59 protein-coding genes and 1 tRNA gene (1 of these 60 running past the window's edge) are annotated in these 54243 nt (G+C 63.1%); 37 read left to right on the top strand and 23 right to left on the bottom strand.

Going from position 1 to position 54243, the window contains the following annotated elements:
- The 3 genes in view from xth to erpA are tightly spaced (at most 10 nt apart) and all read right to left on the bottom strand, a layout consistent with a single transcriptional unit that may run on beyond the window.
- A protein-coding gene (gene xth / locus AB6802_RS25060; protein ID WP_371012873.1) for an exodeoxyribonuclease III crosses the window boundary here: on the bottom strand, positions 1-488 show its 5' portion. 313 nt of this gene lie to the left of the window's left edge; the window shows 488 of its 801 coding nt (coding positions 1-488); its start codon is at positions 486-488; its stop codon lies off the left edge, out of view.
- A gap of 7 nt (positions 489-495) precedes the next feature.
- Positions 496-888 (bottom strand): VOC family protein, encoded by a 393-nt coding sequence (locus AB6802_RS25055; RefSeq protein ID WP_371012872.1) that lies wholly within the window; start codon positions 886-888, stop codon positions 496-498.
- A 10-nt stretch (positions 889-898) separates the two neighbouring features.
- Positions 899-1246 carry an iron-sulfur cluster insertion protein ErpA gene (erpA, locus tag AB6802_RS25050; protein WP_371012871.1) on the bottom strand — a complete coding sequence of 116 codons (348 nt, stop codon included), beginning with the start codon at positions 1244-1246 and terminating at the stop codon, positions 899-901.
- A 76-nt stretch (positions 1247-1322) separates the two neighbouring features.
- Here erpA and AB6802_RS25045 point away from each other — a divergent pair, with 76 nt between their 5' ends.
- From AB6802_RS25045 to AB6802_RS24985, 13 genes are all read left to right on the top strand, one after another.
- Complete coding sequence (locus tag AB6802_RS25045) at positions 1323-2537, top strand: deoxyguanosinetriphosphate triphosphohydrolase (RefSeq protein WP_371012870.1); 1215 nt, start codon at positions 1323-1325, stop codon at positions 2535-2537.
- 60 nt (positions 2538-2597) lie between these two features.
- On the top strand, positions 2598-4355 hold the full coding sequence (argS, locus tag AB6802_RS25040) for an arginine--tRNA ligase (RefSeq protein ID WP_371012869.1): 1758 nt from the start codon (positions 2598-2600) through the stop codon (positions 4353-4355).
- A gap of 103 nt (positions 4356-4458) precedes the next feature.
- The gene (locus AB6802_RS25035; RefSeq protein WP_371012868.1) at positions 4459-7836 is read left to right on the top strand and encodes an SPOR domain-containing protein; all 3378 of its coding nucleotides are present in this window, start codon (positions 4459-4461) and stop codon (positions 7834-7836) included.
- Positions 7837-7971: 135 nt separating this feature from the next.
- Complete coding sequence (nagZ, locus tag AB6802_RS25030) at positions 7972-8991, top strand: beta-N-acetylhexosaminidase (protein WP_371012867.1); 1020 nt, start codon at positions 7972-7974, stop codon at positions 8989-8991.
- 62 nt (positions 8992-9053) lie between these two features.
- The gene (locus AB6802_RS25025; RefSeq protein WP_371012935.1) at positions 9054-9854 is read left to right on the top strand and encodes a ScpA family protein; all 801 of its coding nucleotides are present in this window, start codon (positions 9054-9056) and stop codon (positions 9852-9854) included.
- Positions 9851-10600 carry an SMC-Scp complex subunit ScpB gene (gene scpB / locus AB6802_RS25020; protein WP_371012866.1) on the top strand — a complete coding sequence of 250 codons (750 nt, stop codon included), beginning with the start codon at positions 9851-9853 and terminating at the stop codon, positions 10598-10600. Before AB6802_RS25025 ends, scpB begins: the two co-directional genes overlap by 4 nt.
- A 180-nt stretch (positions 10601-10780) precedes the next feature.
- The gene (locus AB6802_RS25015; protein ID WP_140815787.1) at positions 10781-11002 is read left to right on the top strand and encodes a twin-arginine translocase TatA/TatE family subunit; all 222 of its coding nucleotides are present in this window, start codon (positions 10781-10783) and stop codon (positions 11000-11002) included.
- Between the two features lie 83 nt (positions 11003-11085).
- Positions 11086-11802: a Sec-independent protein translocase protein TatB gene (tatB, locus tag AB6802_RS25010; RefSeq protein ID WP_371012865.1), complete on the top strand. Its 717-nt coding sequence runs from the start codon at positions 11086-11088 to the stop codon at positions 11800-11802.
- Positions 11799-12659: a twin-arginine translocase subunit TatC gene (gene tatC, locus AB6802_RS25005; protein ID WP_371012864.1), complete on the top strand. Its 861-nt coding sequence runs from the start codon at positions 11799-11801 to the stop codon at positions 12657-12659. The genes tatB and tatC overlap by 4 nt, the downstream gene beginning before the upstream one ends.
- Positions 12660-12760: 101 nt before the next feature.
- Entirely contained in the window at positions 12761-14065 is a 1305-nt protein-coding gene (gene serS, locus AB6802_RS25000) for a serine--tRNA ligase (RefSeq protein ID WP_371012863.1), read from the top strand.
- A gap of 3 nt (positions 14066-14068) precedes the next feature.
- The gene (gene surE / locus AB6802_RS24995; protein WP_371012862.1) at positions 14069-14827 is read left to right on the top strand and encodes a 5'/3'-nucleotidase SurE; all 759 of its coding nucleotides are present in this window, start codon (positions 14069-14071) and stop codon (positions 14825-14827) included.
- Positions 14824-15477 (top strand): protein-L-isoaspartate(D-aspartate) O-methyltransferase, encoded by a 654-nt coding sequence (locus AB6802_RS24990; protein ID WP_371012861.1) that lies wholly within the window; start codon positions 14824-14826, stop codon positions 15475-15477. The genes surE and AB6802_RS24990 overlap by 4 nt, the downstream gene beginning before the upstream one ends.
- A 300-nt stretch (positions 15478-15777) precedes the next feature.
- The gene (locus tag AB6802_RS24985) at positions 15778-17298 is read left to right on the top strand and encodes a peptidoglycan DD-metalloendopeptidase family protein (RefSeq protein ID WP_371012860.1); all 1521 of its coding nucleotides are present in this window, start codon (positions 15778-15780) and stop codon (positions 17296-17298) included.
- Between the two features lie 102 nt (positions 17299-17400).
- Here the strand turns inward: AB6802_RS24985 and AB6802_RS24980 are convergent, their stop codons facing one another.
- A complete protein-coding gene (locus tag AB6802_RS24980) occupies positions 17401-18312 on the bottom strand; it encodes a LysR substrate-binding domain-containing protein (RefSeq protein WP_371012859.1) in 912 nt (303 codons plus the stop codon).
- A gap of 131 nt (positions 18313-18443) precedes the next feature.
- Here AB6802_RS24980 and AB6802_RS24975 point away from each other — a divergent pair, with 131 nt between their 5' ends.
- Positions 18444-19451: an NAD(P)-dependent alcohol dehydrogenase gene (locus AB6802_RS24975; RefSeq protein ID WP_371012858.1), complete on the top strand. Its 1008-nt coding sequence runs from the start codon at positions 18444-18446 to the stop codon at positions 19449-19451.
- Positions 19452-19473: 22 nt separating this feature from the next.
- On the opposite strand, the gene AB6802_RS24970 is transcribed toward AB6802_RS24975, so the two are convergent.
- Complete coding sequence (locus AB6802_RS24970; protein ID WP_371012857.1) at positions 19474-20364, bottom strand: NAD-dependent epimerase/dehydratase family protein; 891 nt, start codon at positions 20362-20364, stop codon at positions 19474-19476.
- 93 nt (positions 20365-20457) lie between these two features.
- On the opposite strand from AB6802_RS24970, the gene AB6802_RS24965 reads away from it, so the two are divergent.
- Positions 20458-21303 (top strand): helix-turn-helix domain-containing protein, encoded by an 846-nt coding sequence (locus AB6802_RS24965; protein ID WP_371012934.1) that lies wholly within the window; start codon positions 20458-20460, stop codon positions 21301-21303.
- A gap of 27 nt (positions 21304-21330) precedes the next feature.
- On the opposite strand, the gene AB6802_RS24960 is transcribed toward AB6802_RS24965, so the two are convergent.
- The gene (locus AB6802_RS24960; RefSeq protein ID WP_371012856.1) at positions 21331-22206 is read right to left on the bottom strand and encodes an ATP-binding protein; all 876 of its coding nucleotides are present in this window, start codon (positions 22204-22206) and stop codon (positions 21331-21333) included.
- A gap of 265 nt (positions 22207-22471) precedes the next feature.
- Here AB6802_RS24960 and yajC point away from each other — a divergent pair, with 265 nt between their 5' ends.
- The 7 genes from yajC (at position 22472) to AB6802_RS24925 (ending at position 29210) form a co-directional block, all read left to right on the top strand.
- On the top strand, positions 22472-22807 hold the full coding sequence (gene yajC / locus AB6802_RS24955; RefSeq protein WP_371012855.1) for a preprotein translocase subunit YajC: 336 nt from the start codon (positions 22472-22474) through the stop codon (positions 22805-22807).
- Between the two features lie 42 nt (positions 22808-22849).
- On the top strand, positions 22850-23863 hold the full coding sequence (locus AB6802_RS24950; RefSeq protein ID WP_371012854.1) for a hypothetical protein: 1014 nt from the start codon (positions 22850-22852) through the stop codon (positions 23861-23863).
- An 89-nt stretch (positions 23864-23952) separates the two neighbouring features.
- Entirely contained in the window at positions 23953-26502 is a 2550-nt protein-coding gene (secDF, locus tag AB6802_RS24945) for a protein translocase subunit SecDF (protein WP_371012853.1), read from the top strand.
- 13 nt (positions 26503-26515) lie between these two features.
- Entirely contained in the window at positions 26516-26905 is a 390-nt protein-coding gene (locus tag AB6802_RS24940) for an Mth938-like domain-containing protein (RefSeq protein WP_371012852.1), read from the top strand.
- Positions 26906-27754 (top strand): phytoene/squalene synthase family protein, encoded by an 849-nt coding sequence (locus tag AB6802_RS24935; RefSeq protein ID WP_371012851.1) that lies wholly within the window; start codon positions 26906-26908, stop codon positions 27752-27754. It abuts the gene before it with no gap.
- Positions 27755-27834: 80 nt separating this feature from the next.
- A complete protein-coding gene (locus tag AB6802_RS24930; RefSeq protein ID WP_371012850.1) occupies positions 27835-28260 on the top strand; it encodes a hypothetical protein in 426 nt (141 codons plus the stop codon).
- Positions 28260-29210, top strand: a complete 951-nt coding sequence (locus tag AB6802_RS24925) for a sterol desaturase family protein (RefSeq protein ID WP_371012849.1) — start codon at positions 28260-28262, stop codon at positions 29208-29210. The genes AB6802_RS24930 and AB6802_RS24925 overlap by 1 nt, the downstream gene beginning before the upstream one ends.
- Before the next feature lie 7 nt (positions 29211-29217).
- On the opposite strand, the gene AB6802_RS24920 is transcribed toward AB6802_RS24925, so the two are convergent.
- The 3 genes from AB6802_RS24920 to trmFO form a co-directional block, all read right to left on the bottom strand.
- Complete coding sequence (locus tag AB6802_RS24920) at positions 29218-29529, bottom strand: type II toxin-antitoxin system ParD family antitoxin (RefSeq protein ID WP_371012848.1); 312 nt, start codon at positions 29527-29529, stop codon at positions 29218-29220.
- Between the two features lie 64 nt (positions 29530-29593).
- Complete coding sequence (locus AB6802_RS24915; RefSeq protein WP_371012847.1) at positions 29594-30103, bottom strand: hypothetical protein; 510 nt, start codon at positions 30101-30103, stop codon at positions 29594-29596.
- Between the two features lie 2 nt (positions 30104-30105).
- Positions 30106-31515, bottom strand: a complete 1410-nt coding sequence (trmFO, locus tag AB6802_RS24910; RefSeq protein WP_371012846.1) for a methylenetetrahydrofolate--tRNA-(uracil(54)-C(5))-methyltransferase (FADH(2)-oxidizing) TrmFO — start codon at positions 31513-31515, stop codon at positions 30106-30108.
- Positions 31516-31683: 168 nt separating this feature from the next.
- On the opposite strand from trmFO, the gene AB6802_RS24905 reads away from it, so the two are divergent.
- The gene (locus AB6802_RS24905; protein WP_371012845.1) at positions 31684-32172 is read left to right on the top strand and encodes an Rrf2 family transcriptional regulator; all 489 of its coding nucleotides are present in this window, start codon (positions 31684-31686) and stop codon (positions 32170-32172) included.
- Here the strand turns inward: AB6802_RS24905 and AB6802_RS24900 are convergent.
- From AB6802_RS24900 to AB6802_RS24885, 4 genes are all read right to left on the bottom strand, one after another.
- Positions 32155-33183, bottom strand: a complete 1029-nt coding sequence (locus tag AB6802_RS24900) for a mechanosensitive ion channel family protein (RefSeq protein ID WP_371012844.1) — start codon at positions 33181-33183, stop codon at positions 32155-32157. The genes AB6802_RS24905 and AB6802_RS24900 overlap by 18 nt on opposite strands.
- Before the next feature lie 68 nt (positions 33184-33251).
- Positions 33252-33665, bottom strand: a complete 414-nt coding sequence (locus AB6802_RS24895) for a cupin domain-containing protein (RefSeq protein WP_371012933.1) — start codon at positions 33663-33665, stop codon at positions 33252-33254.
- A 71-nt stretch (positions 33666-33736) separates the two neighbouring features.
- Entirely contained in the window at positions 33737-34489 is a 753-nt protein-coding gene (locus AB6802_RS24890) for an SDR family oxidoreductase (RefSeq protein WP_371012843.1), read from the bottom strand.
- Positions 34490-34562: 73 nt separating this feature from the next.
- A complete protein-coding gene (locus AB6802_RS24885; RefSeq protein ID WP_371012842.1) occupies positions 34563-35042 on the bottom strand; it encodes a carboxymuconolactone decarboxylase family protein in 480 nt (159 codons plus the stop codon).
- 127 nt (positions 35043-35169) lie between these two features.
- On the opposite strand from AB6802_RS24885, the gene AB6802_RS24880 reads away from it, so the two are divergent.
- Entirely contained in the window at positions 35170-36132 is a 963-nt protein-coding gene (locus AB6802_RS24880; RefSeq protein WP_371012841.1) for a LysR family transcriptional regulator, read from the top strand.
- A 56-nt stretch (positions 36133-36188) separates the two neighbouring features.
- On the opposite strand, the gene AB6802_RS24875 is transcribed toward AB6802_RS24880, so the two are convergent.
- Positions 36189-36680, bottom strand: a complete 492-nt coding sequence (locus AB6802_RS24875) for a cupin domain-containing protein (RefSeq protein ID WP_371012840.1) — start codon at positions 36678-36680, stop codon at positions 36189-36191.
- Positions 36681-36745: 65 nt separating this feature from the next.
- Here AB6802_RS24875 and AB6802_RS24870 point away from each other — a divergent pair, with 65 nt between their 5' ends.
- On the top strand, positions 36746-37207 hold the full coding sequence (locus AB6802_RS24870) for a MarR family winged helix-turn-helix transcriptional regulator (protein WP_371012839.1): 462 nt from the start codon (positions 36746-36748) through the stop codon (positions 37205-37207).
- A 389-nt stretch (positions 37208-37596) separates the two neighbouring features.
- Here AB6802_RS24870 and AB6802_RS24865 read toward each other — a convergent pair whose 3' ends face one another.
- Together AB6802_RS24865 and AB6802_RS24860 are read right to left on the bottom strand one after the other, a co-directional pair.
- A complete protein-coding gene (locus tag AB6802_RS24865; protein ID WP_371012838.1) occupies positions 37597-37740 on the bottom strand; it encodes a DUF1127 domain-containing protein in 144 nt (47 codons plus the stop codon).
- Positions 37741-37789: 49 nt separating this feature from the next.
- Positions 37790-37930 (bottom strand): DUF1127 domain-containing protein, encoded by a 141-nt coding sequence (locus tag AB6802_RS24860; protein ID WP_371012837.1) that lies wholly within the window; start codon positions 37928-37930, stop codon positions 37790-37792.
- Positions 37931-38164: 234 nt separating this feature from the next.
- Here AB6802_RS24860 and AB6802_RS24855 point away from each other — a divergent pair, with 234 nt between their 5' ends.
- Both AB6802_RS24855 and AB6802_RS24850 read left to right on the top strand, forming a co-directional pair.
- Positions 38165-39289 (top strand): DUF2157 domain-containing protein, encoded by a 1125-nt coding sequence (locus AB6802_RS24855; protein WP_371012836.1) that lies wholly within the window; start codon positions 38165-38167, stop codon positions 39287-39289.
- Complete coding sequence (locus AB6802_RS24850) at positions 39286-39867, top strand: GDYXXLXY domain-containing protein (RefSeq protein WP_371012835.1); 582 nt, start codon at positions 39286-39288, stop codon at positions 39865-39867. The genes AB6802_RS24855 and AB6802_RS24850 overlap by 4 nt, the downstream gene beginning before the upstream one ends.
- A gap of 115 nt (positions 39868-39982) precedes the next feature.
- Here AB6802_RS24850 and AB6802_RS24845 read toward each other — a convergent pair.
- Positions 39983-40067, bottom strand: a tRNA-Leu gene (locus AB6802_RS24845).
- Positions 40068-40409: 342 nt separating this feature from the next.
- On the opposite strand from AB6802_RS24845, the gene tig reads away from it, so the two are divergent.
- Together tig and AB6802_RS24835 are read left to right on the top strand one after the other, a co-directional pair.
- The gene (gene tig / locus AB6802_RS24840) at positions 40410-41909 is read left to right on the top strand and encodes a trigger factor (RefSeq protein ID WP_371012834.1); all 1500 of its coding nucleotides are present in this window, start codon (positions 40410-40412) and stop codon (positions 41907-41909) included.
- A gap of 180 nt (positions 41910-42089) precedes the next feature.
- Positions 42090-42617 (top strand): hypothetical protein, encoded by a 528-nt coding sequence (locus tag AB6802_RS24835; protein ID WP_371012833.1) that lies wholly within the window; start codon positions 42090-42092, stop codon positions 42615-42617.
- Positions 42618-42624: 7 nt separating this feature from the next.
- Here AB6802_RS24835 and AB6802_RS24830 read toward each other — a convergent pair whose 3' ends face one another.
- The gene (locus tag AB6802_RS24830; RefSeq protein WP_371012832.1) at positions 42625-43239 is read right to left on the bottom strand and encodes an isochorismatase family protein; all 615 of its coding nucleotides are present in this window, start codon (positions 43237-43239) and stop codon (positions 42625-42627) included.
- A gap of 64 nt (positions 43240-43303) precedes the next feature.
- Positions 43304-43825 (bottom strand): MarR family winged helix-turn-helix transcriptional regulator, encoded by a 522-nt coding sequence (locus AB6802_RS24825; RefSeq protein ID WP_371012831.1) that lies wholly within the window; start codon positions 43823-43825, stop codon positions 43304-43306.
- A gap of 91 nt (positions 43826-43916) precedes the next feature.
- Between AB6802_RS24825 and AB6802_RS24820 the strand changes: the two genes are divergently transcribed.
- Both AB6802_RS24820 and AB6802_RS24815 read left to right on the top strand, forming a co-directional pair.
- Complete coding sequence (locus AB6802_RS24820; protein ID WP_371012830.1) at positions 43917-44360, top strand: DUF417 family protein; 444 nt, start codon at positions 43917-43919, stop codon at positions 44358-44360.
- Between the two features lie 61 nt (positions 44361-44421).
- On the top strand, positions 44422-45945 hold the full coding sequence (locus tag AB6802_RS24815) for an MFS transporter (protein ID WP_371012829.1): 1524 nt from the start codon (positions 44422-44424) through the stop codon (positions 45943-45945).
- A gap of 74 nt (positions 45946-46019) precedes the next feature.
- Here the strand turns inward: AB6802_RS24815 and radC are convergent, their stop codons facing one another.
- Together radC and map are read right to left on the bottom strand one after the other, a co-directional pair.
- Positions 46020-46784 (bottom strand): DNA repair protein RadC, encoded by a 765-nt coding sequence (radC, locus tag AB6802_RS24810; RefSeq protein WP_371012828.1) that lies wholly within the window; start codon positions 46782-46784, stop codon positions 46020-46022.
- A 32-nt stretch (positions 46785-46816) separates the two neighbouring features.
- Complete coding sequence (gene map / locus AB6802_RS24805) at positions 46817-47644, bottom strand: type I methionyl aminopeptidase (protein ID WP_371012827.1); 828 nt, start codon at positions 47642-47644, stop codon at positions 46817-46819.
- A gap of 208 nt (positions 47645-47852) precedes the next feature.
- Here map and AB6802_RS24800 point away from each other — a divergent pair, with 208 nt between their 5' ends.
- From AB6802_RS24800 to AB6802_RS24785, 4 genes are all read left to right on the top strand, one after another.
- Entirely contained in the window at positions 47853-48245 is a 393-nt protein-coding gene (locus tag AB6802_RS24800) for a hypothetical protein (RefSeq protein WP_371012826.1), read from the top strand.
- Between the two features lie 114 nt (positions 48246-48359).
- Complete coding sequence (locus tag AB6802_RS24795; RefSeq protein ID WP_371012825.1) at positions 48360-48596, top strand: hypothetical protein; 237 nt, start codon at positions 48360-48362, stop codon at positions 48594-48596.
- 124 nt (positions 48597-48720) lie between these two features.
- Complete coding sequence (locus tag AB6802_RS24790; RefSeq protein ID WP_371012824.1) at positions 48721-49695, top strand: ABC transporter substrate-binding protein; 975 nt, start codon at positions 48721-48723, stop codon at positions 49693-49695.
- Between the two features lie 97 nt (positions 49696-49792).
- On the top strand, positions 49793-51460 hold the full coding sequence (locus tag AB6802_RS24785; RefSeq protein WP_371012932.1) for an ABC transporter permease: 1668 nt from the start codon (positions 49793-49795) through the stop codon (positions 51458-51460).
- 59 nt (positions 51461-51519) lie between these two features.
- On the opposite strand, the gene AB6802_RS24780 is transcribed toward AB6802_RS24785, so the two are convergent.
- Positions 51520-52560: an ABC transporter ATP-binding protein gene (locus AB6802_RS24780; RefSeq protein ID WP_371012823.1), complete on the bottom strand. Its 1041-nt coding sequence runs from the start codon at positions 52558-52560 to the stop codon at positions 51520-51522.
- Between the two features lie 217 nt (positions 52561-52777).
- Between AB6802_RS24780 and AB6802_RS24775 the strand changes: the two genes are divergently transcribed.
- Entirely contained in the window at positions 52778-53083 is a 306-nt protein-coding gene (locus AB6802_RS24775; protein WP_371012822.1) for a DUF982 domain-containing protein, read from the top strand.
- 19 nt (positions 53084-53102) lie between these two features.
- Here the strand turns inward: AB6802_RS24775 and AB6802_RS24770 are convergent, their stop codons facing one another.
- A complete protein-coding gene (locus tag AB6802_RS24770; protein ID WP_371012821.1) occupies positions 53103-53789 on the bottom strand; it encodes an aspartyl/asparaginyl beta-hydroxylase domain-containing protein in 687 nt (228 codons plus the stop codon).
- A 256-nt stretch (positions 53790-54045) separates the two neighbouring features.
- Here AB6802_RS24770 and AB6802_RS24765 point away from each other — a divergent pair, with 256 nt between their 5' ends.
- Complete coding sequence (locus tag AB6802_RS24765; RefSeq protein ID WP_371012820.1) at positions 54046-54237, top strand: hypothetical protein; 192 nt, start codon at positions 54046-54048, stop codon at positions 54235-54237.
- Positions 54238-54243: the final 6 nt, after the last annotated feature.

The following is a 54243-nucleotide window of genomic DNA, read 5'->3' as shown; positions in this document are numbered from 1 at the left end:
AACCTGGCGTCGGCACGTTCGGGGATGACATTGTAGTCGCCGGCAAGAACCAGCGCTTCTTCGAGCCGCAGCCGTTCCTCGGCCCAACGTTCCAGCCGCGCCATCCAGGATAGCTTGTAGGCAAACTTGCGCTCGTCATCGATCGGGTTGCCGTTGGGCAGATAGAGCGAGACGACGCGCAGCGCGCCCTGGTCGGTCGAAAAGACGCCTTCGATGAAGCGGGCATGGTCATCGGCATCGTCGCCCGGCAGGCCGCGATTGACCTCGTCGAAAGGCAGCTTGGACAGGATCGCGACGCCGTTGAAGCTCTTCTGGCCGTTGGTCTCGACATTGTAGCCCAGCGCCTCGATCTCGGCGCGCGGAAACAGCTCGTCGACGCTCTTGATTTCCTGCAGGCAGACGATGTCCGGCGCGCTCTCGGTCAGCCAGTGGGTGAGATTGCCGATGCGGGCGCGAACGCCGTTGATGTTCCAGGTGACGATCTTCATGCGGACCTCAATGCTGTTCGGACGGGAGACGTTCGACAAGGCCGATCGTATTGCCCGCGGGGTCCTTTAGAAAGGCCATCCATTCGCTTTCCCCTGCCGGGCCGAACTGGCCCTCGGTGTCGCGGTGGACAAGTGTCGGCGGCGCGGTGAAGGGAATGCCCGCGGCTTTCGCCTGAGCGTGGAAGGCCTCGAGACCAACGATGTCAAGATAGACGGTGCCCGCCGGAACACCGTCGGTGAAGAGCAGGCGGACATCGCCGGCCAGGATGAAGGCCATGCCGGGCGGATCATAACGGGCGTGCACGTTCATGCCGAGGACGTCGCGCCAGAAGGCCAGGGTCGTATCGAGATCGCGGCCAGCCGAGAGCGCGACCTGGCGGACCGCGCCGACGCCTGGCATCCCGGATACGCTAAATGGAGAAGCTGGTGCCGCAGCCGCAGGAGGCGACGGCGTTCGGGTTCTTGATCTGGAAGGACTGGCCCATCAGGTCGTCGACGAAGTCGATCACCGAGCCGCCCATATAAACCAGCGACAGATCGTCGATCAGGACCGTGGCGCCATCCTTCTCGATGGCGACATCGTCGTCGTTGCGCGTGTCGACCAGATCGAACTTGTAGGAAAAGCCGGAGCAGCCGCCTCCTTCGACGGAAACGCGCAACGCCGTCTTGCCGGCTTGGCCAGAGACGATTTTCGCGATCCGCCTGGCAGCGGAGTCGGTCATCTCGACTTTCATGGCAGTCTTGGCATCAGCGCCCATGGGCGTCACCTTGCTTTCGGTTTCACATGATAGGTATGAAGCGGGACGGGGCAAGTCAACTGCGGCGGCATCAGCCATGTCAAATGAGCTTGGCGACATCGGGTTCGGCTATCGGCGGCGCGCAGCCTATGCCTGCGATCCGGCGCAATCGCGCGGGCGCCTGTTTCCCGAGGCCGAAAGCCCGACGCGCACGCCGTTCCAGCGTGACCGCGACCGCATCATCCATTCGACCGCTTTTCGCCGGCTGAAGCATAAGACGCAGGTCTTCGTCGCCCACGAGGGCGACCACTATCGCACGCGGCTGACGCATTCGATCGAGGTGGCGCAGATCGCGCGTGCCCTGGCGCGGGCATTGCGCGGCGACGAGGACCTCGCCGAAGCAGTCGCTCTTGTCCACGACTTCGGTCACACCCCGTTCGGCCACACCGGCGAGGATGCGCTCAACGAGAAAATGGCTGCGTGGGGCGGTTTCGATCACAACGCGCAGTCGCTGCGTGTCGTCACGCGCCTCGAGCGGCGCTATGCCGAGTTCGACGGGCTGAACCTCACCTGGGAAACGTTGGAAGGGCTGGTCAAGCACAACGGCCCGCTGACCGATGCGAGCGGTAAGGGGCTCAAAGGCCCGGTGCCGCAGGCGATCCGCGATTATTCCGAGCTGCACGACCTCGAGCTCGACCGCTTCGCCGGCATCGAGGCGCAGTGCGCGGCGATCGCCGACGATATCGCCTACAACACCCATGACATCGATGACGGCCTGCGCGCCGGGCTGCTGACGCTGGAGATGCTGAACGAGGTCGGCCTGCCGGGCTCGATCCTGAAGGGTGTGCGCGTGAAGTATCCCCAGCTTGACGATGTTCGCACCGGCCATGAGCTGATGCGCCGCCAGATCACACTGATGGTCGAGGACGTCATCGCGTCGACCACCGCCAATATCGAACGCCTGAAGCCGGACAGCGTCGATGCGGTGCGGGCTGCCGGCGAGACCCTGGTGGCCTTCTCGGCCGGCATGGCGGCGGCGGAGGGGGAGCTGAAGGCCTTTCTCTACAAGCATCTCTACCGCCACGCGGAGGTCATGCGCGTGCGGGCCGACGCGGAACGGATCGTACGCGACCTGTTCGACGTCTATTTCGCCGACCCGCGCGCCATGCCGGATGGCTGGCGCGAAGGGCTCGACCGAGCTGAGGATCGCATCAAGGCGCGCAGCGTCGCCGACTTCCTGGCCGGCATGACCGACACCTATGCGCTCAAGGAACACCGGCGGCTGTTTGACCATACGCCCGATTTGAGCTAGGGCGAGCCACGATTTTGCCGGCCAAACGGCCGGTCGCCTTTAAAGCCCAGAGCATATCCCATGAATATCTTCGCCGATTTCAACGCGCGGATCGTAAAAGCTGTCGAAGCGCTTGACCTGAAGGACAAGGATGGCGCGTCGCCTGATCTGTCGCGCATCGCCGTCGAGCCGCCGCGCGACGCCAGCCATGGCGATCTTGCCACCAACGCCGCGATGGTGCTGGCCAAGCCGACCGGACAGAACCCGCGCGGGCTGGCGGAGAAACTGGTCGAGGTGCTGCGCGCCGATGCCGATGTCGCTTCGGCCGAGGTCGCCGGCCCTGGTTTCGTCAATCTGAGGCTCAAGGACGGCTTCTGGCATACGCATCTGACGGCGTTGCTTGGCGAAGGCCGCGACTACGGCCGTTCGAGGATCGGCGGCGGCCGCAAGGCCAATGTCGAATATGTTTCGGCCAATCCGACCGGACCCATGCATGTCGGCCATTGCCGCGGTGCTGTCGTCGGCGACGCGCTCGCCAATCTGATGGCCTTCGCCGGCTTCGACGTCACCAAGGAATATGTCATCAACGACGCCGGCTCGCAGATCGACGTGCTCGGCCGCTCAGCCCTGCTGCGCTATCGCGAGGCGCTCGGCGACGATATCGGCGAGATCCCGTCCGGGCTCTATCCGGGTGATTATCTCGTCCCCGTCGGCCAGGCGCTGGCCAAGGAATTCGGCCGCAGCCTGCTGCAGATGCCGGACGAGGAAGCGCTGGCCATCGTCAAGGACCGTACCGTCGATGCGATGATGGTGATGATCCGCGAAGATCTGGCGCTGCTCAACGTGCATCACGACGTGTTCTTCTCCGAGCGCACTTTGCATGCCGACAACGCCAAGAAGATCCGCGCGGCGATCGCCGACCTGACGCTCAAAGGGCATATCTACAAGGGCAAGCTGCCGCCGCCCAAGGGCGAGAAGCCGGACGATTGGGAAGACCGCGAGCAGACGCTGTTCCGCTCGACCGCTGTCGGCGACGACATGGACCGGGCACTGGTCAAGTCGGACGGCTCGTTCACCTATTTCGCGGCCGACGTCGCCTATCTCAAGGACAAGGTCGAGCGCGGTTTCGTCGAGCTGATCTATGTGCTAGGCGCCGACCATGGCGGCTATGTCAAGCGGCTGGAAGCGCTGGCGCGCGCGGTTGCCGGTGACACGGTCAAGCTGACGGTTCTGCTTTGCAATCTGGTCAAGCTGTTCCGGGACGGCGAGCCGGTTCGGATGTCGAAGCGTTCCGGCGATTTCATCACCTTGCGCGAGGTGGTGGAGGAGGTCGGCCGCGACGCGATCCGCTTCATGATGCTTTACCGCAAGAGCGATGCGCCGCTCGATTTCGACTTCGCCAAGGTGACGGAGCAGTCGAAGGACAATCCGGTGTTTTACGTTCAGTACGCCTCAGCGCGCTGCCATTCGGTGTTCCGGCAGGCAAGCGAACAGCTGGGCGAGGCGAATTTCGACCGCCAGCGGCTGGCGGCGTCGGTCGCGACGCTGGCCGACGAAGGCGAAATCGCGCTTGTCCGCAAGCTGGCGGAATATCCGCGGCTGATCGAGTCCGCCGCGATCGCGCAGGAGCCGCACCGGCTCGCTTTCTACCTTTACGATCTCGCTTCCGGCTTCCACGGACAGTGGAATCGCGGCAACGATAATCCGGACTTACGTTTTGTTAAGGTTAACGACCGAGAATCAACCTATGCCAGACTAGGGCTGGTGCAGGCTGTTTCGGACGTCTTGACGTCCGGCCTGACGCTGATCGGGGCAGACGCGCCAACCGAAATGCGTTAGGTTTAACTAAAAAACCTGTCACCTTTTGCCCACATTGCGCTGGTAATGGCCAACCCTGCGCGACGTCCATGGCGTCCGACTGTGTGCGAGTTCGGGAACAATAATGGCAGACAGAACCCCGCTGAAAGTAACCGACCATAACGACATCGCCGCCGACGATCCGTTCGCGGAACTGACCCGGATCATGGGCTTCGACCCGCGCCAGCCGGTCAGGCAGCCTGCCGGCGAAAGAGCCGCGCCGGCAAACAAGGTTGCGGATGAAGCCGATTTCGACATCGACCTCGAAAAGGAGCTGATGGGCGAATTCGACGCTGTCGAGGACAGTGCGCCGGCCGCACAACAGCCCCCTCTCTACCGGATCGCGCAGGAGCCGGCTTACGAAGCTGCCAGCACGCCCGCCAACGACGACGAACTCACCGCGTCCTTCGAGCAGGATTTCGTCTTCGACGATGCTGCCGACCACGCCGACTTCGCCATGTCGCGCGAGCCCGAAGCGGAAGTCGCCCCCGAGCCGCAATTCGCGTCTGCGCAGCAATTCGATCCTGAACCCGACTTTACTGTCGAGCCGGAAGCCGCTTTCGACGATGATTTCGACAAGGCGGTCGCTGGTTCGCTCGCTGTCTCGCCGCTTGAAGACGATCTTCCGATCGACGAGGAGATGGCCGCTTCGCTGGACCAGGATTTCCTGCTCGACCATCATGAAACCGCCGACGTCCATCAGCATGCCGTCGAGGCCGTGCAGTCCGCGAGCGAAACGGCGTTCGAAGTCGATTTCGACAAGGCGGTGCAGATGTCGCTCGAGGACGAGATGGCGATCGACACTCACGAGCCGGAGCAGCCTCCTGTGGCCGCCGAGGCGGCCGAGGCTTATGCGGCCGCTCCGCTGATTTCCGAGGACGACTTTACCGGCCATTTCGACCAGACGATGGCCGATGTCGATTTGGGTCTCGGTGAAGACCTGAACGCCGGTGAGCACGAGGATTTCCAGGAGCCGGAGCCGCTGATTGCCGACGAGCCGGCGCCGGCCGTCGAAATGCCGGCCGAGGTTCAGCACTTCGCGGTCGAATCCGAGCCCCACTATGCCGAACCCGTCGCCGCGCAGTCCCTCGACGATGATTTCGAGCTGAGCTTCCGTGATGCCTTGAACGAGGAGCCGCAGGCTCCGGCCGAGCCGGTCGCCGCGGCCCGGCCTTATCTGATCCAACCGGCTCCTGTCGCCGCCGCGCCGGTTCCACCGGTCGCCGCGGTCGAGCCGGCAAAGCCTGCTGCAAGCGAGCGCAGCCTGGAAGACGAGCTCAACGCCCTGCTCGGCGCCATGACCGCGCGGCCGATGCCGACGGTCAAGGAAGCCGCTCCGGCGCCGCAGCCTGTCGTACGGGCGCAACCTGTTGCGCAGCCTGCCAGTTACGCCGCCCCGAAGGCGGTCGACAATTTCGATTGGGGTCTCGACAAGCGCCAGGCGTCGCCGCAGCCCGCACAGCCCATCGAGGCGGATCTGGACGATCTGCTTGCCAGCGGGCTCGACCGTCAGGATTTTGCACCTTCGGCGCACAACACGGAGCCCAGCGTCGATTTCGATGACGACGCTTTCGATGCCGCTTTCACGAAGGGCATCGAGGCCGAGCACGCAGCCGCACCGAGCGTGACCGCTTCGGCCGGGAATCCAGCCAATTCGCTCGACTGGCCGGCGTCCGCCGAGCCGGCCAGGTCGTCGTGGAGTCGTTCAACTCCGACCTCCGCTTTTTCGACGCAGCCTGCATTTGCCGCTCAGCCGGCGCCTGTAGTGCCGCAGATGGCAGCGCCCGTTGCGCCGCCGCAAGCCGCAGCACCTGCCTATCGCAGCGAACCGGCCGTGGATTACGCCGCCTATGCCAGGCCTGCCGCGCCGCAGTCGCGCCAGCATGACGACGTGCCGGACGTGGAAACGGTCGATGTGCCGGAGCGGGTGGTCGCACTTGCGGACGACCTCGACATTCCGGAGCTCAGCTTCGAGGAAGACCAGCCGGCGGCGCCCGCTTACGACGATCTCGACGCGGAATTCGCCAGCCTGCTCACCGACATGAACGCGACGGAGATCGCACCCGCAACCGCGCCGAACCGTGGTTATGAGGACGATTCCTATAACGCCGGCTTCAATGGCTACGAGCGTCGCGATCTGCGCGCCGAGGCGCCGGCCGCTCCGGCGGCCCCCGCTTCATACTCGGTTGCCAACGAGTACGACCCCGACGATCTGCCCGGCAGCCGGCCGGTTTCGCAGGCGGATGATTTCGCAGCCGACGAGCTCGACTACGATCCCGAGCTCGAAGAAGCGATGGCGATCCCTGGGCTTGCTGAGCGCGAGGCGGCGCAGCCACGCCGGCGTGGAATGATGATCGCAGCACTCGTCGGCGCGGTGGTGATCGCCGGCGGTCTTGGCGCGCTTGCCTTCTCGTTCAGTGGCAAGGGTGGCAGCGAAGCGCCGGTGATCGTCAAGGCCGACAATTCACCGATCAAGATCAAGCCGGAAAACCCGGGCGGCACGGTGGTGCCGAACCAGGACAACAAGGTCTATGACGCCGTGGTCAAGGGCGGCACGGCCAAGCCGGCCGAGCCGGTGCAGCAGAAGCTGGTGAACACAACCGAGCAGCCGGTCGATGTGGCATCCAAGGAGCCGCAGCCGAGCCGCGTCGTCGATCTTGCACCCAACGACGCCGACGCCTCGGCAGGCGCCGCCGATACCGCTGACAATCCAGACACTGCGTTGCCCGGTGTCGCGCAAGCGGCTCCGGCAAGCGCCCAGCCGGCCGCGCCGGCGCCGAAATCGGAAGACCGCATCGCTCAGGTGCTGCAGCAGGACAGCGGCAACGGCGCCAACACCGATGTCGTCGCTGTTGCGCCGCGCAAGGTCAAGACGATGATGGTGAAGCCCGACGGCTCGCTGGTTCCGCGTGAGGATCCGGCGCCGGCCGCGCCGAAGATCGCCGCGGCCGAGCCGACCGATCCGGCGCCGCAGCATGTCGCACCGGCCTCCGACGCCCAGCAGACGGGCACCGTGGCCTCCGATGGAGACCAGGCTGATGCGGCGGCCACCAAGCCGGTGAAACCGGCAAAGAAGGTTGAAGCCAAGGCTCAGTCGAGCAACACGCCGGCCATGGTGCCGGTGGCGCCGGCGCGACCGTCCGACCAGCCGGTCGACATCGTCGGCGAGGTCAAGCCCGACCAGGTCGCCTCCATCGATCCGGCGTCGGCTGCCGGCGGCGGCGCGTGGTCCATGCAGATCGCTTCGCAGCCGACGGTGGAAAGCGCCCAGTCGTCCTATCAGGACCTGCAGCGCCGCTACGGCAGCGTGCTTGCCGGCCACACGGCCAGCATCGTCAAGGCCGAAGTCGCGGGCAAGGGCACGTTCTACCGGGTCCGCGTTCCAGCGAAGTCGCGCAACGACGCGATCGCGCTGTGCACCAGCTACAAGGCGGCCGGCGGCAACTGCTTCGTGTCGCGCTGATCGGTCCGAACCTCTCAAAAGCCGGCGCCGCCGCAAGGCCGCGCCGGTTTTTCGTTGTGGACGGTTCCAGAGCTTTCGGATGCCGGAGGGCAGGGGTGATTCCCTTTGCCCGCCCAAAGCTTTAAGATTCCCTCCATGAGCGAATCAAAATCCATGATCCTGGGCTGCACCGGGAAGTCCCTCACACAAGAGGAAATCCGCTTCTATCGCGATGAGCGTCCGTGGGGTTTCATCCTGTTTGCCCGCAATATCGGCGAGGCCGGCCAGATCCGTGACCTCGTTGCTTCGATGCGCGACAGCGTCGGGCGGCCCGACGCGCCGATCTTCATCGATCAGGAGGGCGGCCGGGTGCAGCGCCTGCGGCCACCGCTGGCGCCGAACTATCCCGCCGGCGGCGCGCTCGGCGCTTTGTGGCGCGACGATCGCGAAGCCGGGCGCCGCGCCGCCTGGCTGATGGCGCGGCTGCACGCCTTCGACCTGTCCCGCCTCGGCATCACGGCCGACTGCCTGCCGGTGCTCGACGTTCCGGTCGAGGGCGCCAGCGACGTCATCGGGGCGCGCGCCTATGGCAAGGAGACCGCAGCCGCGATCGAGCTTGGCCGGGCGTCAGCCGAAGGATTGATGTCGGGCGGCGTGCTGCCGGTCATGAAGCATATTCCCGGCCACGGCCGCGCCTTTGCCGACACGCATTTTGCGCTGCCGACGGTCGATACGCCGCTTGCCGAACTGCGGCAGCATGATTTCGCCCCGTTCAAGGCGCTCAACCAGCTGCCGATGGCGATGACGGCGCATGTCGTCTACAGCGCCGTCGATCCCGACAATCCGGCGACGACCTCAGCCAAGGTCGTCAACGAAATCATCCGCGGCGAGATCGGCTTTGACGGGCTGTTGATGAGCGACGACACCTCGATGAAGGCACTTTCTGGGGATTTCCCGACAAAGGCGGCTTCGATCCTTGCGGCGGGCTGCGATCTCGTCCTTCACTGCAACGGTGTTTTCGAGGAAATGTCCGGCATCGCATCGCGCACGACGGCGCTCGCGGGCAAGTCTTTGCAGCGCGCGGGGCGGGCGCTGACCTATATAAGAAACCGCGACGTCGCCGACGAAACCGCGATACGCGCCGAATTTGCCACCTATTTCGAAGCGGTGGCCTGAACCGAAGGGACGAAAGGCAAGTGGCGGAGACATTGGAAGTGAAGGCCGCGAAGGCCGCGCCGATGGACCGTCTGTGGGCCGAGAACGACGATTCACGCCTGACGGGCGACCCATCGCTGGTGGTCGACGTCGCTGGCTTCGAAGGGCCGCTCGACCTTCTCTTGCATCTTGCCCGCAACCAGAAAGTCGATCTGGCGCGTATCTCCATCCTGGCGCTCGCCGAGCAGTATCTGGTCTTCGTCGAGACGGCGAGGGCGCTGCGGCTGGAGCTTGCGGCCGACTATCTGGTGATGGCGGCCTGGCTTGCCTTCCTGAAATCCAAGCTCTTGATCCCGAAACAACCGGGTGAAGAGGGAGAAAGCGGTGAGGAACTGGCGGCGGTGCTGCAGTTCCGGCTGAAGCGGCTGGAAGCCATGCGCGATGCATCGGCAAGGCTGGTCAACCGCAACCGGCTCGGCCGCGATGTGTTCGCGCGCGGCATGCCGGAGATGGTCATCGTCGAGAAGCGCAACAGCTTTTCGGCCTCGCTCTACGATCTTTTGACGGCCTATGCGCAGCAACGCCAGAAGCAGGCGATCAACAATGTAACGATCGCCCGGCGCGCCGTCTGGTCGCTGAAGGACGCGCGCGACGTGCTGGCGCGGCTGGTCGGAACGTTGAGCGACTGGACGGCGCTCGACAGCTTCCTCATCGAATATCTGGCGGCGCCGGAAGAAAAGCGCACGGCGATGGCCAGTTCGTTTGCCGCGACGCTCGAAATGGTGCGCGAGGGCAGACTGGAAATGCGGCAGGACCAGGTGTTCGCGCCGCTTTATTTGCGTGGCCGAGCGCTAGGGGCACGAGCAGTCGAGGTGGCATCATGAGCGAACGCGCCAACGCTTCGGTCATTCCGTTCAAGGTCGAGGACGAGCCGGAAGAGGCCGAGCAGGGTTCCGTCCAGAACCCGGCCGAGCGGCTGCAGCTGTCGGAAGCCGTGCGCATGGCCGAGGCGATCATCTTCGCCAGCGCCGAGCCGGTGACCGAAAAGCAGCTGACCGCGCGTCTGCCCGACGGCGTCAACATTGCCGCGGCAATGGCCGATCTGCAGGAAATCTACGCCAAGCGCGGCGTCAATCTGGTCCATGTCGGCGACGCCTGGGCGTTCCGTACCGCCGGCGACCTGGCTTTCCTGATGAGCCGCGACTCCGTCCAGCAGCGAAAACTTTCCCGCGCGGCGCTCGAAGTGCTGGCGATCATCGCCTACCACCAACCGGTGACGCGCGCCGAGATCGAGGACATTAGAGGCGTCGAGACCTCGAAAGGCACGCTTGATACGCTGCTCGAAACCGAGTGGGTGCGCATGCGCGGCCGCCGCCGCACGCCCGGACGCCCCGTCACCTATGGCACGACGGACGCTTTCCTCGACCATTTCGCGCTGGAGGAAATCCGCGATCTGCCCGGCATGGAAGAGCTGAAGGGCGCAGGGCTTCTCTCGACGCGCATGCCGTCGAATTTCTCGATGCCGGTGCCGCCGGCCGATCCGGACGCGCTGACCGAGGACGAGGACGCGCTGACCGATATCGACCTCGAGGAACTCGGATTGCTCACGCCGCGCGTCACGGAAGATTGACGCGCTAATTCGGTACGGATGGTCTATTAGCAAGCCCTGCGCGGATTCGTAGCAAGCCGCTCACGCCGAAAGTGCGTGACATCGGCCTGCCATTTTATCAACTTCTTTGCGGTTGTGTTTGAATCCCCGAGCGAAAACGCATAGATCATCGCCGAGGGAAAACATTCGAGAGAGATTGTTATGGGTTCATTTTCGATTTGGCACTGGATGATCGTGCTGGTCATCGTGCTTCTGGTGTTCGGACGCGGCAAGATCCCCGAACTGATGGGCGACATGGCCAAGGGCATCAAGAGCTTCAAGAAGGGCATGGCCGACGACGACACCGCTGACGACAAGCGCACCGTCGAGCACCGTGCCGACGAGACCGTTTCGTCGGTCAAGGAAAAGGCCAGCAAGAGCTGAGCTCGGTTGTTGCTTTGAGCATGCCGTTGTCCCAAAGCCGCGTCACACTTTTGGGCGGCATGCTCTGGTTGGAATAGATTGCCATGTTCGAAGTCGGTTGGAGCGAGCTGCTGGTGATCGCGGTCGTCATGATCGTGGTCGTCGGGCCGAAGGATTTGCCCAACATGCTGCGCACATTCGGCCGCACGGCGGCGAAACTGCGGGCCATGGCAAGCGACTTCCAGAAACAGTTCAATGACGCCTTGAAGGAAGCCGAACTCGACGACGTCAAGAGCTCGATCGACAGCCTTCGCGGCCTCAATCCGCTGAACGAGGTCCGCAAGCAGCTCAATCCGTTCGAGCAGGCCGCGGCCGATGTGCGGTCCGGCGTCGATACGATGATGAAGCCCAAGCCCGCCGCCGACCCGTCGACGCCGCCGGCATCGACGCCGCAACCCGCCGAGCCGCTGAAGAATGGCGCGACCGATATGCCGGGCTCCGGCGGAGCGGAGACCGCGCCAGCTGCGCCGGCCTTCCCGGCCATGACCGACGCCTCCGTGACCGCGCCGGCGGCAACCGCCGTGCCGGCCAAGCCGGCGAAGAAGGCGGCGACCTCCAAGGCAAAGCCTGCCGTTGTGAAAGCCGCGTCCGCATCCAAGGCGCCGGCCAAGCCTTCGCCGGCTCCGGCCAAGGTGGCGTCGACCGCCAAGAAGGCAGCGCCCAAGTCGGCAGCACCCAAGGCCGCGGCGAAACCGGCTGAGGCCAGGAAGCCCGCCGCGACCAAGCCGGCCACCAAGAAGCCGGCGGGAGCCGCCAAGTGAGTGCATCGGACGTCGACAAGGAAGAGATCGAGAAATCCTCGGCGCCGCTGATCGAGCATCTCATCGAACTGCGCCGCCGCCTGATCTGGTCGCTGGGCGGTTTCTTCGTCGCTTTCCTGGTCTGCTTTTTCTTCGCCAAGCGCCTGTTCAACCTACTTGTGGTGCCCTTCAAATGGGCGACGCAGTGGGCCGGGCTCGATCCGCACAAGGTCGAGCTGATCTATACCGCGCCGCAGGAGTTCTTCTTCACCCAGGTGAAGCTCGCCATGTTCGGCGGCATGGTCATCGCGTTTCCGCTGATCGCCACGCAGATCTACAAATTCATCGCGCCGGGCCTCTACAAGAACGAGCGCAACGCCTTCCTGCCGTTCCTGATCGCGTCGCCCATCCTGTTCCTGATGGGCGCCTCCTTGGTCTATTTCTTCTTCACCCCGATGGTGATGTGGTTCTTCCTGGCCATGCAGCAGGCCGGCACCAACGACCAGGTGCAGATATCGCTGCTGCCGAAGGTGTCGGAATATCTCAGCCTGATCATGACGCTGATCTTCTCCTTCGGCCTGGTCTTCCAACTGCCCGTGGTGACCAGCCTTTTGACGCGCGTCGGCATGCTGTCGTCCAAGGCGCTGGCCGAAAAGCGCAAATGGGCGATCGTGCTCTCCTTCGTCGTCGCCGCGGTGCTGACGCCGCCCGACCCGATGAGCCAGTGCGGCCTCGCCATCCCGACCATCATTCTCTATGAGGTGGCGATCTGGTCGGCACGCATGATCGAGCGCAGCCAGGAACGCGAACGCCAGGCGCGCGAGGCACGCGAGAGTGGAAGCAGCGCGGCTGAAAAGCCTACGGATACGCCGACGTAAGGCCAGCAATCGCCTGAAAAACACGGCCGGCGCGTCCGGCTGTCTTGCATCGACAAAAGATGCGGTTTACGCCCTCGAACCAAACCTGAGGACGGACAACCATGCTCGACATCAAATGGATTCGCGAAAACCCAAGGGCCCTTGTCGAGGCGCTGGTGAAGCGTTCCTGGTCGGCAGACGAAGCGCAGTCCACGGTCGACGACCTTGTTGCGAAAGATGAGGCGCGGCGAGAGCATCTGACCGAGTTGCAGGTCAAGCAGGAGCGCCGCAATGCCGCCTCCAAGGAGATCGGCAACGCCATGCGTTCGGGCGACGCGGCACTTGCCGAGAAGCTCAAGGGTGAAGTCGGCGAGATCAAGTCGTTCATCCAGAACGGTGAGGCGCGCGAGCGTGAACTCGACAAGGCATTGAACGACGCGTTGGCCGTATTGCCCAATGTGCCGCTGGACGACGTGCCGGTCGGCAAGGACGAGCACGACAATGTCGTCAGACGCCTCGTCGGCGATGTGCCGACGCGCCCGAACTGGGTGAAGGAGCATTTCGAGATCGGCGAAGCGCTCGGCATGATGGATTTCGAGCGGGCGGCAAAGCTCTCCGGCGCGCGCTTTACGGTGCTGAAGAGCCAGCTGGCGCGCATGGAACGCGCGCTCGGGCAGTTCATGCTCGACCTGCACACGACCGAGCATGGCTATGAAGAGGTCATCCCGCCGCTGATGGTGCGCGACGAGGTGCTGTTCGGCACCAACCAGTTGCCGAAATTCGAGGAGGACCTGTTCTTCACGCCGCATGGCGACGGGCGTCTCGGCCTGATCCCGACGGCGGAAGTGCCGCTCACCAACCTTGTGCGCGAAGAGATCATCGCGCATGAAAAACTGCCACTGCGCTACACGGCGCTGACGCCGTGCTTCCGGTCGGAAGCGGGCTCGGCCGGACGCGACACGCGCGGCATGCTCCGCCAGCACCAGTTCTACAAGGTCGAGCTGGTCTCGATCACCGACCAGGAGAACTCGCTGGCCGAGCACGAGCGGATGACCGAGTGCGCCGAGGAAGTGTTGAAGCGGCTCGGCCTGCCGTTCCGCACCATGACGCTGTGCACCGGCGACATGGGTTTTGGCGCGCGCAAGACCTACGACATCGAGGTCTGGCTGCCGGGGCAGAACGCCTATCGCGAGATCTCGTCCTGCTCGGTCTGCGGCGACTTCCAGGCACGGCGCATGGATGCCCGCTACAAGGACAAGGACGGCAAGGGCAACCGCTTCGTCCACACGCTGAACGGTTCGGGCACCGCGGTCGGCCGCGCGCTGATTGCTGTCGTCGAAAACTACCAGAATGAGGACGGCAGCGTAACCATTCCTGAAGTGCTGCGGCCTTACATGGGTGGTCTGGCCAAGATCGGACCGAAGTGATCCATGCGCATTCTTTTGACCAACGATGACGGCATCCATGCCGAGGGCCTGGCGTCGCTCGAACGCATTGCCCGCACGCTGTCTGATGACGTCTGGGTGGTGGCGCCGGAGCAGGATCAGTCCGGCTATGCGCATTCGCTGTCGATCTCGGAGCCGCTGAGGCTGCGCAAGATCGGCGAGAAGCACTATGCCGTGCGCGGCACGCCGACCGATTGCGTCATCATGGGCACCAAGAAGATTCTGCCGGGGCCGCCGGACCTCATCCTGTCGGGCGTCAATTCCGGCGCCAACATCGCCGATGACGTCACCTATTCTGGCACCGTCGCGGGCGCCATGGAAGGCGCGTTGCTCGGCGTGCGCTCGATCGCCGTCAGCCAGGCCTATTCCTATGTCGGCGAGGATCGGGTCGTGCCTTACGAGACGACCGAGGCGCTGGCGCCGGCACTGTTGAAGAAGCTGGTGGAAACGCCGCTGCCGGACGGCGTGCTGCTCAACGTCAATTTCCCCAATTGCGCGCCCGACGAGGTCGAGGGCACGGTCGTCACCGCGCAAGGCAAGCTGGTGCATAGCCTGTGGGTCGACGAGCGCCGCGACGGGCGCGGCCTGCCTTACTACTGGCTGCGCTTCGGCCGCGAGCCGGTCGAAGGCAAGAAAGGCACCGACCTTTACGCGCTGCGCAACCGGCTGGTGTCGGTGACGCCGCTGCAGCTCGACCTTACCGCCCATGAACTCCGCGACCAGTTAAGCAAGGCGTTGTCATGAACATGACTGTCGACGACCGTGAAGGGTTTGCCGCTTTCCTGCTCCGTCTCCGGGGCCGTGGCACGGCGCCGAAGGCGTTGATCGCCGCCTTCGAGGCAACGCCGCGGCGCGGCTTCCTGTCGGCGCAGTTCCACGCGATCGCCTGGTCGGACGGCATGCTGCCGATCGAGTGCGGCGAGGCGATCGAAGGCGCCGACCTGCAGGCAGCGGTGATTGCGGCACTTCACATCGAGCCGGGCAACCGCGTGCTCGAGGTCGGCACCGGCTCGGGTTACACGGCCGCCGTGATGTCGCGGCTTGCGGCGCGCGTGATCACCGTCGATCGCTACAAGACCCTGGTGGAACAGGCAAAGCAGCGTTTCGAAGCGCTCAGCATCGGCAACGTGATTGCGCGCCAGGCCGACGGTTCCAACGGTCTGGCCAATGAAGGGCCATTCGACCGCATCGTCGTCTGGGCGGCGTTCGACAGCCTGCCACGCTTTTTGCTCGATCAATTGTCGAGCGGCGGCATCGTCATCGCGCCGATCGGCCCCGAAGAGGGCGAGCAGGTGCTGGCCAAGCTCACCAAAGTCGGCAGCCGCTTCGAGCGCGAGGATATCGGCATGGTCAGGCTGCAGCCGATCCTGCCCAGCGTCGCCGCGGTGATCTGACGGCGCTCCAAGAAAAGCACGTACCCGTCCCGCTATCTGAACGGGATAGGGAAGCCATGTTACCTTGGGGCAACAGTCCGGATTATTTGATTAGAAAGCCTAAGGTGAACGCGGTGAGCCCCTGTCGCCGGTGTTGCTGACGGGACCCCAAACCGGCGCGAGAGCTGGATTTTGCCCGCGCCAGAATTTCTCCCAATGTTTTAAGAAAATTTTCGTCGGATTCTAATGGGTTAACCGGCCAGTAACATTAACACGCTTTAATCACGGTCAGTTTGTACCGGGTCTGTGCGGGTTAGTGCGATGCAATTCAATTCCTTGAAGGCAAACAGACGCAATCTGGCGCGTGGCTGCGCTGTCTTGATGATAGCCGGCGCGGCCGCCGGTTGCAGCTCGCAAGCGATGCGCTTCAACGGTGTCGACGATGTCTTCACATCGTCCACCAACAATCAGCGCGCCATCATCAACAAGCAGAGTGCCGACCAGCCCTATCCGGGCGATGCGGTGGCAGCTGCGCCGGTCGACGGCACCCATACCCAGTCGGTCAGCCGCTCCAGCCTGGAGCCGGTCACGGCCCAGCAACTGCCGCCGCCCTCGCAGCCGGCGTCCGTCAGGCCGATGCGCACCGCCTCGGCTCCGGCGCTCGCACCAGCTCCGGCGCTCGCTCCCGCACCGCATGTCGACCGGACGATGACGACCGGCACGGTTGCGCCTGCGGCGAAGCCATTCAAGACGGCTGAGCCCGATGCAACGCGCAACGCAAGTGCCGCGCCGCACGCCACCGAGATCGTGGTCCGTGACGGCGAGACGCTTTCGGGCCTGTCGCAGCATTATCATGTGCCGGCCGATGCCATCGCCAAGGTCAACGGGATCGATCCGAAGAAGGGCATCCGTAGCGGCCAGAAGATCGTCATCCCGGCCTACGCCTATTCGAGCAAGGCGGAGCCGAAAGTCGCCGACGCCAAGCCGGTCAACACGCCGAAGCAGCCTGCCGGTGCGCCGGAGAAGGTCGCCGTGCTGCCGCAGCAGCCGAAGCTGAAGGACGGCAAGTCGGCTGCTCAGCTCGATGCGTCGGCCGCGGCGAGCGGCTCGAAGAACCCGAAGCCCGCGCCGCAGATGGCAGCGGCGAAGCCTGCCGGCGCCGGCGGCACCTACACGGTGCAGCAGGGCGACACGCTGTCGTCGATCGCCAAGAAGACCGGAGTCGGCACCACGGCGCTGAAGCAGGCCAATGGCATGAAGGACGGTCTGCTCAAGATCGGCCAGACGCTCAAGGTTCCGGCTGGCGGCACGGTGCAGGCGGCAGCCGCCAAGCCCGCGGCAGTCGACCCGGTGACGACGGCAACGACGCCGCCGCCAGCCAAGACCACCGAGACGCTTGCCTCCTACACGCCGCCGAAGAAGGACGCCAAGGTCATCCAGCAGGCCGAGGACGACGATGCGGTGGCGCCCGATGGCACCGGCATCGGCAAGATGCGCTGGCCGGTGCGCGGTCGCGTCATCTCCGGTTTCGGTTCCGGCAAGGACGGCGTCGACATCGCCGTGCCGACGGGCACGCCGATCAAGGCGGCCGAGAATGGCGTCGTGATCTATGCCGGCGACGGCCTGAAGGAATTCGGCAACACGGTGCTGGTGCGCCATGAGAACGGCCTGGTCACGGTCTACGGCCACGCCAGCTCGATCGAGGTGCAGCGCGGCCAGAAGGTCAAGCGCGGCCAGGAGATCGCGCTGTCGGGCATGAGCGGCACGACAGACTCGCCCAAGCTGCACTTCGAAGTGCGCAAGAATTCGGCCCCCGTCGATCCGAGCGGCTATCTCGAATAGAACAAAAAACGCGATTTGCGGTCCGCCTGACCTCCAGTCCGGCCCGCCGGCTCAGCCCGCTCCGAAAGGGGCGGGCTTTTTCAGTTTTGTCGAATGCCCGCACTACATGTCGAACCGATCGGTTGCTTGCCAGGGCAGGCCAGACGCGAAGCGTTCGCTGATCCATTGCAGGAAGGCCCGGGTCTTGTTTGGCACGCGCCGAGCGGAAGGATGCACGACATAGATGGCACCTTCATCGGGAACCGGGTAGTCCACAAGCACGCGGACGAGACGTCCGGAGGCGAGTTCGCGCCCGACAAGCCAGTCGGTTGCATAGAACAGTCCGTGCCCGGCAAGCGCTGCAAGAACCAAGGCTTCCGCATCGTCCGAAATGAGCGGCCCGGTCACGGGCACCGAGAGGTCTTCGCCACTGGGCATGGTGAACTCCCAGGTGGCGGGATTGGCCTTGCCGGAAAAGATCAGGCACTCATGTCCGGTGACATCCTTTGGCGCGGCCGGCCTGCCTCGCCGTGCCAGATATTGCGGCGACGCCACAAGCATGCGTTTTCGCGCCGCCAGCTTGCGGGATACCAGGCGCGAATCCGGCAGCACACCAAGGCGTATCGCCAAGTCGAACCCTTCGCCGATCAGGTCCACGAAACGGTTCGAAAAGGCGACATCGAGCGTTATGGTGGGATGAGTTTCAAGAAACTCGACCAATAGCGGCATGAGCCATATGCGGCCGAAGCTGCCCGGCAGGGCCAGGCGAAGTCGACCGCGCGGCTCGCCGTGCGAAAACTGTTCCGTTTCTTGACCTGCCGCAATGATTTCCTGAAGCAGGGGCCGGATCCGCTGAAGATAGACCTCACCGGCCTCGGTAAGGACAACCCTGCGTGTGGACCGCTCGAGGAGTCGGGCGCCAAGGCCCTCCTCGAGCGTCTGGACACGCCGGGAAACCACAGTGGAATCGCGTTTCAGCCGTCGGCCGGCCGCGTTGAACGAGCCTTCCTCGGCAACGGCGACGAATGCCGTCAAATTTTCGATATCCGGTAGACGGAACGATTGCTGCATAATTTGCAGTTATAACCTGTAAGACTGCACCATTCCATGAGATTGTCGCAGCAAGCATAGTCCGGAGCATTGAAGCTCAACAAGAGGACTACGGCATGCACGCAATCTCACTCACCGGACCGTCGCTCGATCAGTTGACGCGTGTAGAGCTTCCCGATCCACCGCCGCCGGGCCATGGCGAGGTACTTGTCCGGATGCGCGCCGCGAGCCTGAACTTCATCGATCTCGCCGTTGCATTGGGGCAATATCCTGGCATCAGCTATCCGGTCGTTCCCGTTGCCGATGGGGTGGGTGAGGTGATTGCGGTTGGGGACGGAGTTTCCGGTCTTGGGATTGGAGACCGTGTCGCCCTCCACCCGAAAACCATATGGTTTGCAGGACCCGGTACAACGGAAAAAGCCGGCGTGACGCGGGGCGTGTCACGCCCTGGCTCGCTAATTGAAATCGCAACGTCCGATGCGGGCTCCGTTATCAAATTGGCTGACCATTTGTCCTGGGAAGCTGCCGCGACGATACCAATCGCGGCGACGACCGCCTGGAACGGTCTCGTTTGCGCAGACGCGGGTCCCGGCTCGACCGTTGTGCTTTTGGGGACGGGCGGCGTTTCGCTCTTTGCGCTGCAACTCGCCAAGGCAAGAGGCGCCCGCGTTATCGTGACATCTTCCTCCGAGGCGAAGCTTGCACGGGCGCGGGAACTCGGGGCGGACGAAACGATCAACTATGCTGCATCGCCCGATTGGGACACGCAGGTTCTGGCCCTGACGCACGGTGTCGGTGCCGACCTGGTGATAGACACCGTCGGAATAGCCACATTCACGCGTTCGCTCGCCGCTGCCCGCTATGGCGGCATTGTCTTCACGATCGGCTTTGTTACCGGCACCAACCTGCAACTGGATCTGATGACCGTCATCGTCAAAGCCCTCCGGATCCAAGGCAACAACACGGGCTCGGCGGAAGATCTTGGCAAAGCGATGCGGGCCATCGAAGCAGCGCGCATCGAGCCGGTGATAGCCCGAACATATGGCATCGGCGAGATCGCCGATGCCTACCGTGAGCAATCCCGTGGCCCCTTCGGAAAACTCGCCATTCGGCTGGACTGGTAGCACCGATACGCTTCTCCAAGGCCTAGAGATGATCCCGGAGCGTGTCGGCGATCATCTCCTCGAGGCTGCTCGCCTTCACGCCCAGAAGCGTCTCGGTGTCGGAGGAATCGACCAGCATGGGGCTCTCGAAGAGATAGCTCATCTCGATGAGCTCATGCATGCCCAATGCTTGCATCTCGGCGACGGAATAGGAACGTGTCCCCGGCACCTCTCGTCGCAGCATCGCCGCGGTTCTCTGGATGAGCTCCCGGGGCGAGGCGTGCTGCGAGGGAACGTGAAACGCTCGTCTCCATTCGCCCGTGTAGCGGGCGGCCGCTACCAGTGTGCTGGCGACGTCCTTGGTGAAGCTCCAGGCATGCGTCGCGTCGAGGTCTCCGATGAAGGCGGTGGGCTTGCCCTCGATGATGGAGGGCAGCGCGACCAGCGAGAAGTAGCTGATCGCGCTATGCCCGAGATAATCGCTGGAGCGTATTTCGATCGCCGGCACATCGGCACGAACCGCTCGCTGCCACATGATCGTCCTGGCGGTTCCCTTCTTCGACGTCGGATCCAGGGACAGGTCGGAGCGCAGCGGGCTATCGGCATTTTCGCCATAACCATAGAGATTTCCGAGCACGATGAGCTTCGCGCCGACCGCTTCGGCCGCGCGCACGGTGCCGTCGATGATGGGGAAAAAGTCGGTTGGCCAGCGATGATAGGTGGCCATGGCGCACATGAAGATGGCGTCGGCATTTCGGCTGATACGCGATAGTTCCGAAGCATCGGTGGCGTCGGCCTGTATGGCCCGCACGTTCGGCGGTGCGCTCGAACCGACGCTTCGGCTGGTGAGAACGACATCATGACCTTCTTCGCCAAGAAGGCGGGCGGTCTGGCGTCCAACCGGGCCAGCGCCGACGACAACATAGAAACTCATGGCAACCTCTCTTCCTTGATGGAGAGGCGTGAGTACAGGTTCGCGGCATTGAAAATCGCGCGGGAATTGCCAAATCTTGAGCAGGTTTTGCCAATGAATCGAGGGGCCATGCGTCCGCAATTCGCTTCAGCCCCATCCGGCGTAACAATGGTTTCCCGGCATATCGAAGCGGGCGTCCATCGTCTGTCGCGGGCGCCATACCATCGCATCATGGTGCACAAAAGCGCGGCGACGCGCTCCTACTGCAATCAGGTCGGGCGATATTTCGTCAGGCTCGCCGGCGATATCGACCTGGTGCCGGCTGGCGAGGAGGGCGGTTTCGAGGCTGAAACCCCCTTCGACACGATCGAGATCGTCTTGCAGCCAGCCTTGATGGAAAGGGTGGCGGCGGAACTTGGCGGCAAGGCGCTGGTAGCGCGGCTCGACACACGCCATTTGCTTCGTGACCAGCGCATCGAACATCTCGCTCGAGCCCTGCAGAGCGACCTGGATACGGGCGCGCCGAGCGGCCCTCTGTTTGCCGACAGCATTGGCGCAGCGCTCGCGGTCAGGCTGCTTGGCCTCGATGAGCCGGACATCGATCGGACAAGTCGGGACGGAACGGGCCGGCTGTCGGATACCCAGCTCAAACGCGTCCTGGAGTATATTGAAGCCGCGCTCCATGAGCCGCTTTCGATCCAACGGCTAAGCCGGGTTGCCGGCGCCAGCAGCTCGCATTTGCGGACATGGTTCAAGGTGGCGATGGGCGTCACCCTGCATCGCTACGTGCTGCGACGTCGCGTCGAACGCGCGCGCGTTCTGCTGCAGCAAGGCGATCTCAGCACGAGTGAGGTGGCGGAATTGACGGGCTTCGCGCATCAGTCGCATCTGGCGCATTGGATGCGCCGCGAGATCGGCCAGACACCGCGTGACTTGCGACGGGCGCAACTGCCCAGATGATATCCTGCAATTAGCGTCAGCGCCGCTTCAATCCTTGAGCGGCTTGCCGAGCCGGCCGGCCAGGTCCTGGGTGAACTGCCAGGCGACGCGGCCGGAGCGGCTGCCGCGCGTCGTCGCCCATTCCAGCGCCTCGGCGCGCAGCTGCTCGGGGTCGATGTCGAGGCCATGATGACTGGCATAGCCGTTGATCATCTCGAGATATTCGTCCTGCGAACATTTGTGGAAGCCGAGCCATAGGCCGAAGCGGTCCGATAGCGAAACCTTTTCCTCGACCGCCTCCGACGGGTTGATGGCGGTCGAGCGCTCATTGTCGATCATGTCGCGCGGCAACAGGTGCCGCCGGTTGGACGTCGCGTAGAAGATGACGTTGCCCGGCCGGCCTTCGACGCCGCCTTCGAGCGCTGCCTTGAGCGACTTGTAGGACGTATCGTCATGGTCGAAGGACAGGTCGTCGCAAAACAGGATGAAGCGATACGGCGCCGCCTTCAACAGGCCCATCAGCTTGGGCAGCGTGTCGATGTCCTCGCGGTGGATTTCGATCAGCTTGAGCGGCAGCGCGGACTTGGCCCTGGCATTGATCTCGGCATGCACGGCCTTGACCAGCGACGACTTGCCCATGCCGCGCGCGCCCCACAACAGCACGTTGTTGGCGGCAAAGCCGGCGGCGAAGCGCTCGGTGTTGTCGACAAGGATGTCGCGGACGCGGTCGACACCGCGGATCAGGCCGATGTCGACGCGGTTGACCTTGCGCACCGGCTCCAGATAACCGGGATCGGCCTGCCAGACGAAGCAGTCGGCTTCCGAAATGTCGGTCTCCGGTACCGGCGGCGGGGCGAGGCGGGACACCGCTTCGATCAGGCGGTCGAGTTTCTTGTTCAGGGCATCGAGGCTGGTGTCGGTCATATCAGGTCTTTGTTTTGGCATTTCGCAATGCGGGAAACAGCTCCTTGGCCGCGCTGCAAGAACCAGCCCCAAGCTTTTGTTGGAGCATGATCTTTTCGCTGGGACCGATGCCGCCTCCGGCTGCGACGCTCTAGCACGCGGCAAACCGCTGGAAAAGCAATGGATTGGGCCGGTCGTGCAGTTGCATTGGCAAGTTTAGCGACTATATTCCGGCCAATTTCGCGGGGCCGCGTTTGGCGGTTTTTCCCCATTCAGGAGTTTCTTGATGTTCGTCACACCGGCATACGCTCAAGGCATCGGCGCCTCGCCAGACATGTTCATCAGCATTTTGCCGTTTGTCCTGATTTTCGTGATCATGTATTTTCTGATCATCCGGCCGCAGCGTGCGCAGCTGAAGAAGCGCCAGGAAATGCTGTCGGCGGTGCGGCGCGGCGACACGGTGGTGACCGGCGGCGGTTTCATCGGCAAGGTGACCAAGGTGATCGACGACAACGAGCTGGAAGTCGACCTTGGCGGCACCAAGGTGACAGCACTGCGCTCGACGATTACGGAAGTGCGGGTCAAGGGTGAGCCGGTGGCGAACCAGAACGCCAAGAAGTAAGCGAAATCCCGACGGCGATGGCCGCGGGCAGGGCTCCGGCATATGGTCTATTTTTTGCGCCTGAAGGTCGTGGTGATCGGGTTCGCACTGATCTCGATGATGTTCGGCGCGTTGGCTGCTTACGCATCTGTGCCGAGCGCGCATATCCTGCTTCACCTGGACACGGATGAGTTGAAAAGCCGCCAGGCCGAAGCAGCGCGCGACCAGATCAGGATATTGCTTCGTGACGCTAAGCCCAGGATCGCCTACAGCGGTCTTTCCGCATCGGGCTCCGCCACCCAGGTGCATATTGACGATCCCGCGCAGGTCGAGGCCGCCAAGGCCGCGCTCAAAACCTTGCTTGATCCTATCTCCGGCAAGGAGGGGGCAGTCCAGGAATTTGCGTTGGACGATAGCGAGCCTGGCCTGCTGAAGTTTGCGATAACGGACGCCGGCGCAAAGTACCGCATCTCGGGCGCGCTCACGCAGTCGATCGAAGTCATCAAAAGTCGGCTGCACGAACTCGGCATTTCCGACGCCGCGATTGAGCCGACCGAGGACGGCATATTGGTCAAGGCGCCGGGCGTCGCGGATTTGCACGGCCTGGCGCGAATCCTCGCCCGGCCAGGCCGGCTGAGTTTTCAGCTCGTAGACACGTCGATGCCGGTGGACGACGCAATCAACAGCCACCCGCCCGCGGGATCGTCCGTGCTTTATACGCCGGACGATCCGCCGGTTCCCTATCTGGTTGAAAACCGGGTGATCGTTTCCGGTGACCACGTGCTGGACGCCAACGCGACGAATGAAGCACTGGCCGGCCAGCCTGTCGTCGCATTCCGGCTCGATTCCAGGGGTACGGAACGTTTCAAGTGGGCAACCACGCAGAATATCGGCAAGCCGTTTGCGGTGATTTTGGACGGCAAAGTGATTTCGGCGCCTGTCATCCGGGAACCGATCGAGCATGGCACTGTGCAGATATCGGGCAATTTCACCGCCGAAAGCGCCAAGGAACTGGCCCTGTTATTCCGCACCGGCGCGCTGCCGGCGCGATTGACAATCCTTGAGGAAGCGCGATAGGGCCGGCCGTGGCTGAAATGACGACGATAGACGACAACCGAGCCGATGGCGGAACGCTGCCGCTTGTACGCCTGAACGGATAAGAACGAATGCTCTATTTCTCGCGCCTGAAGATGATCCTGATCTGGCTCGCGGTGGCCGTCACAGTGGTCCTTGCCGCGCCCAATCTCTTCCCGGCAAGCGTGCTGGCTGAACTGCCGAGCTGGGTGCCGAAGCGGCAAATGACGCTCGGCCTCGACCTTCAGGGCGGCTCGCACATCCTGCTGCAGATGGATCAGAACGATCTGATCAAGGATCAGCTGGAGACGACGCGCGACGAGATCAGGTCGCTGCTGCGCGATGCCAAGATCCAATATACCGGCCTTGGTGGAACAGGCCGGACGGTGCAAGTGCGCATCAACGATCCGAGCCAGGTCGAAGCCGCCAAGACGGCGCTGAAACCGATAACCAATCCGGTTACAGCCGGGCTCTTTAGCGGCGGTTCGGTCCAATCGATGACGCTGGACGATTCCGAGGCTGGGCTGTTGAAGTTCACCGTCACGGATGCCGGCATCAAGTACCGTACATCGACAGCGCTGTCGCAGGCGATCGAAGTGGTGGAGCGGCGCGTCAACGCGCTCGGCACGACCGAGCCGATCGTGCAGCGGCAGGGTGACGACCGCATTCTGGTCCAGGTGCCAGGACTTCAGAATCCTCAGAAACTCAAAGACATGCTCGGCCAGACCGCCAAGCTGACCTTCCAGATGGTCGATACGTCGGTGCCGGTCCAGGATGCAATGAAGAACCGCCCGCCGCCTGGAGATTCGATCCTGTACTCGCAGGATGATCCTCCGGTTCCTTATCTGGTCGAGAACCGCGTGATCGTGTCTGGCGAAGACCTGTCGAATGCGACGCCGACCTATAACTCGCAGACAAACGAGCCGGTGGTTTCCTTCACCTTCAATTCCAGGGGCGCGACGCGGTTCGGGCAGGCGACCCAGCAGAATGTCGGCAAGCCGTTCGCCATCGTGCTCGACAACCAAGTGATTTCAGCCCCGGTTATCCGCGAGCCGATCCTTGGCGGCAGCGGTCAGATCTCCGGCAATTTCACCGCCGACAGCGCCAACGACCTTTCCGTGCTGTTGCGGGCGGGCGCCCTGCCGGCAAAGCTGACCATCATCGAAGAGCGCACGGTGGGTCCAGGCCTCGGGCAGGACTCCATCCATGCCGGCAAGATCGCCGGCATAATCGGCTCGATCCTCGTCGTCGCCTTCATGTTCGTCGCCTACGGTTTCCTCGGCTTCCTTGCCAATATCGCGCTGGCCGTGCACGTGGCGATGATCGTGGGGCTGCTGTCGCTGCTCGGCGCCACGCTCACCCTGCCGGGCATCGCCGGTATCGTGCTCACCATCGGCATGGCGGTGGACTCCAACGTTCTGATCTACGAGCGCATCCGCGAGGAGCGACGAAACGGCCGCTCGGTGATCCAGGCGATCGACACCGGCTTCTCCAAGGCGCTGGCGACCATCGTCGACTCCAACGTCACCTCGCTGATTGCCACCGTGGTGCTGTTCTGGCTCGGCACCGGCCCGGTCAAGGGTTTTGCCATCACCTACGCCATCGGCATCCTGACCACGGTCTTCACCGCCTTCACCTTCACCCGCATGCTGGTCTCGATCTGGCTGCGCCGCGCCCGTCCCAAGGAATTGCCGCGCGCGCCGGTAACCTTCATCCCGCCGGGCACCAAGATTCCGTTCATGGGCATCCGCCGCTGGACCTTCGCGCTCTCCAGCCTGTTGTCGGTCCTGTCGGTCGTCGGCTTCCTGACCATCGACATCAATTACGGCATCGATTTCAAGGGCGGCTCGATGATCGAGGTGCAGTCCAAGCAGGGCGACGCCAATCTCGGCGACATCCGCAACCGACTGTCCGAACTCAACATCGGCGAGATCCAGGTACAGCAGTTCGGCGCGCCGAACGACGTCTTGATCCGCGTCGGCACGCAGGACGCCGGCGAGAATGCCGAGCAGACCGTCATCGACAAGGTGCGGGGCGAACTGCAGGACCAGTATGACTTCCGCCGCGTCGAAGTGGTGGGACCGACGGTCTCCGGCGAGCTCGCCAAGCAAGGCACGATCGCCATGCTGATCGCGCTGGTCGGCATCATGCTCTATGTCTGGTTCCGCTTCGAATGGCAGTTCGCGGTCGGCGCCATCATCGCCACGGTGCACGATGTGGTGATGACGATCGGCTTCTTCGTCGTGACGGGACTGGAGTTCAACCAGTCTTCGCTGGCGGCGATCCTGACCATCATCGGCTATTCGTTGAACGATACGATCGTCGTTTATGACCGCGTCCGTGAGGATCTGCGAAAATACAAGCGAATGCCGCTGCCGCAGCTCCTGAACAACGCCATCAACGAGACGCTGTCGAGAACGACGCTGACCTCGGTGACGACGATCCTGGCGCTGTTGGCGCTGGTGCTGTTCGGCGGCGAGGTGATCCGCTCCTTCACGATGGCGATGCTGTTCGGCGTGATCTTCGGCACCTATTCGTCGATCTTCATCGCCGCGCCGCTGCTGATCCTGTTCCGTCTGCGGCCGCAAGCCGCCACGACGGAAGAGGAAAAGCCGGCGACCGGCAAGGCCGTGGCGACTTGACATCACCTGGCTGATGGCCAAAGGCATCATCATCCGCGAGGCGCATTTCCCGGGCAGGGCGCCGATCGAAGCCTATGGCAATGGCGGCTTCCGTTTCGCCGACATGTCGCATCGCGGATCGTTGCTTTGTCTGCCGTCCGGCATCCATGGCTGGGAGCCGGCCGATCCGCTGGCGCTGAAAGTCTCCGATTTCGACCGGCTGTTCGGCGAGGCCGACAAGGTGGAAATCCTGCTGGTTGGCATGGGCAAGGAACTGCGGCCGCTGCCGGCCGCCTTGCGCACCGCCTTTAAAGAGGCCGGCATCTCGGCCGATCCGATGTCGACGGGGGCCGCGGTGCGGACCTACAACGTGCTTCTGGCTGAAGATCGCGCCGTGGCCGCGGCGCTGATCGCCGTCGATTGAATGGCCGGCGCCCTGACCATCGTCATGGATGCGGTGCGCGCCGCCGACCATGACCGGTATCTGTCGGCGCTCTACGCGCCGGCCGATAAGCGCGATGCGCTGGTTTCCCTCTACGCGTTCAATGCAGAGGTCGCCGGCGTGCGCGACCGCATCCATGAGCCGCTGCCGGGCGAGGTCAGGCTGCAATGGTGGCGCGACGTCATCGCCGCCGAAGGGGACGCGGACACCGGCAATCCGATCGCCGATGCGCTGAGGGCGACGATTGCCGGCAATGGCTTACCGAAGGCCGCTTTCGACAACATGCTCGAGGCGCGCATTTTCGATCTTTATGACGATCCGATACCGTCGCGTACCGATCTCGAAGGCTATTGCGGCGAGACGGCCGCCGCACTCATCCAGCTCGCGGCTATGGTGCTCGACCCGGTTTCGGCGCCGCGCTTTGCCGATCTGGCGGGCAGGGCAGGTTGCGCGCAGGCCATCACCGGCCTCTTGCTTCTGCTCCCGCTGCACCGCCGGCGCGGCCAGTGTTTTGTACCCGCCGATATTCTGGCGGCGGCTGGCACCTCGCCGGAAGCATTTGTCAAAGGCGAGGATGAGGCAGCGGCAAAGCGCGCCGTGGCGGCGATGATCGCCCTGGCGCGCGAGCATCTCAACGCCTTCGAGCAGGCCGCGCCGACGCTTCCCGTTCCGCTGCGACCGGCCTTCCTGCCGCTGGCGCTGACGCGCGCCTATCTCGACAAGATGGAGAAGGCTGGCCTGTCGCCGCTCGGCGCGATTGTGAAGCTGTCAACCATCGGCAGGCACTGGGTGCTCTTGCGTCATGCGATGCGTGGTTGGACGGCCCTTTGACGTAAACGTCAACCGTGCTAGGGATTCCACCGTCTGGACTCGCCACGAAGAAATGCGAGCCGGCGGAGGAGATGCCTTTCATGAGCCTGCCTGTGCTCGTCGTTCTTGTCGTGGTCGGCATTGCGCTGTCGGTTGCGGCGGTGCACTTCACCGGCGGCACGACGACCGCGACGCTTGCCGATGCCGACCAGGCGCTGGCGCGTTTTGCCGAGGATTTCCCCGACGAGAAACCAGGCGCCGTATGGCTGACGGCGGACGGGCATAGCGCATTTCTCGAGCTCGCCCCGCTACGCTGCGCCATCGTGCAGAGCATCGGCGATTGTTTCCTGACGCGGATCGTGGCGCCACACGATATTCGTGCGCTGGCAAGCGAAGCGAACGTTGTGTCCTTCAAGCTCGACGACTTCACCTGGAAAGGCGGCCGCTTCGCCTTTGCCGACGAGGCCGGCGCGCGCGCCGTGGCGGCGGCGCTGCGGAACCACGATCAGATGCGAAAGGCGGCGTGATGGACCAGTATAATTTCCCTCAGGTCACCCAGCTTGCCATTCCCTTCTTCGTCGTGGCGATCCTGATCGAGCTCTGGCTGGTGCGCAGCGGACGCGCCAAGGGATCGTTCGAGACACGCGATACGCTGGCCAGCCTGATGATGGGCACAGGCAATGTGGTGGCCGGGATCCTGCTCGGCGTGGTGTCCTATTGGGCGCTGCTGTGGCTGTGGCAGTTCCGCTTCTTCAATCTCGGCCTGTCGGTGTGGGTGTTCGTCGTCGCCTTCCTGCTCGATGATCTGCGTTACTACGTCTATCATCGCATCGCGCATCGGGTGCGCTGGGTGTGGGCCGAGCACGTCAACCACCATTCCAGCCAGCACTACAACCTCTCGACGGCGCTGCGGCAAAGCTGGACCGGGCTGTTCACCTTCACCTTCATCCTGCAGGCGCCGCTGGTGCTGCTCGGCTTCCACCCGGCGGTGATCGCCTTCGTCTTCGGCTTCAACCTGGTCTGGCAGTTCTGGATCCACACCGAGACGATCGGCAAGATGTGGGGCTGGTTCGAGTTCATCTTCAACACACCCTCGCATCACCGCGTCCACCACGCCACCAATCCGCGCTATCTCGACGCCAATTATGCCGGCACCCTGATCATCTGGGATCGCATGTTCGGCACTGTCGTCGCGGAGCTGGAAGAGGACAGGCCGCGCTACGGCATCGTGAAGAATCTCGGCACCTTCAACCCGCTGAAAGTGGCGTTCCACGAATGGATCGGCATGTTCAGGGATGCGTTTGCGCCGGGGCTGACGCTGCGCCAGCGTCTCAACTATCTCATCCAGCCGCCCGGCTGGAGCCATGACGGCTCGCGCGACACCTCGGAGACGCTGAAGGCGGCTTATGTCAGGCGAAATCCGTCGGAGGCGGGGAAGCCGGGGTTGCCGGGGGCGAGCGCGGAGCCGGCGGAGTAGTTAGCCGTTAGGCCGGTTCGCTCGAATCATCAGTCGAAGAACCACCTGCGGCTCTTGTCCGCTGGGCGACGAGCTCTCGCAACCGGGCGTCAACTTCTTCCAATGGGACGCTTGGCCTCGGGTCCTCGATCGACGCTTTCACACGCGCGCGGATCGATGCCATGCGCTCGGCATGCTCATCTTCCTCGCGCTGGAACGCACGGAGCGCCGCACGGATAACTTCGCTCGCCGAGCCGAAAGATCCGTCCTCGACCTTTTCGCGGATCATGCGCGCCATTGCGGGGGTAACGGTGACGGACAGTTTCTCGGCAGATTCCATGACCGTGCTCCTAAAGGGAATAGGATAGTATCCCACTCCTGCCAAGGATAAAACACCTAAGGATTTAGCTGATGCGCTGACCGGAGCCGAGATAGCGCCCTGATTCATCGCCCAATTCATCTGTAAAGCTGGCTTCCAGTTCGACCAGCGCATCGACGATTGCAGGCGCCGCCGAAGCTGGTTTTTCCTGTTGGAACCGCGCCATGACGTAGACGCCATGAGGATGTGACGGATCAAGACGAGCTTGGATGCGCCAGACCGGCGCCAAGCGATAGAGTGTCTTCATGAAATCGAGGAAGAACCAATCGTCGTAGGGCCCTCCCAGGCGCTGCAAAGCTATGATCCTCTTCAAGTTCGGATCGCTGTCTTCCTCTTTCTCTATTGTCCAGCCCTTGCCTCCGTGCGGCTGACCGATCAGCGCCTCGAGGGCCGGTATGTGGACCTTATGCAGTTTCTGCAAGTTGTTGCATCTGATGTAGATGCTCCAAATGACCTCGTAGTTGCCAGTGAAGGGTTCACCGGTTGTCTGATAACCCGGCGGAAGAAGCTGCGGCATATCGGGGCGCTTGGCCACGACTACTCCGCTGCCTCAGCCCGCGCCGGCAGTCCCAGCCACTCCCGGCAATCCGCATGCGCGCGCGACGTGATGGCGTGTCGTTTTGCGACCGTCTTGTCCTTGCCACGCAGGCGCTTGCCTTCGGTCTTCGGCGCTTCCATCGGCGGGAACAGGCCGAAATTGACGTTCATCGGCTGGAAGGAGCGCTTGCCGGGCTCGTCGTCGGAGACGATGTGGCCGCCGGTGATGTGATTGAGCAGCGCGCCGAAGGCGGTGGTGAGCGGCGGCAGCGATGGCGCCTGTCCAAGCCGTTCGGCGGCGGCGAAGCGGCCGGCGAGCAGGCCGATCGCCGCGCTTTCGACGTAGCCCTCGCAACCGGTGATCTGGCCGGCAAAGCGCAGGCCTGGCCGCGACTTCAGCTGCAGCGATTGATCGAGCAACGTCGGCGAATTGATGTAGGTGTTGCGGTGCAGCCCACCGAGGCGGGCGAAATCGGCGTTTTCGAGGCCCGGTATGGTGCGGAAGATGCGCACCTGCTCGGCGTGCTTCAGCTTGGTCTGGAAGCCGACCATGTTGTAGAGCGTGCCGAGCGCATTGTCCTGGCGCAGTTGCACCACGGCATAGGCCTTGACTGTCGGGTTGTGAGCGTTGGTCAGCCCCATCGGCTTCATCGGGCCGTAGCGCAACGTCTCGACGCCGCGCTCGGCCATCACCTCGATCGGCAGGCAGCCGTCGAAATAGGGCGTGCCTTCCCATTGTTTGAACTCGGTCTTCTGGCCGTCGATCAGCGCCCGGACGAAGGCGAGATACTGCTCCTTGTCCATCGGGCAGTTGATGTAATCCTTGCCCGTGCCGCCGGGGCCGACCTTGTCGTAGCGCGACTGGAACCAGCAAGTATCCATGTCGATCGTGTCGAAATGGATGATCGGCGCGATCGCATCGAAGAAGGCGAGCGCATCGGCACCAGTCGCCTCGGCAATCGACTGGGCAAGCGAGGGCGCGGTCAGCGGGCCGGTGGCGATGATCGCCTGGTCCCACTCCGCGGGCGGCAGTCCAGGCACTTCCTCGCGCTGGATTGCGATCAGCGGGTGCGCTTCGATCTTCGCGGTCACCGCATCGGAGAAACCGTCGCGGTCGACGGCCAAAGCGCCGCCGGCCGGAACCTGGTTGGCGTCGCCGGCGCTCATGATCAGCGAGCCGGCCAGCCGCATTTCGGCATGCAGCAGGCCGACGGCGTTGTTTTCGGCATCGTCGGAGCGGAAGGAGTTCGAGCAGACGAGCTCGGCCAGCCCATCCGTCTTGTGCGCGTCGGTGCCGCGCACCGGGCGCATTTCATGTAGCACGACCGGAACGCCGGCTTGCGCGATCTGCCATGCTGCCTCGGAGCCGGCGAGGCCGCCGCCAATGACGTGTACAGGGTTTTTGTTCATGAGCGCCGGAATAATCGCTTGGCGTGCTGTTTGCAATTGGCCGGCTGCGAGCCTGGGCCGTTACCGTCCTCGAATCCACTCGGCTGGGCCGTCTGTTTACACAGCGGTTAAATAGGGATATTTCATATCCTTAATAAAGCTCGATCAGTATCGATCCGGAATCAATTGATGATCCTGAAAAGCCAAGTCGAATGGGCGCTGCACTGCTGCGCCATTCTAGCCGGCCTGCCCGAAAAGCGTTACCTCTCCACCAAAGCGCTTGCCGAATTCCACGGCCTTCCCAAGGAGTATCTTTCCAAGGCGCTGCAAAGCCTGTCGCAGGCAGGCCTGGTTGATACGACGCTCGGTCCGTCGGGCGGATATAGGCTGGCGCGGCCGCCGGCCGAGCTGACCTTCCTCGACATCGTGGAAGCGGTGGAGGGCAAGGCGCAGACGTTTGTGTGCACCAACATTCGCGAAAACAACCCATGCCGTCCGCGGGACTATTGCGAAAGCGGCCCTTGCCCGGTCGCGCGCATCATGTGGGAGGCCGACGAGGCCTGGCGTGCAAAATTGCGCGGCGTCAAGCTTTCAGACCTTACCGAAGCGCTGGCGCTCGATATTCCGGCGGAGCTTTGGAAAAAGAGCTTCGAATGGGTTCTAGAGCGCGCCGGATGAGCGTGACCGCATGACCGCCGCGGGCGGCTGGTTTGCCGCAGTGGGGACGATGACCGCATAACTCTGAGGCGGCATCGCCAGGATCAGACCGTTCGCCTCGCAATGGCAATGGATGGTGTCGATTACCTCATTGCGTGCAAGCAAGCGGTCGCCGGGGCCGGCCACGCAAAACAGCAGGTCCATGCCGATTGCGACCGCGTCGATCTCCTTGAGCGCGACCAGCGGCGCCGGATCCTTGACGACCCGCTCGCAGTTTCCGAGAGCCTCGCGCATGGTTTCCTCGATGACATGAGGCGCCTGCGTCATGGCGATCCGCACGGTCAGGCTGATCATTTGCCTCTCGTCGGGGCGGCCGAGATTCGTCAGGCTGAGCTTCGCCAACACGCTGTTGGGGAGGACGACGATGTTGCAGGCGCCGGTAAGCAGATGCGTGGAGCGCCAGGTTGTCTCTACGACCTGCCCTTCCGTGCCGTCGCCCAGCGCTATCCAGTCACCGAGCGTGTAGGGCCGCCCCAGCGTCAGCGCGATGCCGGAGAAGACGTCGCCAAGCGTGTTCTGCAGCGCAAGCCCGACAATGATGGCAACCACGCCTGACGTTGCCGCCAGCGTGCCGATTGGAGCACCGAAGACGAAGCCGGTTATCGACAGCGCCACGCCGAGATAGATGGCGGCGACGACCAGGTCCTGAAGCAAGCGCGCTTCGCGCGGCCGGTGATCCAGGACGATGTAGAGGCGCACGAAGCCGACAAGCGTCCAGGCAAGATGTATCCACCACAGGATGCGTGCCGACTTTGCCAGGTAAGCATTCGCGCCCTGCAGATCCGTCTCACCCACCCAATGCGGCAGGATGCCGCCGAGCCAGAGCACCGCCGTCATGCCGGCGAAGAACAGGATCTGGACGATCAGGCGCGCCATCGGACGCCCACGACCTTGGAGACACCAGACGACAATGCCGGCGAGCCCCAGAAGGTTGATCAGGGCCAGGGCCACGGAGTGACGATCGCCGAGCATGGGCTCACCGGTATGATTGGAACTGGCAGGCACGGCCGGACGCTTGGAACGGCGCCCGGCCTTTCAGTCTATTTCTTGACCGGATAGGTCAATTCCTTCTGGGCGGTATCGACCACGAAGACCGCCAGCAGTTTCGCGGACTTCGTCTTGCTGCCGTTCTCGCTCACGCTGTGACGATCACCCGGCATTTCCGAAAAGCTCTCACCGGCCTTGTAGACCCTGGCAGGATCGTCATTGACCTGGCTGCGGATGGAGCCTTCCAGAACCGTGGCATAAATGAAGGCCGAGCTCGGATGGGTGTGCGCGTCCGAGTGGCCGCCAGGGCCATATTCGACCAGGATGCCCTTGATGCTCTTGCCTGGCACATTCGGCAGTTCATGCTCATAGACGAGCGTGACTTTGGCGGCCTTCTGGCCGGCGTGATGGGCCTCTGTGGCTGCGGCCGGGCTGGCCAACGCTGCCGTCGCGATGAAAGCGGCCATGACGGGCTTGATCATTTCGAAACTCCTTTTGGGTTGAGCACGCTGCGCCGGGTTGCGGCGCTTCCTCTCAGTCATTTCCGGGCCGCGGCGGTGAACCACTGCTCGAAGGTGATGTGGCCGAGGCGCGGATTGTTGTCGGAGACCAGCGAATTGTCGTTTAGCCTGGCGCCGAAATAGAGCGCTTCGGGATCGGCCACGACCTCGCGGGGATCGCCAACGGCCTTGAGATAGCGGGCGACGAGATCGCTCATGCGCACCCGCTCCGGGCCCGAAATCTCGAACATGCCGTTTATCGGCGCGGCGAGCGCGACACCGGCCATGATATCGGCGACGTCGTCGGATGCGATTGGCTGCACATAGGCCGGCGACAGATGCACCGCGTCGCCGACCGTGCCGGATTTGGCGATGCCGGCCAGGAATTCCATGAACTGGGTGGAATGAACGATGGTGTAGGGAATGCCTGAGGCCTTGATCAGCTCTTCCTGGACAAGCTTGGCGCGGAAATAGCCGCAATCCTGCAGGCGTTCGGTTCCGACGATCGAGAGCGCGATATGGTGCCTGACCCCGGCGGCCTTGCCAGCGGCAAGCAGGTTGCGGCCAGAAATCGTGAAGAAGTCCATCGAAGCCTTGTCCTCGAAAGAGGGCGAGTTGGCGAGATCGATGACCACCTCGGCGCCAAAGAGCGCTTCTGCCAAGCCTTCGCCGGTGATGGTGTCGACACCGGTGTTCGGGGCGGCGGCGATCACCTCCTGGCCTTTCTTGCGCAGGCGTTCTGCGGTTTTGGAACCGATAAGACCGGTGCCGCCGATGATGACGATTTTCATAACACTCTCCATTTGCGGCAGCGCCATTGCGCCCGCATCGATTGATGATTGATGGTCAGTCGAAAGGGATGGGTTAGTTCAGGCCGGCCTTGTCGAGGCCGTAGAACTTGTCCGCCGAACCGGGCACCGCCTTGAAGGCGACGCTGAGGCGGTTCCAGGCGTTGATGGCCATGATCGAGAAGGTCAGGTCGGAGATTTCCTTCTCCGAAAGCTGCCCGCGCACACGGTCATAGAGATCGTCGGGAATGCCGCCTTCGGGTAGCTTGGTGACAGCTTCGGTCCAGGCAAGGGCGGCGCGTTCCCGCGGGACGAACAGGTTCGATTCCCGCCAGACGGCGACATGGTAGAGCCGCAGCTCGCTCTCGCCGTGGATCTTGGCTTCCTTGACATGCATGTCGAGGCAGAAGGCGCAGCCATTGATCTGCGACGCCCGGATGTGGACGAGATCGCGGATCTTCTCCTCGATGGCGCTGTGCGCCTCAGCCATGCTGAGGTCGGAAAGCTTCTTGAAGAGCTCGGGCGATTGCTGGGCGGCGTTGAAGCGCTGTGTCATGGCTTTCCCTGTTTGAGGATATCTTATGTCCTTAAGGATATTTAATATCCGTAATTACTGGACAGTAAAGCGGCCGCAGCCTAGGATGCGGACATAAGGCTTATGTCGAAAGGTAATGAGGGCCAGGATGGACGTCGTATCGGCATTGCGGACGTTCCTGCGGGTGGCGCAGACGAAGTCCTTCTCCGCGGCCGCGATCGACCTCGATTTGACCCAGCCGGCGGTGTCCCGGCAGGTTTCGGCTCTTGAGGCGCATCTGAAGACGCGCCTTCTGCATCGCACGACGAGCGCGCTTGCGCTGACAGCCGAGGGCGAACAGATGCTGCCGATGGCGCTCCGCGTCATGGAAGCAGTCGAAGCGTTGCGCGAAGCGTGCGGCGCCGACGGCACGACCGTGTCTGGCAGAGTGAGGCTCAGCCTGCCTGCGCCGCTCGGCCTCTTTATCGGTGACCGCCTCGCATCTTTGCTGGAGAGCCACCCAGCCTTGACCGTCGAACTGATCTTGCGGGAAGAGCCCTCGGATCTGGTCGCGGATGCAATCGATCTGGAGGTCCGGCTTGGGCCGGTGGGTGACAGCAGCCTGACGTGCCGTCGGATCGGCTGGACAACGGCCTATCTTGTGGCCTCGCCCGACTATCTCGAGAGGAGGGGTATACCGCAGGCGCCGCAAGACATCCCCGGCCACGCCTGTATTTGTTACAGTCGTGCCGGCGACGGCCGGTCATGGTCTTTCCGCGAAGGAGCCGATGAGGTTGTTTTGCGAATTGAGCCCCGTCTGGTCGCCAGCAATTCAATGGCCACCCATCGGGCTGCGCTAGCCGGGGCCGGGCTTGCGGTGCTTTCCCATATTCTGGTCGAGCCGGACATCGAAGCCGGCAGGCTGGTCAAGCTGATGCCGGATTTCCCGCCGACGCGCCTGCCCATCAACGTCGTCTACCCATCGCGCCGCAATATCCCGCTGCGCGTGACGACGGTGCTGGACTTTCTGGTGCAGGCCGTGCGCGACGATGTTTCGATGGCATCGTCGGCGCCGTTGTCGTCCGGATCCGCATTCACGAATAAAGGCGTGGGCAGTTTGTCCACGCTCTGACAGCATGTGCTGGCGCTTGAACCACCTGTTTGTCCTGCCGGCCCCGCCAGCTGTCCCTACGCAGGCGGCGGTGCTGCCGGTGTCAGCCCGTGGCGGCGCATGATCTCCATCATCGCGGCCTTGTCCGGCGGGCCGCCGGCGGCGGCATAGAACATGGCGAAGATCTCGCGGAAATAGTCCGGGCCGATCGCCGCCGGTGTGACGATACACAGTACCGTGGCATCGTTGGTGCCCTTGTTGTCGAACCGATGGACGGCGCCGCGTGGAATGCACAGCGCCTCACCCGGCCCGACTTCGATCGCCTTGCCGTCGACGGTCCAGGTCAGCACGCCGTCTATGCCGTAGATTGTCTCTTCGTAATGATCATGACTATGGGCCGGGGCCAACAGCCGCGATCCGCCGGCCACCTTCAACTCGAAGGCGGCGACGCTGCCGTTTGAACTGTCGCCCGTCACCAGGAAGCGAATGGATAGCCACTTGTCGCCGATGGTTTCGTTGGCTGGATTGACCTGAAGATTCATATTGGCCTGAAGATTCATGGCGGACATTGCGTAAACCCCTCCGGTAAATTACATTTACTGTCTATCAGTAAACTCGATTTACCGGATCGTCAATGGCCACTTCCACCGAAGTTCTCCAGACCAAGACCGAGAACCTTTTGATCGGCGCCTTGCTGCGCGTTCCGGCGCAGGCGATACAGCGCCGGCTGATCAAGGAGCTCAACGCCGCCGGTTTCGACGAATTGCGCTTGCCTCACATGGCCGTGCTGCAGTTTCCCGGCCCGGACGGCGCGCGCCCCGGGACGATTGCCGAGCGTGCCGGCATGAGCAAACAAGCCATCAACCAGTTGCTCAGCAGCCTCGAAGGCTATGGCTATCTTGTCCGCTCCGACATTCCCGGCGAAAGCGGTGCACGCGTTGTCCACTCCACCGAACGTGGCCATGCCGCCTTCTGGAAAATGGTCGATATCCTGCGCGACATAGAGGAGGAGTGGCGCACCGAACTCGGGCCGGAGCGTTTTGCCCAGCTGAAAGCCCTGTTGTTTGTCGTATGGGACAGCCCACTGGCGCGTTGAGCGAGACGGCGCTTGCTCCGATCATGTTTCAGATTTGAGCAGGAAGGGCCTGGCCTAAAAACAACAACACCCGCCGGGGGAGGAGGTCCGGCGGGTGTCGTTTTTGGGGCCGATCCTCGGGAGGAGGTGGGGATCGGCCGTATTCGTCATCGCCGGGGAGGAGGTCGGCTTTGACGAAATCTCTTTCGCCATTTTGGAAAGGGGCGAAACCCTTGGAAGACGAACTGCGTTCGCTTCGGGAAGACGAACTACGTTCGCTTTGGAACAGCGCCCGCCGCGGGAGGAGGTGCGGCGGGCGCCGTTTTGGTGGTCAACCCTCGGGAGGAGGTGAAGGCTGACCGGATTCGTCAGGGTCGGGGAGGAGGTCGACCCTGGCGAAATTCTTGCCGTTAGATGGTCGCCTTGCGGGCGATCATCTTGATCTCGTCGCGGACGATACCGAGATCATGGAGCTGGCGGTTCGAAAGGCGACCCAGCTCGGTAACGGTGTCGCGGTAAACGCGCCAGTTACGGTAGTTGCGGATCAGGTTCATTGTCGTTCTCTTTTAAAACTGGTTCGGACCATTTGCGATCCGAAGAGGATTAGACCGCCTTGCGGGCGACGAAGTGGATGTCGCTGCGGCTGATGCCGAGGTCGGTCAGTTCACGGTTCGAAAGGCGGCTCAGCTCGGAGACGGTGTCGCGGTAGCGGCGCCAGTTGCGATAGTTGCGGATCAAGTTCATGGTAGTTCTCGTTTCGTCTTTGGTTCGGATCATTCCGTTTGTGTACGAATAGAAAATAGGCGGGGTCATATCGATTTAAAAGTGCCGTTGGCGCATGGCAGCAATGCAAATTGTGCAATGCAACATTAACGCCCATTCACGCCTGCGTCACAAAGAAGGCCGAATCGGAAAATGCCGCTGCGGCAACGGTTTGGCTGTTTCAACTGAAGAAACGACTGGGGCTCGGGGATAGGCATGGCGGGCTATGCGACACGGGTAAGGGCGGATATCGCCCGCTGGCGCGAGGTGGGGCTGATCGATCCGGCCACGGCGGATGCTTTGACAAGCGACGTCGCCGCCAATGAGCGCGCATCTTTGAGTTTCGGCTCGATCCTGGCGATGATGGCAGCCCTTCTGTTCGGCGCGGCCATCCTGATCTTCGTTGCCGCCAACTGGGACGCCATTCCGCGTCTAGCGCGCGTAATTGCGCTGTTTGCCCTTATCCTTGCCGGCTATGTCGGCGGCGCTTTCTTGAAGACCCGCGACCATGCCGCGATCGGCGAGGCGCTGTGGATCATCGCCGCCGCGGCCTTCGGCGGATCGATCGCGCTGATCGGCCAGATGTATCATCTGTCCGGCGATGAAGCCTCGGCGGTGGTGACCTGGTGCGCGGGGACGGCGCTGGCGGCGGTTGCGCTGCGCTCGAACCCGCTGACGGTGGCGGCGGTCGGCATCGCCGATGCCTGGCTGTTTCTTAATGAGGGTGAAATCTACTGGCATGGGAGATTTCCGGATTTCTTCATTGTCGCGGCGATCGCTTTGTTCGCCATTTCGTTCTGGACGCGCAGCCAGGCCGCGCGCCACTTGATCATCCTATCGATCATCTTCTATCTCTTCATGCGCACTATCGACTACGATCACGACACGCTGCGGATCGCTGTGCCGCTGGTCATCGTTTCAGCGCTGCTCTTTGCTGCGGCGGTCTTCGCGAGCGGTCAGATTGACAAGATCCTTCAGCTAGGCGGCCGGCTGTCACTGCATGCCTTGATCGGTTTTCTAACCGGGCTGGCGATGATCCAGTTCGAGCTGGCGGATGACAGCAGGTACAACGCCGGTTTCGCCATCGCCTCGATCGTCGCGCTGGTCGGCATCGTCGCGGCGATCATGCTGGCGGGACGCGAAAGCCGGGGACTGCGCTGGCTGGCCTATGCCGGCTTCGCCTTCGAGCTTGCCATCATCTACAGCGTCACCTTGCAGTCGATGCTCGATACCGCCGGTTTCTTCCTGGCGGCGGCGGTGCTGCTCGGCATCCTGGCGCTTGTCATCATCCGTGTCGAAAGACGCATGAAGGCGCCGGCCGAAAAAGGAGCGATGGCATGACCGGCAAGAAACTGATCATCGCTGCGCTGGTCCTGGCGCTTGTCCAGATCGGTTTCCTCAGCTGGATCATAGCCGGCCGCGCGGCAATCCTGCGCAACGGCAAGGAAGTGCTCTTGAGGGTCCAGCCGGTCGATCCGCGTGATCTCCTGCGCGGTGACTATATCTCGCTCAACAACAACATTTCACGGATTCCCGTGAAGCTGATCGCCAACATTCCGCAAGGCGCGTCTTCCAGCGACGACAGCTCGATCGTGGTGCGGTTGAAGAAGGGCGCCGACGGCTATTGGCAGCCGTCGGCCGCCTGGTTCGGCAAGGCGCCGGCGCCGGCCGGCGCGGACGAGGCCGATATCGCCGGGCATGTCGCCGCGGGCTGGGGCCTGCAAGAGCCCGAGGCGACGATCGAGCCGGACTATGGCATCGGGCGCTTCTATCTGCCGGAAGGCGAGGGCATGGCGATCCAGGACGACATACGGGTGCGCCCGTTCGGCATCAAGCTCGCGCTTGCGGCTGATGGCGCGGCGCAGATCAAGGCGCTGATGGACGGCGACAAGACGCTGTTCGAGGAACCGCTGTATTAAGGTCGCGGCGTTGGCCCCGGTGGAGGTTTAGAATGGCACAAGCCGAGAGCGTCGGTCCTCCTTCGCCTAACGATCTTCGGGAGCCTGCCACCCGAAAGCTCCTCAAAGCGAAGGGTGGTGCGGATGAAGGGACTCGAACCCCCACGCCTTTCGGCACTGGAACCTAAATCCAGGGCGTCTACCAATTCCGCCACATCCGCTTTCCCCGGCCATCCCATGTAGCCATCATTCTGTCAATGTCGGGGTTAAAGTCGTGTCTATCCGGCTAAACGCGAAGATAGTTGAAAATTAGCCTAGGCTGTGACAAAAGGCGTGTCGAATGTGACGGAACGTGAATTCCCGCATCTGCAGCATGTGAAAAGTTTTATAAAAAACAAAGACTTATTCACGGTTTGAGAAGCGAAGTTCAGAAGAGTTTGAACCGTGTCCGCGGTCAAATCGTCAGGTTCCGTACCAAAAGCCATTTCCGGCAACATCATACCGGCGGCTATGAGCGGTTAAGGCCGTTCGGCTGCCTCATTGACGAAGACAAAGGTTTTAGGATGCAGGTCACCGAAACGCTCAACTCCGGTCTCAAGCGCGAGATCAAGGTCACCGTGCCGGCAGGTGACATGGAAGCCAAGCTGATGGCGCGGCTGACGGACGCCCGTGACAAGGTAAAGATCAACGGCTTCCGCCCTGGCAAGGTGCCGGTGCAGCATCTTCGCAAGATGTACGGCAAGTCGTTCATGGCCGAGGTCGTCAACGAGATCCTCAACGATTCGACCCGTTCGATCATCACGGGCCGCGGCGAAAAGGCTGCCATGCAGCCCGAAGTGATCATGACCGAGGATGAAAAAGAGGCCGAAAAGATCCTGGCCGGCGGCTCAGACTTCGAATTCAGCCTCAACTATGAAGTCATCCCGGCGATCGAGATCAAGGACTTCTCCGACATCAAGGTGACGCGTCAGGTCTATGACGTGCCGGACACGGAAGTCGAGGATCAGGTCAAGCGCGTTGCCGAATCGGCGCGCAGCTACGAGCCGAAGACCGGCAAGGCCGCCGAAGGCGACCGCGTCTCGATCGACTATGTCGGCAAGATCGGCGGCGAGGCTTTCGCCGGCGGCGCCGGCACCGACCAGCCGCTGGTGCTGGGTTCCAAGGAGTTCATCCCGGGCTTCGAGGATCAGCTGATCGGCGCCAAGGCCGGCGACGAGAAGCAGGTCACCGTCACGTTCCCGGAAAACTACCAGGCGGCGCATCTGGCCGGCAAGGAAGCCACCTTCGACGTCACCGTCAAGGACGTGTCGGCGCCCGGCGAACTCGAGGTCAACGACGAGACGGCGAAGAATCTCGGCCTGGAATCGCTTGAGCGTCTGCGCGAGATCGTGCGTGGCCAGATCGAGAACCAGTTCGGCTCGATGACGCGCCAGAAGGTGAAGCGCCAGCTGCTCGACCAGCTCGACGCTGCTTATTCGTTCGAGGCGCCCTCGAAGCTCGTCGAGGCCGAGTTCAACAGCATCTGGGCGCAGGTCAATCGCGACCTCGAGGCCGCCGGACGCACCTTTACCGATGAAGAGACGACGGAAGAAGAGGCGCGCGCCGAATATATGCGCCTTGCCGAGCGTCGCGTGCGTCTTGGCCTGGTTCTGGCCGAGATCGGCGAGAAGGCCGGCGTCACTGTCTCGGACGAAGAGCTGCAGCGCGGCCTCTTGGAGCAGGTGCGCCGCTTCCCGGCCAACCAGCAGCAGGAAGCCTTCGAATTCTACCGCAGCAATCCGGAAGCCATCAACGCGCTGCGCGCGCCGATGTTCGAGGAAAAGGTGGTCGACCACCTGCTCGGCCAGATTTCGGTCACCGATGTCAAGGTCGGCAAGGAAGAGCTGATGGCCGACGACGAGGAGGCCGAGACCGCGACCAAGGCGAAGCCGGCCAAGAAGGCTGCCTCGAAGAAGGCAGAGGCCAAGGCAAGTGAAGCCAAGGCGGGTGAGACCGCCGACGAGGCCGATGAGCCTAAGAAGAAGGCCGCGCCGAAAAAGAAGGCCGCCAAGGAAGCCGAGTAAATACGGCGCAGCACCGCGATTTCGAAAGGCCGCCTCTCGGGCGGCCTTTTTCATTGTGGGGTCTTTGATTGTGGCCGCGCGGCAACACATTGAGGCTCTCATGATGGTCCGCCGCTGGCGATACGAACCGTTGAATATTATCTGCGCTTCATCGCATTCGCGGGGCGTTTGGAGGCACTGGTGAAGCTGGGCTTTGTGATGAGAGACGTGGTCGTTGCCGCGGCGCTCTTGTTTGCCGCGACCAACAGCGGCGCGACGGCCGAACCGAACCTCGGCAGCTGGCGTGTCGACACCGGCGCCGACGGCCAGGTCACGGCCTCGCTCCACGCCAGCAACAAGCTCATCACCGGGGGCGGCGCGCTGGGCTACAGTCCGGTGCTGACATTGGCTTGCCGGCCGGATGGCGACCCGCGCTGGAGCGAATGGCTGCAACTCAACGATTCGGTTTCGGCTACCCGCAAGATCACGATATCGGTCGCGGTCGATGGCGGCAGCAAGTTCGATGAAAGCTGGGCGGTTGGCCCACGCGGCAGACAGCTCGTTAGGGAAGGAGATGACGGCATCAAGCGGCTGGTTTCGGCCAACCGGCTGACGCTGTCATGGCGCTTCGGCTTGCTGTCAGGGCGAGGCGAGGCCGATTTCCAGCTCGCCGGCCTCTCGGAGGCGGTCGGCCTGATCGCCGCAAGCTGCAAGACCGATCCGCCGTGAGCGCGATTTAGAACAAGCTTTCCAACTCATTTGCCGTCATCACACGTCCGAACACCTTGCCGATGATGTCTAGCGTCGCATTGTGCGAGGCCTTGTCCAGGCCACCATTGGCATCGCTGACGAAGGCCACCTTGTAGTCGCGCATGAAGGCGCTGCGTGCCGTGGATTCGCAGCAGATGCTGGTGACCGTGCCGATGATGATGACGGTATCGACCTGGCCGGCGCCGCGGATGTTGCGCAGCACCGTTTCGAGCTGGGTGTTGTGGAACGCATCGTAGCGATGCTTCTTGATGACGACATCACCGGGCAGCGGCGCGAGCTCGGCGACGATTTCGGTGCCGGCGCTGCCTTCCCGCATGCCCGACGCCTGCAGCCGAGGCTGGTAGGCGGTTTCGAGCGGCGAGATGTTGAAGTGGTCGTTCAGCACATGCTGTGTGTAGATCACCGGGACGCCGGCGCCACGGCACAGCTCGATCACCTGCCGCATCGCCGGGATGCGATGGCGGGCCATCGCCACCTCCATGACCGCGCCTTCGTCGACGAAGTCGCTTTGCATGTCGATGACCAGGAGCGCGGCGCGCGCGCTGTCGAACAGCCATGGCTCATTGCTGTTGTTAGGCATTGTCCGTTCGTCCCGTTGTATTGTCGCGCCACGTATCGTGGATTTTGAGAGGTTTGAGGTTCCGTCAGATCGCGGGCCAGGACGCCATGTCCGCGTGCATCGGGCACTGGTCTCCGGGGCAGGCGGCAAATTCGCAGAGTCGGCAAAAATGGCTCACCTTGTAGGCATCGGTTGCGAGCGGGCGCATGAGCTTTTCGAGGAGGGTGGCGAGCTGCCTTTCTTCAGCGGCGGTGAGAACTTCCAGATAGCCCTTGACCGCCGCGCAACGCGCGACGAGGCTTGGCAATACCGCCATGCGGCCGGCGGCCGTGACATGGAGATGCGTGGCACGCTTGTCCTCGCCTTTGCGGGCTTCGACGAAACCCTGCGCCTCGAGTTTGTCGACCAGACGCACCGTCGCGGTGTGCGACAGGTTTAGTGCCCGCGCAAGCTGCGCGTTGGTGATGCCCTCCCAAAAACCCATGATGTTGAGCGCGGCTGAGGCGGAGTCGGTCTGGTTGGGGTGACTTTTAAGGGTCACTTCCACACGTTCTGTAATTTCGCCGGCGAGGGCGGCGAGCATATTGGCGGTTCTCAAACGGGTCATGGCGGCAATCTTTATCATGAGGGGTTGACGGCGCTAGCCATCATGTGACTTATTATGTGCGTGCAACACGCACTTATCAAGGAGAAAAGTCATGACGACTTTGCAGAAATGGACCCTGGCGACGGGGCAGGTGGTGGCTCGATACAGCGTTGTCCTCTTTTTCGTCGTGTTCGGGTTGGCGAAGTTCACACCGGCTGAAGCGACGGCGATCTACCCGTTGCTGGTTCACAGTCCGTTCTTGTTCTGGCTTCCAGGACTGTTCGGTCAGCAACTGTCTTCCGACATCATCGGCGTGGTGGAGATCGCCTTGGCGCTGCTGATGGCTTCGCGTCCCGTTACGCCGTTGGTCTCGGCGATCGGCAGTTTCGGCGTCGCTGCCTCGCTGGTGGTGACGCTGAGCTTTCTGGTCACCACACCGCAACTCGACCCGGCGCTTGGCGCCTTCATCGTCAAGGACCTGACCCTTCTTGGGGTGGCGCTCTGGTCCGCTGGCGAGGCCCTCGCGGCCATAAAGCTGCGTGTTGCTTCGTTCTGAATGATATCGGCGTGAGCAGCCAGGCAATCTATCAGCGGATTTCAACGATCGGGGGATGGCAATGAACGTATTCGAAACTTCCGGGCGGCGCGCTGACCGGGCCACGCGTCGCGAATGGATCGGCCTCGCCATCATCGCGCTGCCTTGCATCCTCTACGCCATGGATTTGACGGTGCTGAATCTGGCGGTGCCATCGCTGAGCGCCAACCTCAAGCCCACGGCTGCGCAACTGCTCTGGATCGTGGATATCTACGGCTTTCTGGCAGCCGGGTCGCTGCTCATCATGGGAGCTCTTGGCGATCGGATCGGACGACGCAAGCTGCTGCTGATCGGATCGGCGTGCTTCGGGATACTTTCGCTGATCGCTGCCTTTGCACGCAGTGCCGAGATGCTCATCCTGGCCAGGGCGCTGCTCGGCATCGCCGGTGCAACAATGGCGCCCTCAACGTTATCTCTCATCAGCAACATGTTCCGCGACGACCACGAACGGACTTTCGCTGTTAGCGTCTGGGTTGCGAGTTTCTCGTTTGGCGGTGCGATCGGCCCGGTCGTCGGCGGTCTGCTTCTGTCGCACTTCTGGTGGGGAGCCGTGTTTCTGGTGCCTATCCCGATTACGGCGCTTCTGCTGATGGTCGGGCCTGTCTTGCTACCCGAACACAAGACCCAGAACGCCGGGCGGCTTGATATCGTGAGTGCGGTCTTGTCTCTCGCAGCGGCGTTGCCGATCGTCTTTGGCATCAAGCTGATGGCCGAGGGTGGCAGTCTCGGATGGGCGACATCGACGATCGCGCTGGGTCTGGTGCTAGGCGTAGTGTTTATAAGGCGGCAGATGGGCTTGCCTGATCCGCTCCTCGACTTGCGGCTGTTCAAGCGGCCCGCTGTGGCGGTGGCGCTTGGCATCAACGTCCTCGACTTCTTTGTCGGGTTCGGAATTCTCGTGCTTGTCGCCCAGTATCTCCAGCTGGTTTTGGGACTAACTCCGCTGGAAGCAGGCCTTTGGAGCATCCCGGCCGGGCTCGGCTTCATTGTGGGATCATTGTTGACTTCGGCCGTGCTCAGGTTGATGCGACCAGCCTATGTTCTCGGCTTCGGCTTGACGCTTGCAGCCGGTGGTCTCGCGCTGATGGCACACGCCGCCGAAACGCATGGTTTGATTCTTATTGTTCTGGGGAACGTGCTGTTCTCGATCGGCTCAGCTCCGGGCATCACGATCGTCGCCGACCTTGTGGTCAGCGCGGCGCCCAAGGAGCGATCCGGCGCTGCCTCGGCACTTTCCGAAACGGCCTCCGAATTCGGTGGTGCACTAGGCATCGCCTTGCTGGGTAGTCTTGCTACGCTGCTTTACCGCTCTACGCTCAGCGTGACCTTGCCCACGGGTATTCCGGTCGACATGATGGAGACCGCGCTACGTGGTCTTGGCGCTGCAAGCAGCCTTGCGCCAAGTCTGGACAGCGGCGGTGCGTTGTTGTCGGCAGCGCGAAGCGCATACACGGGCGCGGCAGACGTCACCTTCCTGACGGCTGCGGGAATCATGCTTGCCGCGGCAATTGTCGCGGTAGGAATGCTGCGGCGGCCGGAGACGTAGGGGTAGCGCCACGCATGGCAAGCGCGATCTTCTGCGGCGTCCCGCACACGGCCGCGATATGACGCAGACAGTGGTCAGATCAGCAGCAGGCCCTTCATCGAGGCGTTGCCCTTGCGGCCGATGATGATGTGGTCGTGCACGGCGATGCCGAGCGGCTTTGCCACCTCGACGATCTGCTTGGTCATCTCGATGTCAGCGCGCGACGGTGTCGGGTCCCCCGACGGATGATTGTGCACCAGGATGACGGCGCTGGCGGAGAGTTCGAGCGCGCGCTTGACCACTTCGCGCGGGTAGACCGGTGTGTGGTCGACAGTGCCGGTCTGCTGCACCTCGTCGGCGATCAATCCGTTCTTCTTGTCGAGGAAGAGGATGCGGAACTGCTCGCGGGCTTCGAAAGCCATGGCCGAGCGGCAATAGTCGAGCAGTTGCGTCCAGTTGGATAGCACTTCGCGGCCGCGCACCTCGCCGCGCGCCATGCGCTGTGCAGTGGCCGCGACTACCTTGAGATCGATTGCCACGGTCGGGCCGATACCTTTCACTTCCTCCAGCAGGGACGCCGGCGCGCCAAGCACTTCGGCCAGCGAGCCGAAGCGGGTGATCAATGCCTTGGCGATCGGTTTGGTGTCGACGCGCGGGATCAGCCGAAACAGCAGGAGCTCGAGCAGCTCGTAGTCGGGCAGGGCGTCCGGACCGCCGGCGACAAAGCGCTCGCGCAGGCGGTCGCGGTGGCCGTGATAATGCGGCTTTTCGGCGGGCGCCGCTTTCGTCTGGGCTTTCTGTGGCGGCTCGACCCAGCCTTCCGAAAAGAAGGCTCGCTCGTCTTCTTCGACTTTCCCCATCACCGCCCGCTCCCCTCAGGCTTTGGCCGAAACTAAGCCGGCAGGCCGGGCCGGTCGAGGTTTTTCGGCGACAGCGTGAAGATCTCGCAGCCGGTGTCGGTGACGCCGATCGTATGCTCGTACTGCGCCGACAGCGAACGGTCGCGCGTGACCGCAGTCCAGCCATCGGAGAGCACTTTCACATGCGGGCGGCCGAGATTGATCATCGGCTCGATGGTAAAAATCATGCCAGGCCGCATCTCGACGCCTTCGTTGACGGTGCCGTAATGCAGGATGTTGGGCGCGTCGTGGAACAGCTGGCCGACGCCGTGGCCGCAGAAATCGCGCACCACCGAGCAGCGCTCGGCTTCGGCATAGGTCTGGATCGCAGCGCCGATGGCGCCTGTGCGGGCACCCGGCTTGACCGCGGCGATGCCGCGCATCAGGCATTCATGCGTCACCTCGAGCAGGCGCTCGGCGGCGCGCTTGATGGTGCCGACCGGATACATGCGCGAGGAATCGCCGTGCCAGCCGTCGAGGATGTAGGTGACGTCGATGTTGACGATGTCGCCATCCTTCAACGGCTTGTTGTCTGGAATGCCGTGGCAGACGACGTGGTTGATCGAGGTGCACGAAGACTTGGTGTAGCCGCGATAGTTGAGCGTCGCCGGCAGCGCGCCATTGTCCATGCCGAATTCGAAGACGAAGCGGTCGATCGTTTCGGTGGTCACACCGGACTGCACCATCGGCACGAGCTCGTCGAGGCAGCGCGCAGTGAGGTCGCAGGCCTTGCGCATGCCGGCAAAGCCTTCCTCGCCATAGAGCCTTATTTGCCCGGTGTTTCTCAAAGGGGCCGTTGCGGCGTCGAGATAGGTAACCATTTTGTCCGTTCAGAATGCCGGCTTGTCGTGCAAACCGGTGCAAAGGAAATTTCTCCAGATTTGGCACTGGAAGCCGCAAGGTTCAAGAACGAAGTGCATTTGTGCGCCCTGGCGAGGAGATTCCCGGGAGCCTGGGAGCGGGGCGAACTTTCCTTTTTTGGTCTCGTGGGGTAGGGCGGGTTGGATATCTGGAGAAATCTTGCCTTTGATGGCCTTTGAGCGCGTGAGATCAAAGCTGTTGGCAGTCAGGACCGCGGGAGCGGGCCTGGTCGCGCTGCTGATGCTTGCGCTGCTTGCTTTTGCGCAGGCGGAAATCTCGGCGTCATCCGTTGCCGCGTCGGGCGGCCCGAGCATCAGCAATGCAAGACAAGGCGACACGGTCGCGCTGCCGAGGGTTGCCGGCAAGACGCAGGCCCTCGAAGTCCGTGTCGGCCGGTCGCTGCCCGTCAAGCTGGTCAGTGGCAATCCCGGCGCGCTTCCGCCAACATCCGAATTCTTCGTCCTCTGCAAGACGTCGCCTGTCAAAACGGCCGTTGTCCTTGCCTTTGCGGTGGCACCGCGGGCACACACCAACCAGCCGCGCGCGCCACCGACCGCGTGAGCCGAGCAGCCGCCAGCGGCGGCACCCAAACCAAAGACATTCCTTCGCGTCGCAACCCCGGCGATGGCTTGCAGCCGTCTGCCGGTTGCGCGCGTCATTTCGGATCGATTTTCAATGCAACGCATCAAGACGTTCAGGACGGTCACCCGCGCGGTGGCCGCGGCCTGCTTTCTCATGGTTCAGGTCGTAATCTGCATCGGCACGGTCTACTGGGCCGTCGCCGCGACACTTCGGATGGAAGGAACGCCCGCAATGGTGCTCGGCGTCGTCTTCGCCGTGCCGTCGGCCTACTTTCTGATGGTGGTTTGCCGCATGGCCTATGAGGCGGAGACGGATCCCGCCAACCAGTAGGCCAAGATGGCGAGGGACATCGAACAGGGCGGTGCCGGTTGCATCGCCCTGTCACATAATGGTTATCCTGCGGCCTTAGTCAGGTTTCCAGTTTCCTCAGCTGTGATCAGATACAGGTATTTCCATGCGACAGATCGTTCTCGCCGCCATATTGCTGGCATCCACCGTGGCGGGTGCCGCCGCCGCCGACGGCACGCTGGTGCTTTATACCAGCCAGCCCAACACCGACGCGCAGCAGACCGTCGATGCCTTCATGGCCAAGAACCCCGGCATCAAGGTCGACTGGGTGCGCGACGGCACGCCGAAGATCCTGGCCAAGCTGCATGCCGAGATCGAGGCCGGCCAGCCGCAGGCCGACGTGCTTTTGATCGCCGATATCGTGACCATGGAAGGCCTGAAGAAGGAGGGCCGGCTGCTCGCCTATCCGGATGCGAAGGTCGATGGCCTGGACGCCGCCCTCTACGACAAGGACAAGACCTATTTCTCGACCAAGCTGATCACCACCGGCATCGTCTACAACACCAAGGCGCCTTTCGTGCCGACGAGCTGGGAAGATTTGAAGAAGCCGGAAGCCAAGGGGCTGATCGCGATGCCGAGCCCGCTGACCTCGGGCGCGGCGATGATCCACACCGTCACGCTGACCGGCAATCTGCCTGAGGGCTGGGACTATTACGGCGCGCTGGCCAAGAACGGCGCGCAGGCCAGCGGCGGCAATGGCGACGTGCTGAAAGCCGTCAGCGGCGGCGACAAGCTGTTCGGCATGATCGTCGACTACATGCCGATCCGCGAGAAGGCCAAGGGCGCGCCGGTCGAGTTCGTGTTCCCGAAGGAAGGGGTTTCGGCCGTCACCGAGCCGGTTGCGATCCTGTCCACCGCCAAGAACCAGGAAGCCGCCAAGGCCTTCGTCGACTTCCTCTTGTCGAAGGACGGGCAGGAAGTGGCGGCCAAGATGGGCTACATCCCGGCCCGCGCCGACGTGGCGCTGCCGGCCGGCTACCCGGACCGCTCGGCCATCAAGGTGCTGGGCTATGACGCCGCTACCGCGCTTGCCAATGACGCGCAGAACAAGGAAAAGTTCAGCACGACGATGAGCCAGTAAACGGCCCCAAGAGGCAGCTTTGTCCGCCGCGGAAAATCGCATCGTCCGGCCAATTCCGGCCTCGCAACGGCTCGGCGGGTTCTCGCCGTCGGGCACGATGTTCGGCCAGCGCCTATCAGCGCTGGCCGTGCTTCTGGCCATCGCCGTGCTCAGCCTGCTGCCGATGGCACGCCTTATCATCGCGGCGATCGCGCCAGGCGGCGAGGCCGATTTCAGCGCTTTCGCCGGTCGGCTGGTAAAACCTGCCGCCTTGCGCGCGATGTGGCACACGCTCGATACGTCTTTCTTCGGCGCGGCGCTGGCGCTCTCAATCGGCATCCCCTTCGCCATCGCCGTCACCATGACCGATCTGCCAGGGCGAAAGATTCTCGGCTTCCTACTGCTGTTGCCGCTGATGATCGCGCCGCAGGTCACGGCGCTGGCCTGGCTGCATTTGTTCGGCCCGTCGAGCACCCTGCTTGGCATGTTCGGCCTGGCGCCGCCGCCCGGCACCGCCAACCCGATGCTTGGCCGGGGCGGCATCATCCTGCTTTACGGTGTGCAGCATGCGCCGATCGTCTTCATCACCATGCGGGCAGGGCTGTCGCGGGTGCCGCGCGACCTGGTGGAAGCGGCGCGTTCTTGCGGCGCCAAGCCGCTTGGCGCGTTGCGGACCATCGTGCTTCCGGTTGTCCGGCCCTATGTCGTGGCGGCCGCCGCGCTTGCTTTCGTTTCCGGCGTCGGCAATTTCGGCATTCCGGCGCTGCTCGGCATGCCCGTCAACTACCTGACGCTGCCGACACTGATCTATCAGGACCTATCCAGCTTTGGGCCCAGTGTGCTGCCGCAGATAGCGGCGCTGTCGGTGCTGGTCGGCGCGCTGGCGCTTGCCGGCATGGCGTTGCAGTCGGTGGCATTGCGCGGCGCCGGCCATCGCATCGTTGCCGGCAAGCCGGCGCAATTCGAACTCGGGCGCTACCGCTTGCCGCTTGCCTGTCTTGGCTGGGTGGTCGTCGGCTTGACGCTGGTGCTGCCCGCTTGCGCGCTGCTGGCGACGTCGCTGGTACCTTCCTTCGGCGTGCCGCTCGGTCCGCAAACGATGACGGTGGCCAATTATACTGAAGTGCTGGTACGACAGTCTTCCACCGTGCGCGCCTTCCGCAACTCGCTGTTCTTCGCCGGCGGCGCGGCACTGATCCTTGCGCTTGGCGTCATTCCGATGGCCGCTCGGCTCGAGCGCTTCGACCGGCGCTGGCGGCGTGTGCTTGCCGGCATCGTCGACCTGCCTTATTCGATCCCCGGCGTGGTGCTGGCCATCGCCTGTATCCTTTTGTTCTTGCGGCCGCTGCCGCTGATCGGCAGCCTTTACGCGACGGCCTCGATCATCCTTGTCGCTTATGGGATGCGCTTCCTTACCTTGGCACTGAAGCCTGTCGCCACGGCAATCGGGCAGATCCCGCGCGATCTCGACGAGGCGGCCGCCGTTTCCGGCGCCGGCCCGTTGCGGCGGCTGTGGACGATCACCGCGCCGCTTGCGGCGCCCGCCGCGGTGGCGGGCGGACTGCTGGTTTTCATGAGCGCTTTCAACGAGCTGACGGTATCGGCTCTGTTGTGGTCGAGCGGCAAGGAAACGTTGGGCGTGGTGCTGTTCAGCCTGGAAGAGGCGGGGCTTGGGACGCAGGCTGCGGCGATCGCGGTGTCAACGATCGTTGTCGTCGTCGTGCTGCTTCTGGCGCTCGACCGTTTCGGCCGCCGCCTGCCGGCAGGCGTGTTGCCCTGGCGCTAAGATTCCATTTTCCGCAATTCCGGACGGAAAACCGCTACCCACTTTTCCTGGAATTGCTCTTAGGCGCCCGGCACCACCCAGGCGTCGGATACCGCGACATGCACCTGTTGCCCCGCCATGAGCGCCTCGGCGCTGTCAATCAGCAAATGCTGCCCAGGCTCGAGTGTCAGCCGCACCTCGTGCACCGGCCCGCGATAGACGCTGTCCAGCACCGTCGCAGGCAGGCCCTCGGTCGCAATACGCAAGGCTTCCGGCCGCAACAGCACTTTGACCGCGCCGGCCCGTTCCCTGTTGCTGCGCGCTGCAAGCCGGTGTCCGGCTATGTCGATCGTCGCGGTCTCGCCGGCATGGTCGACGGCATTGCCGGAAACCAGGCTGCCGCGACCAACGAAGCCGGCCACCGCCGCATCGGCTGGCGAGCGGTAGATTTCGCGCGGCGACGCCGCCTGCAGCAGCTTTCCCTTGCTCATCACCGCGACACGGTCGGCCAGCGCCAGCGCTTCGGCCTGGTCATGCGTGACATAGACGATGGTCGCGCCGGTGCGGCGGTGGATCTCGCGAAATGCGTCGACCATGGCCGAGCGCAGATGCATGTCGAGATTGGCGAGCGGTTCGTCGAAAAGGATGATCCTGGCTTCGGCAACCAGGCAGCGCGCCAGCGCCACACGTTGCCTCTGGCCACCCGACAACTCGTCGATGCGGCGTTTGCCGAAGCCGCCGAGGCCGACAATGTCGAGCACGGCGGCGACACGGGCCGGGATATCGGCAGCAGCGACGCGCCTGGCCCTGAGCGGATAAGCGACGTTCTCGGTGACATCCATATGCGGCCAGAGCGCGTAGGACTGGAAGACGACGCCGACATTGCGCGCCTCTGGCGGCAATTGCCGGTTCGGATCGGCGACAAGCGCGTCGCCGAAGTAGACGCTGCCCGTGCTCGGCGCCTCGAAGCCGGCGATCAGCCGCAGCATCGTCGTCTTGCCGCACCCGGAAGGGCCGAGCAGCGCCGTGAATGAGCCTTCCGGAAAGGCCAGCGAGACGCCGTCGAGCGCGGTCGTATCGCCATAGCGTTTGACGAGGGATTCGACCCGGATTTCACTCATATTTTCGCCCGTGGCAGCCGCGATGGCCTCGGCAATACGTTGGAAATCCGGCGTTGGCAATGCGGTGGGCGCTGGTCCGGCAAAGGTGCCGATCTGCCGCAGCCGTGAACCGATTATTGACCGCACTGAGGTCACATTCCTGCGCGAGAAGGTGGCCCAAGGCAACTTTTCACAGCGATCTGCGTTGCTGAGGCTGCGCCAGTTCGGGAGACAGGGAATGGACAGACTGCAATTCGAGGTGCCGGTGCGTATCACGCCCGCGCCCGGCCTGCCGGTCGAGGAAATCTACAGCGTCGAGCAGGCGCTCGACTTCCTGCAGGATTGGCCGAAGCGCCGTCAGGGCAAGGTCTATGAGACCGCGTTCAACGCCTGCTTTGGCGCGACCGTCGATGTCGCCAGCGCCGAGGAGGCCTGCCGTGCCTTCATGGCCTTCTGCCGTGTCAGCGGACTGCTGGCCAGGGACATGATGACCCCGGGCAAACGCGCCGGCAGCACCAACTCCGCGCGCGAGGCAAGGTTTTGAACCCGCCATCCCGGTCCGATCAACCGCCGAACGACACGCCCCTGTAGCGCATCCCGACCTGCACGCCGCGCACGATCACGCGCGATAGGATTTCCATATCCAGCGGCATTTGCGGGCGCCAGACGTCGAGCAGCAGAGCGACGCGCGGCTGGTCCGAATTGTTCATGACCTCGTGCTCGAAGGTGTCGTCCCACAGCATGCATTCGCCGTCGGCGATGCGCCTTTCCTCGTGATTGATCATCATGATCGTCGCCGGGCGGCCATCCGGCTGTTTCGGGATGACCAGGCCGAGATGAAACCGCATGATGCCGCGAAACGGGCCACGATGCGGCGGGATGTGCTTGTGCGGGGCGAGGAACGAGACGGCCGCCGATTTGACCTCGGGACATTCGCTCAACAGCCGGCTCAGCACCGGCATCCTTGCGAGGTTCTCCGGCACCGTCATGTCGTAGGCCTTGAGCACGAACATGCGCCAGTCGAGGCCGTCATTGGCTGAGATATCGGCCTGCTCCGGCATGATGTCGTGGAAGCGCGGCGCCTTGCTCAGCTTTGCCGCGATCGCTTCGTCGCGGATGCTCTGCCAGGCGGCGGTGAACTTCGCCGCGTTGGGAAAATGCGTGCCGGCATCAAGAATCGCAGGTGCATCTATGCGCTTTTCGTAGATACGGCGGACCAGGTTGGTTCCAAGATCGTAAGCGTTCTGCATGTCACTACCTCGGCGATTTTATATATAGTGGGCAATTGCTTCAAACCATCGCTCACGCAGATTTGTTCGAGCCGTTGACGGCCGATAGACATCGCTGCTCGCTCGGGGCGTCGGTCGGGATCGCCAATATGTCGGCCCACTCCAGATTGCCTTCCTTCGACAGGCGGTAGGCAATCGAGTACGGGCGCTTAGCTTCCTTTGCCCGGATGTCGGCGACTGCGATCTGGCGCTCGCTGCCGCCGAGCTTGGCCAGGGCGTGGCGCTGGGCAGCCTGACTTTGGCGGGCGAGGCGCTCGGCTCAGTGCAGCTCGTGCAGCCTTTTGACCACGTCCTTGATGCCGGTCGCCGATGGTACGCGATCTCCACTTCTGATCGGCTGCGCGACGTCGATGTGCAGGGGACGTGGGATTGGCTGCGTGGACAGGCGCAGTCGCTCGCTGCATCGTGACAGCGC

This window comes from Mesorhizobium sp. RCC_202 (assembly GCF_041355295.1).
In the GTDB taxonomy this organism is placed as follows: Bacteria; Pseudomonadota; Alphaproteobacteria; order Rhizobiales; family Rhizobiaceae; genus Mesorhizobium.
Note: the sequence above shows the minus strand (reverse complement) of the source record. Positions and strands in the feature narration are given on the sequence as shown.

Bases quoted from the DNA above. Each gene is read 5' to 3' on its own strand.
- AB6802_RS25055 (WP_371012872.1), bottom strand. From the start codon at position 888: ATGCCAGGCGTCGGCGCGGTCCGCCAGGTCGCGCTCTCGGCTGGCCGC.
- erpA (WP_371012871.1), bottom strand. From the start codon at position 1,246: ATGGGCGCTGATGCCAAGACTGCCATGAAAGTCGAGATGACCGACTCC.
- AB6802_RS25045 (WP_371012870.1), top strand. From the start codon at position 1,323: ATGTCAAATGAGCTTGGCGACATCGGGTTCGGCTATCGGCGGCGCGCA.
- argS (WP_371012869.1), top strand. From the start codon at position 2,598: ATGAATATCTTCGCCGATTTCAACGCGCGGATCGTAAAAGCTGTCGAA.
- AB6802_RS25035 (WP_371012868.1), top strand. From the start codon at position 4,459: ATGGCAGACAGAACCCCGCTGAAAGTAACCGACCATAACGACATCGCC.
- nagZ (WP_371012867.1), top strand. From the start codon at position 7,972: ATGAGCGAATCAAAATCCATGATCCTGGGCTGCACCGGGAAGTCCCTC.
- AB6802_RS25025 (WP_371012935.1), top strand. From the start codon at position 9,054: ATGGACCGTCTGTGGGCCGAGAACGACGATTCACGCCTGACGGGCGAC.
- scpB (WP_371012866.1), top strand. From the start codon at position 9,851: ATGAGCGAACGCGCCAACGCTTCGGTCATTCCGTTCAAGGTCGAGGAC.
- AB6802_RS25015 (WP_140815787.1), top strand. From the start codon at position 10,781: ATGGGTTCATTTTCGATTTGGCACTGGATGATCGTGCTGGTCATCGTG.
- tatB (WP_371012865.1), top strand. From the start codon at position 11,086: ATGTTCGAAGTCGGTTGGAGCGAGCTGCTGGTGATCGCGGTCGTCATG.
- serS (WP_371012863.1), top strand. From the start codon at position 12,761: ATGCTCGACATCAAATGGATTCGCGAAAACCCAAGGGCCCTTGTCGAG.
- surE (WP_371012862.1), top strand. From the start codon at position 14,069: ATGCGCATTCTTTTGACCAACGATGACGGCATCCATGCCGAGGGCCTG.
- AB6802_RS24990 (WP_371012861.1), top strand. From the start codon at position 14,824: ATGAACATGACTGTCGACGACCGTGAAGGGTTTGCCGCTTTCCTGCTC.
- AB6802_RS24985 (WP_371012860.1), top strand. From the start codon at position 15,778: ATGCAATTCAATTCCTTGAAGGCAAACAGACGCAATCTGGCGCGTGGC.
- AB6802_RS24975 (WP_371012858.1), top strand. From the start codon at position 18,444: ATGCACGCAATCTCACTCACCGGACCGTCGCTCGATCAGTTGACGCGT.
- AB6802_RS24970 (WP_371012857.1), bottom strand. From the start codon at position 20,364: ATGAGTTTCTATGTTGTCGTCGGCGCTGGCCCGGTTGGACGCCAGACC.
- AB6802_RS24965 (WP_371012934.1), top strand. From the start codon at position 20,458: ATGAATCGAGGGGCCATGCGTCCGCAATTCGCTTCAGCCCCATCCGGC.
- AB6802_RS24960 (WP_371012856.1), bottom strand. From the start codon at position 22,206: ATGACCGACACCAGCCTCGATGCCCTGAACAAGAAACTCGACCGCCTG.
- yajC (WP_371012855.1), top strand. From the start codon at position 22,472: ATGTTCGTCACACCGGCATACGCTCAAGGCATCGGCGCCTCGCCAGAC.
- AB6802_RS24950 (WP_371012854.1), top strand. From the start codon at position 22,850: ATGGTCTATTTTTTGCGCCTGAAGGTCGTGGTGATCGGGTTCGCACTG.
- secDF (WP_371012853.1), top strand. From the start codon at position 23,953: ATGCTCTATTTCTCGCGCCTGAAGATGATCCTGATCTGGCTCGCGGTG.
- AB6802_RS24940 (WP_371012852.1), top strand. From the start codon at position 26,516: ATGGCCAAAGGCATCATCATCCGCGAGGCGCATTTCCCGGGCAGGGCG.
- AB6802_RS24935 (WP_371012851.1), top strand. From the start codon at position 26,906: ATGGCCGGCGCCCTGACCATCGTCATGGATGCGGTGCGCGCCGCCGAC.
- AB6802_RS24930 (WP_371012850.1), top strand. From the start codon at position 27,835: ATGAGCCTGCCTGTGCTCGTCGTTCTTGTCGTGGTCGGCATTGCGCTG.
- AB6802_RS24925 (WP_371012849.1), top strand. From the start codon at position 28,260: ATGGACCAGTATAATTTCCCTCAGGTCACCCAGCTTGCCATTCCCTTC.
- AB6802_RS24920 (WP_371012848.1), bottom strand. From the start codon at position 29,529: ATGGAATCTGCCGAGAAACTGTCCGTCACCGTTACCCCCGCAATGGCG.
- trmFO (WP_371012846.1), bottom strand. From the start codon at position 31,515: ATGAACAAAAACCCTGTACACGTCATTGGCGGCGGCCTCGCCGGCTCC.
- AB6802_RS24905 (WP_371012845.1), top strand. From the start codon at position 31,684: ATGATCCTGAAAAGCCAAGTCGAATGGGCGCTGCACTGCTGCGCCATT.
- AB6802_RS24900 (WP_371012844.1), bottom strand. From the start codon at position 33,183: ATGCTCGGCGATCGTCACTCCGTGGCCCTGGCCCTGATCAACCTTCTG.
- AB6802_RS24895 (WP_371012933.1), bottom strand. From the start codon at position 33,665: ATGGCCGCTTTCATCGCGACGGCAGCGTTGGCCAGCCCGGCCGCAGCC.
- AB6802_RS24890 (WP_371012843.1), bottom strand. From the start codon at position 34,489: ATGAAAATCGTCATCATCGGCGGCACCGGTCTTATCGGTTCCAAAACC.
- AB6802_RS24885 (WP_371012842.1), bottom strand. From the start codon at position 35,042: ATGACACAGCGCTTCAACGCCGCCCAGCAATCGCCCGAGCTCTTCAAG.
- AB6802_RS24880 (WP_371012841.1), top strand. From the start codon at position 35,170: ATGGACGTCGTATCGGCATTGCGGACGTTCCTGCGGGTGGCGCAGACG.
- AB6802_RS24875 (WP_371012840.1), bottom strand. From the start codon at position 36,680: ATGTCCGCCATGAATCTTCAGGCCAATATGAATCTTCAGGTCAATCCA.
- AB6802_RS24870 (WP_371012839.1), top strand. From the start codon at position 36,746: ATGGCCACTTCCACCGAAGTTCTCCAGACCAAGACCGAGAACCTTTTG.
- AB6802_RS24865 (WP_371012838.1), bottom strand. From the start codon at position 37,740: ATGAACCTGATCCGCAACTACCGTAACTGGCGCGTTTACCGCGACACC.
- AB6802_RS24860 (WP_371012837.1), bottom strand. From the start codon at position 37,930: ATGAACTTGATCCGCAACTATCGCAACTGGCGCCGCTACCGCGACACC.
- AB6802_RS24855 (WP_371012836.1), top strand. From the start codon at position 38,165: ATGGCGGGCTATGCGACACGGGTAAGGGCGGATATCGCCCGCTGGCGC.
- AB6802_RS24850 (WP_371012835.1), top strand. From the start codon at position 39,286: ATGACCGGCAAGAAACTGATCATCGCTGCGCTGGTCCTGGCGCTTGTC.
- tig (WP_371012834.1), top strand. From the start codon at position 40,410: ATGCAGGTCACCGAAACGCTCAACTCCGGTCTCAAGCGCGAGATCAAG.
- AB6802_RS24830 (WP_371012832.1), bottom strand. From the start codon at position 43,239: ATGCCTAACAACAGCAATGAGCCATGGCTGTTCGACAGCGCGCGCGCC.
- AB6802_RS24825 (WP_371012831.1), bottom strand. From the start codon at position 43,825: ATGACCCGTTTGAGAACCGCCAATATGCTCGCCGCCCTCGCCGGCGAA.
- AB6802_RS24820 (WP_371012830.1), top strand. From the start codon at position 43,917: ATGACGACTTTGCAGAAATGGACCCTGGCGACGGGGCAGGTGGTGGCT.
- AB6802_RS24815 (WP_371012829.1), top strand. From the start codon at position 44,422: ATGAACGTATTCGAAACTTCCGGGCGGCGCGCTGACCGGGCCACGCGT.
- radC (WP_371012828.1), bottom strand. From the start codon at position 46,784: ATGGGGAAAGTCGAAGAAGACGAGCGAGCCTTCTTTTCGGAAGGCTGG.
- map (WP_371012827.1), bottom strand. From the start codon at position 47,644: ATGGTTACCTATCTCGACGCCGCAACGGCCCCTTTGAGAAACACCGGG.
- AB6802_RS24800 (WP_371012826.1), top strand. From the start codon at position 47,853: ATGGCCTTTGAGCGCGTGAGATCAAAGCTGTTGGCAGTCAGGACCGCG.
- AB6802_RS24795 (WP_371012825.1), top strand. From the start codon at position 48,360: ATGCAACGCATCAAGACGTTCAGGACGGTCACCCGCGCGGTGGCCGCG.
- AB6802_RS24790 (WP_371012824.1), top strand. From the start codon at position 48,721: ATGCGACAGATCGTTCTCGCCGCCATATTGCTGGCATCCACCGTGGCG.
- AB6802_RS24785 (WP_371012932.1), top strand. From the start codon at position 49,793: ATGTTCGGCCAGCGCCTATCAGCGCTGGCCGTGCTTCTGGCCATCGCC.
- AB6802_RS24780 (WP_371012823.1), bottom strand. From the start codon at position 52,560: ATGAGTGAAATCCGGGTCGAATCCCTCGTCAAACGCTATGGCGATACG.
- AB6802_RS24775 (WP_371012822.1), top strand. From the start codon at position 52,778: ATGGACAGACTGCAATTCGAGGTGCCGGTGCGTATCACGCCCGCGCCC.
- AB6802_RS24770 (WP_371012821.1), bottom strand. From the start codon at position 53,789: ATGCAGAACGCTTACGATCTTGGAACCAACCTGGTCCGCCGTATCTAC.